The sequence below is a fragment of the Pseudomonas sp. LPB0260 genome (assembly GCF_013388395.1).
Map to the genome: position 1 here is coordinate 5882899 of NZ_CP058247.1, position 55357 is coordinate 5938255.

Here is a 55357-nt window from a genome sequence, read left to right on the forward strand (position 1 = left end):
GGTGGAGGCGATCAACCCGTTGGACATGCCCGGCTTCCTGATCAACACGCCACAGCAGCTGGACGAGCTGCTGCGCACGGTCGATCACCCGAACTGCCTGGCCCAGTACGACCTCTATCACATGGCCCGGCAGGGGCTCGATCCGGTTGCGGGAATCGAGCTGCTGGCCGGGCGTATCGGCCATGTGCAGTTCGCCGACTGTCCCGGCCGCGGGGCGCCCGGCAGCGGCAGCCTGGACTTCAGCGCGGCGCTGGCGGCGCTGCGGCGCAGCGGTTATCGCGGTTGGCTGGGGGCCGAATACAACCCCGGTGCGGCGGGCACGCGGGCCGGCCTGGATTGGCTGGCGAGATGGCGCGCGGACGCCTGAGGCTGGAGTCTCAGCCCGGCGGCGGCACGACGGCGGGGGCGTAGCACTCGATGCGATTGCGCCCGCGCTGCTTGGCCCGGTAGAGCACCTGGTCGGCGCATTTCACCAGCTCGCGCAGGCTCTGTCCGGGTTGCCACTGGGCCACGCCAAAGCTGGCGGTAACGCTGATCTGGGCGGCGGTCGGCTCGTTGGAGATCAGGATGCGCAGTTTTTCCGCGATCACCGCGGCATGCTCGAGATTGGTATGCGGCATGAGGATGACGAATTCCTCGCCGCCCCAGCGGCACAGGCAGTCGGATTCGCGCAGCTGCGCCTGGACGCGCTGGGCCACGGCGCGCAGGACCCGGTCGCCGGCATCGTGGCCATGCTGGTCGTTGACCACCTTGAAGTGATCGATGTCGAAGAACAGCAGGCTGAGCGGCAGCCCATAGCGCTCGGCGCGCTTGATCTCGTTGTGCGCCACTTCCTCCAGTTTCAGTCGGGTCCACAGTCCGGTGAGGGGATCGGTGTTGGCCACGCGCTCGAGTAGCAGGTTGCTGTCGCGCAGCTCCTGTTCGGCCTGCCTGCGTCGACTGACCTCCCGGCGCAGGCGCCGGGACAGGCGGGCGAAGCGCAAGGCGACGATCGCCATCAGCAGCAGGGCCAGCGCGGCGCCGGCGATGACCTGGTAGAGCAGGCGGTGATCGGGTTGCGTCATGCCCTGGTAGAGGAAACCGTCGAGATCACTCGAATCCTCGGCCATGCCCAGTTCCACATAGCTGTCGGCGATGGTCTGCCAGCGTCCGGGGTTCATGTGGCCGAGCTGAACCAGCTCCGGCATGATCAGCTTCTTCAGCTCCTCGGCCTCGAAGCGCAGGTGCTCCAGGGTCTTTTCCGGCGCATAGCGCTGCTGGATCAGCAGGATGCTTTCCTCGATGTTGTCCAGGGCGTACTGCCAGCCCTTGAGGCTGGCGTTGACGAAGGCCTCGACCTGCTCGGGGCGCTGCTCGAGCAGCGCCTCACGGGTGGCCAGCACATCGTTGTAGAAGTTGACCCCGTACTCGCGTGGGTTGATCAGGCGATAGTCGACCCCCTGCTGTTTGAGCCAGTACGGCTCGTTGGAGGTGTAGCCGTCGTAGGCGTCGGTGCGACCGTCGACCAGGTCCTGCGGGTCGAAGCCGGTCGGGCTGATCTGCAGGCGGTCGAGGTCGATGCCTTCGCGCAGCAGGGTGATGCGCAGCTCGGCGCTTTCCGGCGGCTCGAGCAGCATGGCGCGTTTGCCGGCCAGGTCGTGGACCGTGTAGATGCCCGAATCGGCGCGGACGATCCACACCACCGGCGAGGTCTGCATGATCGCCGCCAGCGCCACCACCGGCTTGCCGCGCAGGCGGGCGATGACCAGGCCGCTGTTGGCGATGGCGAAATCGACCTCGCCGGCCAGCAGGGCGCCGATTGGCCTGGCGGCCTGGGGGCCGCCCGGGAGGATCTGCACATCCAGCCCGGCCTGGCGGTAGAAGCCTTTCTCCAGGGCCATGTAGTAGCCGGCGAACTGGAACTGGTGCAGCCAGCGCAGTTGCAGGCGCAGTTTTTCCGCTGCCAGCGCTTCGAATGGCCAGAGCAACTGGGTGATGAGCAGACCGATGGCCAGCCATAGCGAACGGCCGGCGGCAGGCGCCGAGGGCTGGATGGCAAGCTGGCTGGCAATGGGTACTGACATGAAGGCCCGTCGCTGGTCTGGCGTTTTGATGCCTGCTATGACGATGGACAGCGAACGCCATGGCGTCAACCGGCCGGCGTTCAGCGACAGCGCGTCAGCAGGGGCAGGGATTCGGCCGCAGCCGGCTGCTGGCGCAGGAAGTCCAGCAGCTGCAGCAGCGGCAATGGCCGGCTGAGCAGGTAGCCTTGCAGGTAGTCGCAACCATGTTCCTGGAGGAAGGCCAGCTGTTGCGGAGTCTCCACCCCTTCGGCGACGACCTTCAGGTGCAGGGTGTGGGCCATGGCGATGACCGCCTGGATGATCTCCATGTCCTGGCGCGAGGCCGGGACGTCCTGGATGAAGGAGCGGTCGATCTTCAGGGTGTCGAGGGGCAGGCGCTTGAGGTAGGCCAGCGAGGAGTAGCCGGTGCCGAAATCATCGATGGACAGGCTCACGCCCAGCTCGCGGATCTGCTGCAGCAAGGCGACGGCGCGGTTGATGTTGCCCATCAGGGCGTTCTCGGTCACCTCCAGTTCCAGGCGTTGGGCGGCGACCCCGGAGCTGCCCAGGGCATCGCGCACCTCCTTGAGCAGTTCCTCCCGGCCCAGGTTCAGCGCCGAGCAGTTCACCGCGACGCGCAGCTGCGGGTAGCCGGTATCGCCCAGCAGGCAGAGGTCGCGGCAGGCGCGCAGCAATACCCAGGCGTCGAGTTCGCCGATGAAGCCATTGGCTTCGGCGATGCCGACGAAGCGGTCCGGGGTCAGCAGGCCGTGCTCCGGGTGCTGCCAGCGCACCAGGGCCTCCAGCTTGCTCACCTGGCCGCTGTGCAGGTCGAGGATCGGCTGGTAGTACAGCAGCAGGCCCTGGTCGCGTTGCAGCGCGGTGCGCAGTTGCTCTTCCAGCTGCAGTTCGAAGCTGGCCTTGATCTTCAGTGGCGCGCTGAAGAACTGGGCGTTGTTGCGGCCGCTGCCCTTGGATTGGTAGAGGGCGAGGTCCGCGTGCTTGAGCAGCTCCTCGCAGCTTTCCCCGTCCTTGGGGAACAGGCTGATGCCGATGCTGGTGCTCATCACCATGCTGCGTCCGGCCAGGACCACCGGCTCCTTGATGCGCTGCATCACCCGCTGCGCCAGGTGCCGCGCTTCGTCGTTGTCGATCAGGCTGGCGATCACGCAGAACTCGTCGCCGCCGAAGCGGGCGATCACGTCGTTGCCGCGCAGCACGCCGCGGATGCGCTCGGCGAACACCCTGAGCATCTCGTCGCCGGCGGCATGGCCGAGGCTGTCGTTGATCCGTTTGAAGTGATCGATGTCGAGGAACATCACCGCCAGCGGCGTACCCCGCTGCCGATGCTCCTGGATCTTCTCGGCAAAGGCCTCCTCCAGGCCCTGGCGATTGAGCAGGTCGGTCAGGCTGTCGAACTGGGCGACCTGTTGCAGCGAGGCGCGCGCGTGGTCGAGCTGGGTCAGCAGCGAGCTGACCTGCAGCTGTTCGCGCTCCTTGTGCTCCTGCTTGCGGTCGGCCCAGGTCGCGGCCAGGCTGGCGCCGATGCTCAGCAGGGCCACGCTGCCGACGGTCAGAGCCAGTTGCAGGGCATTGGCGGCGCCCTGCTGGTGCAGGGCGGTGCCCAGTGGCACCGCCAGGCTCAGCGAGGCCATGCCGACAAAATGCATCAACGCCATGGCCAGGCCCAGTAGCGCTCCGGCGGCGCCCTGGCAGAGCGTGCGCCGCTCGCCGCGCAGCTGGCGGGCATGCCGGTTGAGCAGCAGCGCGGCGAAACTGCAGGCCAGGGTCAGCGCCACGGCCAGGGCCAGCAGCCAGGGTTGGAAGTACAGGGTGGCGGTCGAGCGTACGGCGTTCATGCCGCCGTAATGGCTGGCCGTGATGCCCAGGCCAATGCACAGGGCGGCGAGCGCGCACTGCCGCGTGCCCAGTTGGCGCTGATCCAGCAGGTGCATCGCCAGCAGCGCCGGAACGAAGGCTGCGAGCAGCGCGAGGAGGGTGGTCGGCAGGTCGTAGCGGATGGCAATCGGTGCCTGCAGGGCCAGCATGGCGATGAAGTGCAGCGACCAGGCGCCGCCGGCCAGGCCCAGGGCGCCCATCCAGCACCACAGGCTGCGGGTGCCTGGGCGCTGGCAACCGTGGGCGCGTTCGGCCATGTCCAGGGCGGCGTAGCCGGCGGCGGCGGCCACCAGGCAGGCCAGCGCCACCAGCCAGGGGTTGTGGGTGAGTTCGAGGATCAGCTGGCCGCCGTGGGGGATGTCAGAGGTCAATCGCAGGTAAAGCCAGTCCATAGCGTGCTCTCTCCCTTACACCTGTCGATGGGGGGTCGCGTCATGCCGTCAGTATAGTGAGGGCCCTTGTCCGACAAGGGGGGATGGGGCAATGGTCGTGACTTTTTGGCGATCAGGCTTATCGCCATTCGATCCAAGAGTCTGGCCCTCGGCGGCCGGCGCTGCACCGCAGAAACGCGACAGGCCCGCATAGGCGGGCCTGTCGTGTCGAGCGGGCGGGACGTTTAGCCGGCCACCAGTACGCGGATCGCCTCCAGGCGCAGGGCCGCCTTGTCGAGCATGGCCAGGCCCTGTTCGCGCTGCTGGCGCAGGGCGTTCAGCTCGTCGTCGCGCACGCTGGGGTTGACCGCCTGCAGGGCGGTCAGGCGCGCCAGTTCCTCGTCGACCTCGGCGGCCAGGCGACGCTTGGCCTCGGCGACCCGCTCGGCGTGACGCGGGGCGATCTTGTCCTCGCCGGCGTTGATCAGCGGGCTCAGGGCATCGCGCTGGGCCTGGACGAACTTGTTGGCGCTGGCCCGCGGCACGCTTTCCAGCTGGTCGTTGAGGGTCTCGAAGGCGACCTTGCCGGCCAGGTCGTTGCCGTTGGCGTCGAGCAGGCAGCGCAGCGCCGCCGGCGGCAGGTAGCGGCCGAGCTGCAGGGTGCGCGGCGCCACCACCTCGCTGACGTAGAGCAGCTCCAGCAGCACGGTGCCAGGCTTGAGCGCCTTGTTCTTGATCAGCGCGACGCCGGTGTTGCCCATGGAGCCGGAACGCACCAGGTCCATGCCGCCCTGCACCATGGGGTGTTCCCAGGTGAGGAACTGCATGTCCTCGCGGGCCAGGGCCTGGTTGCGGTCGTAGGTGATGGTCACCCCCTCGTCGCTGCCCAGGGGGAAGCTGGCGTCCAGCATCTTCTCGCTGGGGCGCAGGATCAGGGCGTTTTCCGAGTGGTCCTCGCTGTCGATGCCGAAGGCGTCGAACAGCGCTTCCATGTAGATCGGCAGGGCGAACTGGTCGTCCTGCTCGAGGATCGCCTCGACCAGCGCCTCGCCCTCGCCGGCGCCGCCGGAGTTGAGTTCCAGCAGGCGGTCGCGGCCGGCGTGCAGTTCGCTCTCCAGGCGCAGGCGCTCCGCCTTGGCGTCGTCCACCAGGCGCTGCCACTGCTCGTCGTCGCCGCCTTCGAGCAGCGGCAGCAGGCGGGCGCCGAACTGGTGCTGCAGGGCGTTGCCGGTAGGGCAGGTGGCGAGGAAGGCGTTGAGGCCCTGGTGGTACCAGTGGAACAGGCGTTCCTGGGGGCTGTTTTCCAGGTAGGGCACGTGCAGCTGGATGCGGTGCTTCTGGCCGATGCGGTCGAGGCGGCCGATGCGCTGCTCGAGCAGGTCGGGGTGGGCTGGCAGGTCGAACAGCACCAGGTGGTGGGCGAACTGGAAGTTGCGACCCTCGCTGCCGATTTCCGAACAGATCAGCACCTGGGCGCCGAATTCCTCGTCGGCGAAGTAGGCGGCGGCGCGGTCGCGCTCGAGGATGCTCATGCCCTCGTGGAACACCGTGGCGGGAATGCCCTTGCGCACACGCAGGGCGTGCTCCAGGTCCATGGCGGTCTCGGCGTGGGCGCAGATCACCAGGACCTTGAACTTCTTGAGCATCTTCAGGGTGTCGATCAGCCACTCGACCCGTGGGTCGAAGTGCCACCAGCGCTGCTCGTCGTCGACCTCGGGCTGGGCCTGGAAGCTGACCTCGGGGTAGAGGTCAGGGTGCTCGCCGATCGGCAGCTCCATGTACTCGTCCGGGCTCGGCAGCGGGTAGGGGTGCAGCTCGCGCTCGGGGAAGCCCTGCACCGCCGCGCGGGTGTTGCGAAACAGCAGGCGGCCGGTGCCGTGGCGGTCGAGCAGCTCGCGCACCAGGCGCGCCGCGGCTTCCTGGTCGCCATCGTTGACCGCGGCCAGCAGGCCTTCGCCTTCCATGCCGAGGAAGTCGTGGATGGTGCGGTGTGCGGTGGTCGACAGCTGGCCCTTGTCCAGCAGCTCCTGCACCGCCTCGGCGACCGGGCGGTAATGGGCGCTCTCGGCGCGAAAGGCCTCCAGATCATGGAAACGGTGCGGGTCGAGCAGGCGCAGGCGGGCGAAGTGGCTGTCCTGGCCGAGCTGTTCGGGAGTCGCGGTGAGCAGCAGCACGCCGGGGATGACGCCGGCCAGTTGCTCGACGAGGGCGTATTCCGGGCTGGCATGCTCCGGATGCCAGACCAGGTGGTGGGCCTCGTCGACCACCAGCAGGTCCCAGCCGGCGGCGAACAAGGCATCCTGGGCGCGCTCGTCCTCGCGCAGCCACTCCAGGGCGACCAGGGCCAGCTGGGCGTCCTCGAAGGGGTTGCTGGCGTCGCTCTCGATGAAACGCTCGGCGTCGAACAGCGCCACCTCGAGGTTGAAGCGCCGGCGCATCTCCACCAGCCACTGGTGCTGGAGGTTCTCCGGCACCAGGATCAGCACCCGGCTGGCGCGGCCGGTGAGCAGCTGGCGATGGATCACCAGGCCGGCCTCGATGGTCTTGCCCAGGCCCACTTCGTCGGCCAGCAGCACCCGCGGGGCGATGCGATCGGCCACTTCGCGGGCGATGTGCAGCTGGTGGGCGATGGGTTGCGCGCGGGCGCCGCCCAGGCCCCAGAGCGGTGACTGCAGCTGCTTGCTGGTGAACTCCAGGGTGCGGTAGCGCAGGGCGAACCAGGGCAGCGGGTCGATCTGGCCGGCGAACAGGCGATCGCTGGCCAGGCGGAACTGGATGAAGTTCGACAGCTGGGTTTCCGGCAGGCTGATGCTTTCGTGCTGGCCATTGAGGCCGTGGTAGACCAGCAGGCCGTCGATGTCCTCGACCTCCTGCACGGTCAGCTTCCAGCCCTCGAAATGGGTGATCTCGTCGCCCGGGGCGAAGCGCACGCGGGTCAGCGGGGCATTGCGCGCAGCGTACTGGCGGGTCTCGCCAGTGGCCGGGTAGAGCACGGTGAGCATGCGGCCGTCCTGCATCAGGATGGTTCCCAAGCCCAGCTCCGCTTCGCTGTCACTGATCCAGCGTTGCCCCGGTTCGTATTGCGCCATGCCTGTCTCCCCGCGTAAAAAAGCCGGCTATGGTAACGGAACGTCGGGCCCAGGCCAAAGGCGCAATACACCTGCCAGGCACTTAACGGCGTCGCCCGAGTCGAAAGTGTAGTTAGGCTGCTCTCAAGTCGGCGTGCAGCTGGCCGACAGCCTGACCAAAGGAGGGCGTAATAACGTGCTACCCCCCATCCCCCACAGCCTGGCACCGGTCACGGTGCAGCGGGACGTGATCAAGCCCAAGCCCGAGGTGCCGCCGGTGACGCCGGCGGCCGAGGGGGCCAAGGAAAGCGGCGTCAGCCTGGACAAGCGCCACCCGCAGGAGGCCGCCGAGCTGCTGCGCGAAGAGCAGCGCCAACGCCAGCGGCGCGGCTACAGCGCCGAAGAGCTGGCCGAGGGCGAGGTGGAGCAGGAGGATGCGCCACTGCTCGACGAGCTGCCGCGCCAGGGCCTGTGGGTGGATGTGGAGGTCTGAGCCGCGCACAATGCCGGCATCCACCCGACGCTTTTACCGACGAATCACCAGTGAGCCTGTTCCCCGATACCCCGTTGCAGTTGGCCGATGCCCAGTTGGACTTCCAGCCGGGCTGGCTCGACGCGCCGACGGCCGACAGCTGGCTGGGCCAGCTGCTGCAGGAAACGCCCTGGCAGCAGCCGCAGCTGCGCCTCTACGGGCGCCTGCACCCGGTGCCGCGCCTGGTGGCCTGGTACGGCGATGCCGAGGCGAGCTACCGCTATTCCGGCCTGATCCACCGACCGCTGCCCTGGACGCCGCTGCTGGCGCATATCCGCCAGCGCCTGGAGGCGGCGGTGGGGCAGCCGCTCAACGGCGCGCTGCTCAACTACTACCGCGATGGCCAAGACTCCATGGGCTGGCACAGCGACGACGAGGCGGAACTGGGCGCCAACCCGTTGATCGTCTCGCTCAACCTGGGCGGCACCCGGCGCTTCGACCTGCGCCGCAAGGGGGGCTCGGGCATCGAGCACTCCCTGGAGCTGGGCCACGGATCGCTACTGGTCATGGCCGGCCCGACGCAGCATTATTGGCAGCATCAAGTGGCGAAGACGCGCCGGCCCAGCGCGCCGCGTCTGAACCTGACCTTTCGCCTAATCCGGTCGCCCGCATGAGCAAAGACGAAAACCTGATCGATTTCAGCGCCGAGCGCGACAAGCGCATCCATGACCTGCACGACAAGCGCCTCGACGAGATGCGCCAGAAGTTCGAGCAGGTGCTGCCGTTGGCCAAGGCCAGGAAGAAGGCCAAGGGCAAGCCGAAGAAGCGCTGAGTCGCCGCGTCAGCCAAGCCGATCCGTTGATCTGGATCAGCTTTTCCCCGCCTGTTGTTATCCCGCCTCACGGGCCCTTGACCTGGATCAAGGATCGCCCTGCTGCCCCTGCTAACTTGCCGTCATCGCGACAGGCTCAAGACAGGAGGCCAGCATGTTCATCGATGTGGTAGTTCTCGCCGGAGTCGGCACCGTCGGCCTGATGCTGGCCTTCTTCGCCGGCGTCGGTTATTTCATCTGGAAGGATTCGCACGGGCGCAAGCAGGGCTAGTTGCGCCGAAGGGGCACAGGCACGCAAGGCAATTCGGGCGACTCAGGTCGCCCTTTTTTTTGTTGCCGGGCACTGCCGGCACTCCCGCTAGTCGAGGCGCTTGCTGACCCGCAGCACCGCGACGCCCAGCATCAGCACGGTGAATGCCAGCAGCGCCAGCATTTCCGGCCAGAGTTCCAGCAGGCCGGCGCTGCGCAGCATGATGCCGCGCGCCAGGCGCAGGAAGTGGGTCAGCGGCAGCAGCTCGGCGAACCACTGTGCGGCCCGGGGCATGCCGGCGAAGGGGAACATGAAGCCGGACAGCAGGATCTGCGGCAGGAAGGTGAAGAAGGCCATCTGCATGGCCTGGAACTGGGTGCGCGCCAGGGTCGAGAGGAATACCCCGAGGGCCAGGCTGGCGACGATGAACAGCAAGGCGGCGCCGTACAGCTGCAGCAGCGAACCGCGCACCGGCACGGCGAACAGCAGGCCGCCGACCAGCAGGATCACCGTTACCTGAATCAGGCCGATGCCGACGAACGGCAGGACCTTGCCCAGGGTCAGTTCCCAGGGCGACAGCGGCGTGGCGATCAGCATCTCCAGGTTGCCGCGTTCGCGCTCGCGCACCAGGGCGATGGCGGTGAACATCACCAGGGTCATGGTGAGGATCACCCCGATCAGCCCCGGCACCGTATTCAGCGCGGCGCGCCGCTCGGGGTTGTAGAAATTGACCACCTCCACCGCCTGGCGGTTGCCCCAGCCCGGCAGCGGATAGGCCGCCAGCTGCCGGGCCGAGGCCTGCACGCTCTGGTCCGATCCGTCGACCAGCAGCTGCAGCGGCGGGCGCTCGCGGCGTTGCAGGCGGGTCTCGAAATCCGCCGGCAGCACCAGGGCGGCGCTGATCTTGCCCTGGCGCAGCAGGTCGTCCAGCTGCTGTGGGCTGTGGGCCCGATAGCGCAGCTCGAGCACCTGGCTGGAGCCGATCTCCGCCACCACCTCACGCGCGCGCGCCGTGCCGGCCTGGTCCAGCACGGCGGCGTCGATGCCGCGCACGTCCATGTTGATGGCATAGCCGAACAGCACCAGCTGCAGCAGCGGGATGCCGACGATCATGGCGAAGGTCAGGCGGTCGCGGCGCAGCTGGCGCAGCTCCTTGATGACGATCGCACTCAGCCGGCGCAGGTTCATCGGCGTGCCTGCACGGGTTGCTGGGTGACGCTGACGAAGACGTCCTCGAGGTTGGCCGGGGCCTCCTGCAGGCGGGCGTCGATCCGCGCGTCGTCCAGGCGCGCGGCAACCGCGGCGCGGGCGTCGGCACCGGCCACCAGCACCCGCAGGCTGGCGCCGATCTGCGCCATGGCCAGCACCTGCGGGCAGCCCTGCAGCGCGCGCTGGGCCTGGCGCGGCTGCGCGCACTGGATCAGCAGCGGCCGGCCTGGCAGGGCGTCGAGCAGCTCGCGCGGGCTGCCATCGGCGACCAGGCGGCCGTCATCGAGGATACCCAGGCGGGTACAGCGCTCGGCCTCGTCCATGTAGTGGGTGGACACCAGCAGGGTGGTGCCGGCCTCGGCCAGCTCGAACAGCGAATCCCAGAACTCGCGGCGCGACTGCGGGTCGACCGCGCTGGTGGGCTCGTCCAGCAGCAGCAAGTCGGGCTGGTGCAGCACCGCGCCGGCCAGGGCCAGGCGCTGCTTCTGCCCGCCACTGAGGGTGCCGGCCATCTGCCGGCGGCGGTCGGCCAGCCAGTAGCGCTCCAGCAGCTGCTCGATGCGCGGCCGAGCCGCAGCCTTGCTCAGGCCCTGGACGGCGGCGAGAAACTGCAGGTTCTCCAGCACGCTGAGGTCCTCGTACAGCGAGAACTTCTGGGTCATGTAGCCGATGCGCCGCTTCAGCGTCTCGGCGTCGCGGGGGATCTGGCAGCCGAGCACCTCGATCTCCCCGGCGCTGGGCAGCAACAGGCCGCAGAGCATGCGGATGGTGGTGGACTTGCCGGAGCCGTTGGGGCCGAGGAAGCCGAACACCTCGGCGCGGCGCACCTCCAGGTCGAGTCGGTCGACCGCGCTCAGGGTGCCGAAGCGCTTGCTCAGGCCGCGGCAGCGGATCACCGCGTCTGCGCTACTCATGGTGCTGGCGCTCGGCGCGCAGGGGCAGGCCGGCCGGCAGGCGGCGCGCCGCCTCGCCCTGCAGGCGCAGTTCGGCGCGGTACATCAGGCGGCTGGCGTCGTCGCCGCTGAGGGCGAAGTAGGGGGTGAAGCTGGCCTCGCTGCGGATGCTGCCGACTATGGCGGTGAACGGCTGGGCGACGCCCTCGACCCGCACCTGCAGGCTGTCGCCCAGGGCGATGCCCGCGCGCTGGCTGGCGGGGATGTAGACCCGCGCGTAGGGCTGCTCGCCGACCAGCAGGCTGACCAGTTCGGCGCCACGCGGCGGCTGGTCGCCGGGCTTGAACGGCAGGGCGTCGACCCGGCCGGCGCGTGGCGCGTGCAGGCGCAGGCGCTGGCCCTCGAGCCGCAACAGCTCCAGGCTGGCGCGGGTGCCCTGCAGGCGCGCGGCAGCCTGTTCCAGCTGTTCGGGGCGGGTGCCGTTGCTCAGTTCGCGCAGCTGGGCGTCGGCCGCACGGCTGGCCGCGCGGGCCTGGTCGCGGCTGGCGCGGGCGCGATCCAGCTCGGCATCGGCGAGCAGGCCGCGCCGGTGCAGGGTGGCGCTGCGCTGGAAGCTGCGTTCGGCATCGACCTGGGCGGCGCGGTTTCGCGCCAGGCGGGCCTGGGCCGCCTCGATGCTCTCCAGCCGCGCGCCATTGCTCAGCTCGCGCAGGCGCGCCTCGGCGCCGGCGACTTCGGCGCGGGCCTGGGCGATGCGCGCGTCCTGGCGCCGCGGGTCCAGCTCCAGCAGCAGCTGGCCGGCCGCGACCCGCTCGCCCTCGACCACGTGCCAGCGCAGCACGGGTTCCGATAGCTCGGCCGGCAGGCCGATACGGTCCCATTCCAGGGTGCCGAGCAGCACCGTCTCGCCCGCGCGCTCGCAGCTGCCGAGGAGGGTGAGCAGCAGCAGGCCCGGCAGCAGTCTGGGCATTTCAGGCCTCCATCCCGCGTTCGAGCAGGGCCAGGGTGTGGGCGACCAGCGCCTCGTCACCGATCTGCGGGTTGGCGAAGATGCCGCGCCATAACGGCGCGGCGGCGTAGGGCAGCATGGTCAGGCCGATCAGCGAGACCACCAGCAGGCGCGGGTCCAGGTCCGGGTTGAGGGCGCCGCGGGCCTGGGCGGCGGCGAAGCGCTGGGCCAGCAGCAGGGGGATCAGCGGGGCGATGCGTTGGCTCAGCTGTTCGCGCAGCATGCCGCCCTCGCAGAGAATCTCGCGCACCCACAGCGGCGGAATCCACGGGTGCTCGATCACCATCTCGCTCATGCCGCGGACGAAACGCCCGACCAGTTCACGGGGGTCGTCGCCGGCCTGCTGCAGGCCGCTGGCGACGCCGCGGATCAGCGGCAGGAAGCGCTCCTCGATCATCGCCTCGACCAGGCGCGTCTTGTTGCCGAAGTAGTAGTTGACCAGGGCCGGGGTGACCCCGGCCTGCTCGGCGATGCCGCGCAGGCTGGAGGCCTTGATGCCGGCATGGGCGAAGGCCTCCACGGCGGCATCGAGCAGGCGTTCGCGCTGCTGGGGGGCATCGCCGCTGGGCCGGCCAGGTGAGCGGGGGCGGGACATGCGCGGCTCCGGGGTCGCGGCGTTTATTTAAATATAAGTTTAATTAAACGCCGCGAACGGGCCGGGTCATCTGCCGAACGGCAGTCTGCACGCCGTGGGCGCGATCAGGCAGGGGAAGGGCAGGCGGCTGGGCACCCCACTAGAGGTGTCCAGCCGGGGGCGCCCAGCCGGGGGCGCCCAGCCGGGGACGCCCAGTCGGGGGCTAGGCGCCCCCGGGAACGACTCAGCGGGTGCCGAGGAAGTCGCGCTTGCCGACCGCGACGCCGTTGTGGCGCAGGATGGCGTAGGCGGTGGTGTAGTGGAAATAGAAGTTGGGCAGGACGTGGTCGAGGAGGAAGGCCTGGCCCTGGAAGTGGGTTTCCTTGTCGCGGCGCTTGAGGGTCACGGTGCGCTCTTCGCTGCCGTCGATCTGCCCGGGACTGACGGCCTGGAGGAATTCCAGGGTCTTGGCGATGCGCGCCTGCAACTCGGCCAGGGTGGTTTCGTCGTCGGCATGGCTCGGCGGTTCGACGCCGGCCAGCAGGGCGACGCCGGCCTTGGCGCCGTCGCAGGCGATCTGCACCTGGCGGCTCAGGGGAAACATGTCGGGCGCCAGGCGCGCGTTGAACAGCACGCTCGGGTCGAACTTGCGCGCCTCGGCGTCGGCCGCGGCGAGGCCGAGAATGGTCGACAGGTTGTTAAGCTGGCGGACGAAGACCGGGATGGACGCTTGGTACATGGACAGGGACATGGAGCTCTCCAGGGAGGTGCGTGGGATGCGGCGAGGAAGAAGACAGACCGCCGTTGTGGCGGTCTGTCGACAGGTGTGCGGGTTAGACCGGGAAGTTTGCCCCGGGTTGCCCGCAGGCTAGCCGATGTGGATCGGCGGCAGTTCGGTCAGCTCCACGGTCTGCTGCTTGCGCGGGGCGAGAATCTCGGCCTCGCCATCGACCACCAGCTCGTCGCGCTGGTTGAACACCCGGGTGGCGATGCGCACGCGGAACTTCGGCAGTTTCTCGAGGATTTCCAGGCGCACGGTGAGGGTGTCGCCGAGTTTCACCGGCAGGGTGAAGCGCATGGTCTGGCCCAGGTAGATGGTGCCGGGGCCGGGCAGTTCGCAGGCCACCGCCGCGCTGATCAGGGCGCCACTGAACATGCCGTGGGCGATGCGCTCCTTGAACATGGTGCCGGCCGCGTACTCGGCATCCAGGTGCACCGGGTTGTGGTCGCCGGACATCGCGGCGAACAGCTGGATATCGCGCTCCTCGACGGTCTTGCTGTAGCTGGCGGTCTGGCCGACCTCGAGGGCTTCGTAGGGCGTGTTGCTGGTCTGGGTCATGAGATCTCCTTGGCTTTGCGTGTGCGGTGGCGGCTGTGGTTCAGGGCTTGGTTCAGCCAGCCGATCAGGTAGGCGGTCACCTCGTCGCGGTTGCGCTCGTTGAGCAACTCGTGGCGGGCGTCCGGGTAGGTTTTCAGCTGTACCCGCTTGAGGCCGGCTTGTCGCAGGGCTTCGGACAGGTCGCGCAGGCGCTTGCCGGCGCTGACCGGGTCGTGATCGCCGCCGATCACCAGCAGCGGCAGGTCGCTGTCGATCTGCTCGAGGTGCTGGGTCTGGCTGATGTGCTGCAGGCCGCCGAGCAGGTCGAGCCAGAGCTGGTTGGTGCAGAGGAAGCCGCACAGCGGGTCGTCGATGTAGTTGTCCACCTCCCTGGGGTCGCGGCTCAGCCAGTCGAACGTCGTGCGGTTGGGCTTGAAGGCCTTGTTGAACGAGCCGAAGGACAGCAGGTCGATCAGCCTGCTGCGGCCATGGGCGCCCTGGCGCCAACGCTCGAAGCGCGCCACCAGGCGGGCCAGGCGATAGAGCCAGATCGGCTGGTAGTTGGAGCCCGAGAGTATGGCGCCCTGCAGGCTGCAGCTGTGGTGCATCAGGTAGGCCTGGCCGATGTAGCTGCCCATGCTGTGGCCGAGCAGGAAGATCGGTGTCTGCGGGTGGCGCTGGCGGATATGGTGGTTGAGGCAGGCCAGGTCGCCAATCACCAGGTTCCAGCCGTTGTCGTCGGCATAGTGGCCGAGGCGGCCGTGGCTGGCGGTCTGGCCATGGCCACGCTGGTCGTGGGCGAACAGCTCGTAGCCGGCCGCCGTCAGCGCGCCCCCCAGGCGGTCGTAGCGGCCGCTGTGCTCGGCCATGCCGTGGGCCAGCATGATCACGGCCTTGGGCGGCGCCTCCGGCGACCAGCGGTTCACGTACAGGGGCGTTGCATCACTGCTGTTCAGCCAGAATGCTTCGTGGTGCATGGCGAATCCTTGAGCCTGCGGGAGTCGGCATTGTAGAGGCAGGCCCCGGGCTTTCCCAGCCGCACGAGCGGATCGAGGATTCACGCGATCTATGACGATCGTACCAGTCTTTCCGTGCCGTACTGGAACTGTTAAGTTCGACGCAGATCCTGGCGTGACTCGGCAAGTTCTTGCGCGGTCCCGCTTGGCAGGGGAAATCATCTCGAGGAAGAGGACAATAATAAATGCAGCCTGATTTCTGGAACGACAAGCGCCCGGCCGGCGTACCCAGCAACATCGACCTGGACGCCTACAAATCGGTGATCGAGGTGTTCGAGCGCTCTTGCAAGAAGTTCGCCGACCGCCCAGCCTTCACCAACATGGGCGTGACCCTGACCTATGCCGAGCTGGACCGTCTGTCCGCCGCCTTCGCCGGCTACCTGCAGAAGCACACCGACCTGCAGCCCGGCGACCGCATCGCCGTGCAGATGCCCAATATCCTGCAGTACCCGGTCGCCGTGTTCGGTGCCATGCGCGCCGGGCTGATCGTGGTCAACACCAACCCGCTGTACACCACCCGGGAGATGCGCCACCAGTTCAAGGACGCCGGCGTGCGTGCGCTGGTCTACCTCAACATGTTCGGCAAGCTGGTGCAGGAGGTGCTGGGCGATACCGAGATCGAGTACCTGATCGAGGCCAGGATGGGTGACCTGATGCCGAGCCTGAAGGGTTGGCTGGTCAATACCCTGGTGAAGAAGGTCAAGAAGATGGTGCCGGACTACCAGCTGCCCCAGGCCGTGCCGTTCAAGCAGGCGCTGGCCGAGGGGCACGGCTATGACATCAAGCCGGTGAAGGTCGGCCATGACGACATCGCGGTGCTGCAGTACACCGGCGGCACCACCGGGGTGGCCAAGGGCGCGATGCTGACCCACGGCAACCTGGTGGCCAACATGCTGCAGGTCAATGCCTGCATGTCGCAGCTCGGCGCTGACGGTACGCCGCTGATGAAGCCGGCCCAGGAAGTGATGATCGCGCCGCTGCCGCTGTACCACATCTATGCCTTCACCGCGAACTGCATGTGCATGATGGTCAATGGCAACCACAACGTGCTGATCACCAACCCTCGGGACATCGCCGGCTTCGTCAAGGAGCTGGGCAAGTGGAAGTTCTCCGCGCTGCTGGGCCTCAACACCCTGTTCGTCGCCCTGATGGACCACCCGAAGTTCAAGGACCTGGATTTCTCCCACCTCAAGCTCACCAACTCCGGCGGCACCGCCCTGGTCAAGGCCACCGCCGAGCGCTGGCAGGCCATGACCGGCTGCGCCGTGACCGAGGGCTATGGCCTGACCGAGACCTCGCCGGTGGCCAGCGCCAATGGCTATGGCGACAAGGCGCGCCTGGGTACGGTCGGCGTGCCGGTACCGGGCACGGCGTTCAAGACCATCGATGACGATGGCAACGAAATGCCCATCGGCGAGCGCGGCGAGCTGTGCATCAAGGGGCCGCAGGTGATGAAGGGCTACTGGCAGCGCGAGGAAGCCACGGCCGAGGTGCTGGACGCCGAAGGCTGGTTCAAGACCGGCGACATCGCGGTGATCGACCCGGACGGCTTCGTGCGCGTCGTCGACCGCAAGAAGGACATGATCATCGTCTCCGGCTTCAACGTGTACCCCAACGAGATCGAGGACGTGGTCATGGCCCATCCCAAGGTCGCCAGTTGCGCGGCCATCGGTGTGCCCGACGAGAAGTCCGGCGAGGCGGTCAAGCTGTTCGTGGTACCGCGCAGCGGCGACCTCAGCGTCGAGGAGCTCAAGGCCTACTGCAAGGAAAACTTCACCGGCTACAAGGTGCCCAGGCACATCGTTTTCAAGGACGCGCTACCTATGACCCCGGTCGGCAAGATCCTCCGTCGCGAACTGCGCGATATCGCCTGATCCCTCCCAGGCTGGCGCCACCCGTGGGTGGCGCCAGTTCATCCCTACCCGTTCTGCTGGCGCCAAGCCGCGACAGGTTCGTCGGCTCTGCCTGCCGCACGCGGCACGCCGCTCGGCATTTGCGGCATGCTGCCCAGGGAGGCGATTGTCGGGCAATCTGGCAGCCCTCTCGATAAGTGACCAGAAGATGCTTTTCTGGTCACTTATGGACCTTTCGGGCTGATTTCGGTGCTAGTCGGCCTCTGGCAAAGCTGCTACTCTCGGCTCGCCTTGTGGCCGCCTGCACGGCGGAGAAACAGGCCAAAACAACAAACAACCGCCTTCGCGCGGTGCAGATCAGCTGTCGCTTAGGAGTGGGCTTCCATGACCGAGAATTTTTGGAAGGATAAGTATCCCGTTGGCATCGCTGCCGAGATCGATCCCGACCAGTACCCGAACATCCAGGCGGTACTGCAACAGTCCTGCCAGCGCTTCGCCGACAAGCCCGCGTTCAGCAACCTCGGCAAGACCCTGACCTACGGCGAGCTGTACCAGCTGTCCGGTGCCTTCGCCGCCTACCTGCAGCAGCATACCGACCTCAAGCCGGGCGATCGCATCGCCGTGCAGCTGCCCAACCTGCTGCAGTACCCGGTGGTGGTATTCGGCGCCATCCGCGCCGGCCTGGTGGTGGTCAACACCAACCCGCTGTACACCGCCCGGGAAATGGAACACCAGTTCAACGACTCCGGCGCCAAGGCGCTGGTCTGCCTGGCCAACATGGCCCACCTGGCCGAGCAGGTGGTGCCCAAGACCGGGGTCAAGACGGTCATCGTCACCGAGGTCGGCGACATGCTGGCGCCGCTCAAGCGCCTGCTGACCAACAGCGTGGTCAAGTACGTGAAGAAGATGGTGCCGGCCTATAGCCTGCCCCACGCCGTCAAGCTCACCGACGCCCTGGCCAAGGGCCGGGGCCAGGCGGTCACCGAGGCCAACCCGGCCAGCGGCGATGTCGCCGTGCTGCAGTACACCGGCGGTACCACCGGGGTGGCCAAGGGCGCCATGCTGACCCATCGCAACCTGGTGGCCAACATGCTGCAGGCCAAGGCGCTGCTGGGTGCCAACCTCGTCGAGGGCGGCGAAGTGGTGATCGGGCCGCTGCCGCTGTACCACATCTATGCCTTCACCTTTCACTGCATGGTGCTGATGCTGACCGGCAACCACAACGTGCTGATCACCAACCCGCGGGATCTGCCGAGCATGGTCAAGGACCTGGGCAAGTACCGTTTCACCGCCTTCGTCGGCCTCAACACCCTGTTCGTCGCCCTGTGCAACAACGAGGCGTTCCGCGCCCTGGACTTCTCCGCCCTGAAGCTTACCGCATCCGGCGGCATGGCCCTGCAGCAGGCCGTCGCCGAGCGCTGGAAGGAAGTCACCGGTTGCTCGATCTGCGAAGGCTACGGCATGACCGAAACCAGCCCGGTGGCTTCGGTCAATCCGGCGGCCAACATCCAGATGGGCACCATCGGCATTCCGGTGCCCTCGACCCAGTGCAAGGTCATCGACGACGCCGGCAACGAGCTGCCGCTCGGTTCGGTGGGCGAGCTGTGCATCAAAGGGCCGCAGGTGATGAAGGGCTACTGGCAGCGCCAGGAAGCCACCGAGGAGATCCTCGACGCCGAGGGCTGGCTGAAGACCGGCGACATCGCGCTGATCCAGGAAGACGGCTACATGCGCATCGTCGACCGCAAGAAGGACATGATTCTGGTGTCCGGCTTCAACGTCTACCCGAACGAGCTGGAAGACGTGCTGGCGACCCTGCCGGGCGTGCTGCAGTGCGCGGCCATCGGCGTGCCGGATGAGAAGTCCGGCGAGGCGATCAAGCTGTTCGTGGTCGCCAAGCCAGGCGTGACCCTGACCAAGGAGCAGGTGATGGAGCACATGCGCGCCAACGTCACCGGTTACAAGATGCCCCGGGCCGTGGAGTTCCGCGAGGTGCTGCCGACCACCAACGTCGGCAAGATCCTGCGCCGCGAACTGCGCGACGAGGAACTGAAGAAGCTGGCCAAGGCCAGCTGAGGCCACTGCGCCTGAAGAAGCCCCGCCCAGCAGGCGGGGCTTTTTCGTTTTACGCGCGTCGCGGTCGGGGGCCTGCGCTGCTCAGGGGGGCCATCGCCGGCGGCCCGGGCGCATGCGGCGGGGAAATCTGCGACAATCGCCGGCCAATTTTCCCTGTCGAGGTGGGTGCGGTCCGCGCCCACCCCGCATGAGCGCGCCACGGCAACCGATGACCGACCAGACTCCCGCCTTCGACCTCCTGCTGAAAAACCTCGATCAGGCGCTGATCGCCGACCGCCATCGCCTGCGCCGCCAATTGCACGAGTTGCGCAAGCAGGCGCAGCCGGACCAGGCCAAGCTGGCGCAGTGGCTGGAACGCTTCCAGGCCTCCGCCGCCAAGGTCGAGGCGCGCCGCCTCAGCGTGCCCGGCATGCGCTACGACGATGCCTTGCCGATCGCCGCCAAGCGCGAGGAGATCAAGGCCGCCATCGCCGCGCATCAGGTGGTGGTGATCGCCGGCGAGACCGGCTCGGGCAAGACCACCCAGCTGCCGAAGATCTGCCTGGAACTGGGCCGCGGCACCCACGGGCTGATCGGCCATACCCAGCCGCGGCGCCTGGCGGCGCGCAGCGTGGCGACGCGGGTGGCCGAGGAGATCGGCACCAAGCTGGGCGAGCTGGTCGGCTACCAGGTGCGCTTCGAGGACCAGAGCAACGAGCGCAGCCTGATCAAGCTGATGACCGACGGCATCCTGCTGGCCGAGACCCAGCACGACCGTTTCCTCGACAAGTACGACACGATCATCGTCGACGAGGCCCACGAGCGCAGCCTGAACATCGATTTTTTGCTCGGCTACCTGAAGACCCTGCTGGCCCGCCGCCCCGACCTCAAGCTGATCATCACCTCGGCGACCATTGACCTGGAGCGCTTCTCCAAGCATTTCGGCGGGGCCGGCCTTCCGGGCGCGCCCATCGTCGAGGTATCCGGGCGCACCTACCCGGTTGAGACCTGGTACCGACCGCTGACCGCCGAGCAGGACGAGGAGGGCAACCGGGTCGAGGAGGACCTCAGCGTCGACCAGGCGATTCTCGCCAGCCTGGACGAGATTGCCGCGTTCGAGAAGAGTGAGGGCAAGCGCCCCGGCGACGTGCTGGTGTTCCTCCCCGGCGAGCGGGAGATTCGCGACTGCGCCGAGGTGCTGCGCAAGGCCAACCTGCGTCTGACCGAGGTGCTGCCGCTGTATGCCCGGCTGACCCCGGCTGAGCAGCAGAAGATCTTCCAGCCCATGGGCGCACGCAAGATCGTCCTGGCCACCAACGTCGCCGAGACCTCGCTGACCGTGCCCGGCATCCGCTACGTGATCGACAGCGGCACCGCGCGCATCAGCCGTTACAGCTACCGCGCCAAGGTCCAGCGCCTGCCCATCGAGGCCGTGTCCCAGGCCAGCGCCAACCAGCGCAAGGGCCGTTGCGGGCGGGTCGAGCCGGGTATCTGCATTCGCCTGTACAGCGAGGAGGACTTCCTCGCCCGCCCCGAATTCACCGACCCGGAGATCCTGCGTACCAACCTGGCGGCGGTGATCCTGCAGATGCTCCACCTGCGTCTGGGCGAGGTCGACGCCTTCCCCTTTATCGAGCCGCCGGATGGCAAGGCCATCAGCGACGGCTACACCCTGCTGCAGGAGCTCTCGGCGGTCAGCCGCGACGGCCAGCTCACCCCCCTGGGCCGTCAGCTGGCGCGCCTGCCGGTGGACCCGCGCCTCGGCCGAATGGTGCTCGAAGGCGCCAGGCAGGGCAGCCTGGAAGAAGTGCTGATCATCGCCAGCGCCCTGTCGGTGCAGGATGTGCGCGAGCGGCCGTCCGATCGCCAGCAGGCCGCCGACCAGGCCCACGCGCAGTGGAAGGACGTCGATTCCGACTTCGCCGCCCTGGTCAACCTCTGGCGCGGCTTCGAGGAGCAGCGCCAGGCCCTGGGCTCCAACGCCCTGCGCAGCTGGTGCCGGAAGAACTTCCTCAACTACCTGCGCCTGCGCGAGTGGCGCGACGCACACCGCCAGCTGGTGCTGATCGTCCGCGACCTGCAACTCGCCGACAGCCGCAAGGTGGATGGCTCCGGTCAACCTAGGGTGGCAGACGCGCGCAGCAAGGGCAGGGTGGACAACGCCGCAGGCTTGTCCACCAAGGCTGACGGCGCCAACCGCGCGCCCGCGCAAGCGGCCAAGGACGAGGCCCAGCAGCGCAGCATCGATTACGCCAAGGTGCACAAGGCGATTCTCTCCGGCCTGCTCAGCCAGATCGGCCAGAAGACCGAGGACGGCGACTACCTCGGCGCGCGCCAGCGGCGTTTCTGGGTCCATCCCTCCTCGGGGCTGGGGCGCAAGCGCCCGCAGTGGATCATGACCGCCGAGCTGGTCGAGACCAGCAAGCTGTTCGCGCGCATGGTGGCCAAGATCGAGCCGGACTGGATCGAGCCGCTGGCCGGCCACCTGATCAAGAAGAACCACCTGGAACCGCACTGGGAGAAAAAGCGCGGCCAGGTGGTGGCCTACGAGCAGATCACCCTCTACGGCCTGATCGTGGTCGGCCGCCGTCCGGTGCACTACGGCCCCATCGACCCGCCGGTAGCGCGTGAGCTGTTTATCCGCGAGGGCCTGGTCGGCGGCGAGATGCATTCCCGCGCGCGCTGCCTGACGGCCAACCGCCAGCTGCTGGAGAAGCTCGATGAGCTGGAGGCCAAGGCCCGCCGGCGCGACATCCTCGCCGACGAGGAAACCCTGTTCGCCTATTACGAGGCGCGCCTGCCGGCGGAGATCTACCAGAGCGCCAGCTTCGACAGCTGGTACAAGCGTGAGAGCGCCCAGGACCCGCAGCTGCTGATCATGCGCGAGGAGGATGTGCTGGCCCGCGACGCCCGCGAGGTCACCGCCGCCCAGTACCCGGACAGCCTGCGCCTGGGCGAGCTGCAACTGCCGCTGTCCTACCACTTCGAGCCCAATCACCCGCGCGACGGCGTGACCCTGCGGGTGCCGGCGCCGCTGCTGCCGCAGCTGCCGGCCGAGCGTCTGCAGTGGCTGGTGCCGGGCCTGCTGGAGGCCAAGTGCATGGCCCTGGTGCGTGGGCTGCCCAAGGCGCTGCGCAAGAATTTCGTGCCGGTGCCGGATTTCGTCGGCGCCGCCCTGGCCAAGATCGGCTTCGCCGTCGGCAGCCTGCCCGAGGCCCTGGGCCGCGAGCTGCTGCGCATGACCGGCGTGCGTGTGCCGGAGGAGGCCTGGGCCGAGTCCGATGCGCAGCTGGAACACCACCTGCGGATGAACATCGAGGTGGTCGACAGCCAGGGCAAGCCGCTCGGCGAAGGCCGCGACCTGGCCGAGTTGTGCGCGCGCTTCAGCGCCGCCAGCCAGGCGGCCCTGGCCATCCCCCAAACCGACAAGGCGCCGAAGGCGGTGGAGGCCAAGGCCTTCACCCAGGTCGCCGAGAAGGCTCAGCAGAAGATCGCCGGTCTGTCGATGACCGTCTACCCGGCGCTGGTCGAGGAGGGCGGCACGGTCAAGGAAGGCCGCTTCCCGACTCAGGCCGAGGCCGAGTACCAGCATCGCCGCGCCTTGCAGCGCCTGCTGTTGCAGCAACTGGCCGAGCAGGCCAAGTTCCTCCGCGGCAAGCTGCCGGGGCTGACCGAGCTGGGCCTGCTGCACCGCGAGATCGGCCGCATCGAGGCGCTGGTCGAGGACATCCTGCTGGCCAGCCTGGACGCCTGCATCCTCGAGGGCGAAACCAGCCTGCCGCGCGACGGCGCCGCCCTGGCCGCCCTGGCCGAGCGCAAGCGTGGCGACTGGACCGCCCACGCCGAACGCCTGGCCCGCCTGACACTGGAAATCCTCAAGCTGTGGCACGGCCTGCAGAAGCGCTTCAAGGGCAAGATCGACCTGGCCCAGGCCATGGCCCTCAACGACATCAAGCAGCAGCTGGCCAATCTGGTGTATCCCGGCTTCGTGCGCGAGACCCCGGGCGAATGGCTCAAGGAACTGCCGCGTTACCTCAAGGCCATCGAGCAGCGCCTGGACAAGATCGGCGCCCAGGTGCAGCGCGACCGGGTGTGGAGCGGCGAGCTGGCAGGCTACTGGGAGCAGTACCAGGCGCGTCTGGGCAAGCACGCCCAGGAAGGCAAGCGCGACCCGCAGCTGGTGCTGTACCGCTGGATGCTCGAGGAATACCGGGTGTCGCTGTTCGCCCAGCAGCTGGGCACCAAGATGGCGGTGTCCGACAAGCGCCTGAGCAAACAATGGAGCGCGGTCGAAGCCTGACCGCGGGAGGAGTCCCAGATGTTCGAAATTCAGCCCATGAGCCCCGAGCACTACCGCCGGCAGACCCGCCGCAGCACCCTGGTGATCGTGCTGCTGTTCCTGCTGCTGGCCATGCTCTGCGCCACGGCCAGCAGCCAGCTGTTCGGCACCCCCGGTGGCGACAACTTCAAGTGGAACCTGATCGGCGTGCTCGCCGGCCTGGCCCTGACTGTCGCCTTCGTGCGCCTGCAGCTGTGGTCGCGGCCGTTCATGGCAGCGGCGGTCTATGGCTGGCGGCTCAAGCGCAGCCTGCTGCGCGTGACCAACCAGATGCACCAGGTCAAGGCCGGGGTGGCGCGGGGCGACGCGCAGGCCATGCAGCTGTTGCGCTTCTACCACCTGGGCCTGACCCAGATGCACCAGCTGGATGGCAACAGCGGCGAACTCAGCCAGCTGGTGCGGGAGATCGACGCGCACCGCGAGGCCATGGCGCAGCGCGGGCTGGACCCGCAGCAACAGCCCCTCGATCCGGCCTGGCTGGAGGCGGTCAAGGGCTTTAAGTGAGGCGCTGGTGACAGGCCGGCGTCGATCCGTTGCGGGCTATCACAGAGGCCGGTGGACAAGTAAGCGTTGTCCACCAGTGGTCACCGAGGCGACCTCGCTGATACCGGGTAGGGTGCGCCACGCGCACCGTCAGGCATTTTCGGCGCTGGGGCGATGGGGCGATGGTGCGCAGGGCGCACCCTACGGTTCGACCGGTGAAGCAGGGTGGAGAACCGCACGCCTTGACGCTCAAGGGGCTCGGTTGGCCCCGGCCTTGCCGTTGGCCCCGCGCCAGCCGATGCCCGGCGGGCGGCGTTTGATCGGCTGGGATTTGACGATTGCCGTGCTGGTCTGCGCCTTGTCGGAAATGCGGTCGAGGATGTGGTCGAGCTGGTCGATCGAACGCAAGTGCAGGCGGGCGATAAAGCAGTCGTCGCCGGTGACCTTGTCGCACTCGCAGAACTCGGCGGTGTCCTCGATCAGCTTCTGCACCGTGTGCAGCATGCCCGGCATGGGCTTGATCCGCACGATGGCCTGCAACTGGTAGCCCAGGGCCCTGGGGTCTATCTCGATGGTGAAGCCGCGGATCACCCCGCGCTCCTCCAGCCGGCGCACCCGTTCCGAGGTGGCGGGCGAGGACAGGCCGACCTGGCGGGCCAGTTCCTTGAGCGATACCCGCGAGTCCTGCAGCAGCATTTCGAGGATCTTCTGGTCGAGTTCGTCCAGCATTTTCGCTGCTCCATAAAAAGTGCCAGTTAACCTTATAAAGTTAGGTTTATCTTGTTTTTAGCCTTTTTCAAGTCATGTGAATTGGCCTGGCTCCATAATATCTTAGCCTCTGACAACTGACGGAGGTGCTCCATGAACAGCACGACGCGTGGCTCGGTCGAAATGACCGCCGCAATGATAATTTCCGGGACCATTGGCTGGTTCGTTCTCTACTCCGGTCAGCCGGCCATGGACGTGGTGTTCTGGCGCTGCGCCATCGGTGCGCCGGTGCTGCTGGCCGTGTGCGCCGCCCTCGGCCTGCTGCGCGGCCAGTTGACGCCGCGCCTGCTGGCGTTCGCCGCGCTGGGCGGGGTGGCGATCGTGCTCAACTGGCTGCTGCTGTTCGCCGCCTACCCACGCGCCTCCATCTCGATCGCCACGGCGGTGTACAACACCCAGCCGTTCATCCTGGTGGGGCTCGGTGCGCTGTTCCTCGGCGAGCGCCTGACCGCGAACAAGCTGATGTGGCTGGGCCTGGCCTTCGCCGGCATGCTGCTGATCGTCCAGGCCAAGCCGAATGCCGGCTACGTGGGCAGCGACTACCTCGGCGGCGTCCTCCTGGCCCTGGGTGCGGCGTTCTTCTACGCCCTGGCCGCGCTGGTCGCCAAGAAGCTCAAGGGTACGCCGCCGCACCTGATCGCGCTGATCCAGGTGTGCGTCGGCACCCTGATGCTGGTGCCGTTCGCCAACCTGGCGCAGCTGCCCAGCGATGCCGCCAGCTGGGGCGCCCTGGTGACCCTTGGCGTGGTGCATACCGGGCTGATGTACATCCTGCTGTACGGCGCCATCCAGAAGCTGCCGACCCACCTGACCGGGGCGCTGTCGTTCATCTATCCGGTGGTGGCGATCCTGGTCGACTACCTGGCCTTCGACCACCGCCTGCACCCGCTCCAGCTGGTCGGCACCGCCGCCATCCTGTTGGCCGCTGCCGGCATGACCCTGGGCTGGTCGTTGTGGAAGAAGGCCGAGCAGCCGGCGAATGCCAACGGTTGAGCGGCTGAAGCGCAGCGCTGGCGGTTATTGCAGGCCGAAGCCGGCCAGCTCCTGAGTCGAGAGCACGCGCATCTTATGCGGCTCGATGCGCTGCATCTCGTCCGCCAGGCGGCCGGGAAGGTTCATTTCGCGGAAGTAGGCACTCGGGCTGTAGCGTTCGCCGCGGTGGACGGCCTGCGCCAGGGCCGAGTCGCCACTGGGGAAGCGCGGCCGGTGCAGGCCTACGTGGCCGCGTACGGTCTTCTTGTGGCCGGCGGCGAGCAGGTAGATGCAGCTGCCCTGGCAGACGCCGCGGCTGGGCACCAGGGCATCGAAGCCGGTCTCGCGCAGCAGGCGGCCCATGCGGATGGCTTCCGGGGCGCTGCCGCCGATGCTGTCGAGCAGCAGGATCTTGCCGGCGAAGCGACCGGGATTGGCCCGCAGGCCCTTGAGCAGGGCCTCGTAGTCGCCGGGGGCGATGTCCTCGGAGACCTTGGCGATCAGCAGCGGGCCGAGGCGCTTGTGCTGCGCCGCTTCGATCTCGACCCTGGCCAGGGTGGCGGTCGAGCAGAGCGCTGCGGCGAGCAGCAGGGCGGCCTGGATTAGGGCAGTGGGCATGGGCTGGCGCAGTCCTGGAAAGCGGCGGTGCGCAGAAGATACCCGCCGCCGCGGTTCTGCGCACCAGGCGCCAGACAGCGTGCTTCAGTCGCGCTTGGGAATGGCCAGGCCGCGGATCACCGCCGGGCGCGAGAGGAAGGCGTCCAGGGCGCGGTTGACGTGGCTGAAACGCTCGATCTGCACCAGCTCGCCGGCCTCGTAGAAGCCGACCAGGTTGCGCACCCAGGGGAAGGTGGCGATGTCGGCGATGCTGTAGGCCTCGCCCATGATCCAGGCGCGGCCGTCCAGGCGCCGGTCGAGCACGCCGAGCAGGCGCCTGGCTTCCTCGACATAGCGCTGCAGCGGACGCTTGTCCTCGAAGTCCTTGCCGGCGAGCCGGTTGAAGAAGCCGACCTGGCCGAACATCGGGCCGACGCCGCCCATCTGCCACATCAGCCACTGCAGGGTTTCATAGCGTGCGGCGGCATCCTTGGGCATCAGCTGGCCGGTCTTGTCCGCCAGGTACAGCAGGATTGCGCCGGACTCGAACAGCGCCAGCGGCTTCCCGCCGGGGCCGTTGGGGTCGAGGATCGCCGGGATCTTGTTGTTCGGGTTGAGCGAGAGGAACTCCGCGGACAGCTGCTCGTTGCGCTCGAAGCTGACCAGGTGGGGTTCGTAGGCCAGGCCGGTTTCCTCCAGCATGATCGACACCTTGACCCCGTTGGGTGTGGGCAGCGAATACAGCTGCAGGCGTTCGGGCTGCGTGGCGGGCCATTTGCGGGTGATGGGGTAGGCGCTGAGGTCTGACATGGAATTTCCTTTCAACTGGCGGTGGCACGGATCGCTCGCCCTGGCTGGCCCGGGCGAGCGGCTTGGGCCCGCCCCGCGGATGGGGCTGGCAGGCTGCGAGCAGACCACGGTCGGGCCCACGGCGAAAATCGATCGTCCTGCTAGTGGCCATCGGGCTGGCTGATGGCCACCTGGTAGCGGGTTTCCCGCGGCCCTGCGAGCGGGTATCGTGCGCGCATCTTTGCACCGGTAATGGAGAACTCCGATGAGCCTGCATGGCGATTATGACCCGCAGAATATCTTCGCCCAGATCATTCGCGGCGAGGCCCCCTGCTACAAGCTGTACGAGGACGACGACGTGCTCGCCTTCCTCGACCTGTTCCCGCAGGCCCTCGGCCACACCCTGGTGATTCCCAAGCGTGCGGCGGCGCGCAACATCCTGGAGATCGATGCGCAGGCGCTGGCCAAGGTCATGGCGGCGACCCAGCTTCTGGCCAGGGTCCTGGTCGACGAGTTGCAGCCGGACGGCGTGCAGGTGGCGCAGTTCAATGGCGGCCCGGCCGGGCAGACCGTGTTCCACCTGCACATGCATGTGATTCCGCGTTTCGCCGGCCAGGGTCTGGGCATCCATGCGGCCAACAAGGCCGATCCGGCCGAACTGGAGGCGCTGCAGGCGCGCCTGGTCAAGCGCCTGGCGGGTTGAGGCCAGGCGTTCCCGGCGCCTGCCGCCCGGGCGGCGGCAGAGGCCGGGGAGTGGTCAGCTGGCCAGGGCGAATGCCTGCTTGAGGATGCACCATTCGGCCGGCAGGCGGATCAGGGTGGTGAAGGCGCGGTAGTCGGCGTGCTCGTCGCCGGCATCCAGGCGAACCTCGATGCCGCCGCCGGCTGACTCGAGGAAGTCGCGCACGGCGTCCATGCCGACCCCGCGACCCGACACCTCGGTGACCTGGTCGGCGGTGGAGAAGCCGGAGGCGAAGATCAGGTTGGCGATCTCGCTGGCCGCCGGGCGCGGCGCATCGGCCGGATACAGGCCCAAGGCCACGGCCTTGGCGAAGATCTTGCTCAGCGCCACGCCGCGACCGTCATCGCGCACCGCATAGGTAATCGCACCGTCCGCCTCGGTGGCATCGATGCGGATGCAGCCCTGCGCGGCCTTGCCCTTGGCCAGGCGCTCGTCCGGACCTTCGATGCCATGGTCGATGGCGTTGCGCAGCACATGCATGAAGATGTTGCCGAGCATGCCGCCGGCCTCCTTGCGGATGTGCGCCTCGTGATCGGCGATCAGCACCGTCGGCGCCGGCTTGTCCAGCTCATTGGCCAGCGACTGCACCGAGTCGAGGACATCGGCGATCACCTCCTCCAGCGGAGCGGATTCGAGGGTGACCAGGCTGTGGTAGGTGGCCTTGACGATGCTGCTGACATTGCCCGGCAGCTCGGCTTCGCACAGCGCCGCCATGCTGTCGAGCAGGCGCTTGAGCTGCGCGCGATCGATCTGCATGCCGCCACTCACCTGGCGGTCACGGCCCAGTTTGTCCTTGAAGATGCTGCGGTAGAACTGCAGGGCCCGTTCGGCGTAGGCCAGCTCATCGAGCAGGTCGGCCGGCTGCCACGGCATTTCCTCGTTCTTGCGCAGCTGGTCGAAGGTGTTCTCCACCTGGTGCACGGTGTCGGTGATGTGCTTGAGGCCGTAGGTGCGGGCGTTGCCCTTGACCGTGTGGATGTTGCGGAACAGTTCGGCCAGCTTGCCCTGGTCCTTCTCCTCGGTCTGCTCGATGATCGCCCGGCACTTCTCGACCAGCGTCGAGGAACCGTCGATGAAGGCGCTGAACTTCTCCGCGTCGACCGCGAGGATCTCGCCGATGATCATCAGTTCCTGCTTCTGCCCCTCGGCCTCGGCCTGCAGGGCCTTGAGCGCGGTGACGTCGCGCACGGTGACCATCAGCTTGGTGACCACGTCCTGGTCGTCGACGATCGGGTCCCAGTCCAGTTCGATCAGTTTGTGCGGGCGGCCCGGGAATTCCAGGGTCAGCTCGCCGATCAGCAGGTGCGAGTTGAACTCGTACATCATCGCGTCTTCGCCGACGATGGACGCCACCGCCGTGGAGATGCCGTCGATCATTTCGGCGTTCAGGGTCGAGCGCTTGAGCATGAAGTCGACGAAGTTGCGGTTGGCGATCTCCTTGGTCTCGAAGATGGTCTCCAGGTAGGTCGCGTATTCCGGGTGGATCAGGCCGTTGTCGACGATGGTGAACAGGCCCTGGTGCATGTTGGAGAACATGTTGGCGATGTCCTCGTTCTTCTGCTTGAGGGCGGCGGTGCGTTCCTCGACCTTCCGCTCCAGGGTACGGTTGTGCTCCTCGATCACCTCGACCATGCGGATGTTCTTGATGGTGGTGACCAGCGAGCGCGCCACGGAGGCGACGAACTCATAGTCGCTGTCGGCGAAGTTGACCTTGTCGACCTCGCCGGAGACGTTCATCACGCCGATCAGGATGTCCTTGTCCAGCAGCGGCACGCAGAGCAGGGCCTTGGCCTTCTCCTGCTCGCCGGCCACGTAGGTGCTGTCGCGGCTGGTGTCGGGCACGAAGATCACCCGCTTCGAGGCGGCCGTGCGACCGATCACGCCTTCGCCCAGGGTGAAGGTGATGGCGGCCGGGGCGCCGTCCATCTGCTTGGGCGGCAGGAAGGCCTTGGCTTCCAGCGCGTTGTCCTTGTTGAACAGGTAGACCGAGCCGCGCTCGATGCCGATCTTCTCGCTCATGGCGTGCAGCACCAGGTCCAGGGCGGTGTCCTGGTCGCGGGCGGTGGCCAGGGTGCCGCCGATGCGGTTGAGCTTGGCCAGGTCGACCATCTTCTTGCGGATCGCCAGGCGCATGGAGTTGAAGTTCTGCGAGGCCAGGGCGAGGAGGATGATCATCATCACCAGGGTGCTCTTGAAGCCGAAGCTGACGCTGTCGCCCAGCTCGCTCTGCAGGCGCTCGAACTGCGAGTTGGCGGCGACCAGCACCTGGTCGAGGCCGTCCACCGCCTTCTGCACCGCGGCCTTGGCGCTGTTGAGCTGCTCCCAGGCGGCCTGCGCCTGGGTCAGTTGCTCGCGCTTGTGCTCGATCAGGCTGGGTTCGGTGTTGAGCACCTGGCGCAGGGCGTCGACGCTGGCGTAGGTCGTGTCGACGACACCGGCGCTGTCCATCGGCTTGAACAGCCGTGCGGCCATGTCGAAGCGCGACATCGAATCATTGATGATGAACTCGAAATCCTCCCGCGCACTGTCCAGGCGCGCCAGGTCGTTGCTGGCCTGTACTTCCTCCGCCATCTTGACCACGCCGGCCATCAGGCCGTCCGCCTGGTTGGCGAAGCCCTGGGCCAGGGCCAGGTCTTTTTCCATGTCCTTGCTCGGCGCGCGAGCGTTGACGATCTCCATGAAGGAGAAACCGATGTCGTCGGAACGCTCCATCACCACCGCCACTTCATCGTCCACGGCCTGCTTGGCGACCAGCACCGCCAGCTTGGCCTCGAACATCTGCCGCACCGCGGCGGTGTAGAGCGTGAAGTTGTCCTGGATGTCGGCTACCACGGCAGCCATCTGCGGGTCGGACTGGGCCAGCGCCTCGAGGCGCTGAAAGCCCTCGGCGAAGGCCGTGGCGCCCTTCTCGAAGTCGTCGCGGTAGGGGCGGATCGCCTCTTCGCTGCCGGCGTTGAAGCCCAGGGCACTGAGGTTGGCCAGCTTGAGCAGCTGGATCTGCACCTTGTTGACTTCCGTCACCACCGGCACCGCCTGTTCCTGGACGCGCTGGTTGGAGCCGCTGATGTCGTTGAGATTCCACAGGGACATGCCCCCCGAGATCATCAGCAACGCGAGAATGACGGCAAAGCCTAAGGCGACCTTGTGGTTGAAACTGAGTTTGATTCTGGGCATGTCACACCTGCCTGGGCTTATTGTTTTTGTCGTGCGTGGGGGCTCAGCGGGTGCCGACAGGCTGCCGTAGCGGCAGCCTGGATCCTTGGCGGCCGCGATTACCCGGCGACCAGCTTCTGGATGGCGCCGATGGCGTTGGCGCCATTGAACGGCTTGACGATCCAGCCCTTGACCCCGGCGGCCTTGCCGCGGGTCTTCATGTTGGGGTCGTTCTCGGTGGTCAGCATGATGATGTTGACGGTCTGGTTGCCCAGCTCGCTGCGCACCTTCTCCGCCATGGTCAGGCCGTCCATGTTGGGCATGTTGACGTCCGAGATGATCAGCTTGATGTCGCGGTTGCCCTTGAGCTTGGTCAGGCCATCCTTGCCATCGACGGCGGTTTCCACGCTGAAGTTGTGGGACTTGAGGAACGCGGTGACTTCGTTGCGAATGGCCGCGCTGTCGTCGACTACGAGAATCTGTGCCATGAGGTTCTGCCTTCTATTTATTCGGGAATCGGTGTTGTCGTTCGGGTATTCGGGGTGTCGCGAGTCGGCCCTGCCGAGGCCGGTTCAGAACAGTTCCAGGCAGCCGCTCTCCACCAGGTCCTCGACCTTGTTTTCATCGGCCTCCAGGTACTCCTCGGGGGCCCAGCGGATGTTGAAGATGAACTTCTGATAGAGGGTCACCGGGGCCAGCTTGTCGTGGCGGTCGCGCAGGGTGTACTTGAAGCACAGTTGCGAGCGGTCGGTGCCGAAGGAGATGTATTCCTTGTAGTGGTTGACGGTGATCGGCACGCTGATCCGCGAGGTTTCGCTGACCACCGGCGGGTGCAGCGACAGCAGGCGGGTGCGCAGCCCGCCCCAGGCCAGGTTGGTGATCTCGCTGAGCATGCCCATGACGTCGCGGAAATCGACGTCATGGCTGGCAATCGCGGTGCGCCCATCCTTGATCATCTCGACCATCGGCTGTTCCTCGGACTGCACCATCATGTAGCCGCAGAACCAGGGCGACTCGACCGGCAGCAGGCTGAGGATGTCGCCGTAGGTGAGCTTGTCCTTGACCAGGTAGGGCAGCTCGCAGCTGACCTCGACATCGCGGAACAGCGCCGTCAGGGAGGCGAGGGTGACCTCCTCCATGCGGCGGATCAGCGAGATCGGGTATTCGGTGTTGGCCAGGTACTGGTCGAGCAGCAGCTTGAGGCTGTCCGGGTGCTCGATGTCGTAGGCGCCGGCGATGCCGATGGTCTGGATGGGCTCCAGGTCGTGCAGATCGGCGCGGCCCTCGCGGCGCATGAAGATCGGCAGCTCCCGGCGCAGTTGATGTATGCGCCGGGCCAGTTCGAAGCCGTTCTCGATGCCGGCCGCCGGGTCGGCGCTGTGCTCGGAGATCAGCACGGCGCCGAGGTCGATATTGGCTTCCAGCATTTGCATGCTGGAGCTGTTGGATTGCTTGAGGCCGATCAGGCCATGTTCACTGCAAAACGCCTTGATCTTTCCCTGGGCACTGGCGTTGTCCTCGAAGATCAGCACCTTGCTGACGAGGCGTTTCTCGAAACCGATCATGGTGACGTTTCTCCGCTGCTGGAACGCGCGTCTTTGTGCGCCGCCAGCCCGGAGAAGGACCAGCGGCCGTTTATTGTTATTACCGTCCCTGGGTTGTGCGGGGTGCTGGCGGCATCGTCGCTGATCCCGCCTGGTACTCGCCGGTTGGCGGCGTCCTAGAAGAGCTCCAGTTCGCCGGAGCCATCGGCCTCGTCCACATCGCTGTGGACCGGCTCGTGGTAGTGCTCGAGTTGGAAGTCACCGGCCTGGGCGACGCTGACCATGACGCTGGCGGCGAACAGCGCCGGCTCACTGCTGTTCATCTGCGCCTTGGCGTGGGCGCTGTGCAAGGGCTTGATCGATTCGTAGTGGGCGAGGCTGGAACGCTCGATGAAGTTGGGGGTGGACATGCCCAGTGGCGGGCAGCTGCTCTGCAGGTGGCGCTTGAGCGTGCCGCAGAAGCTGTTGCTCAGCTCCAGCAGGTAGTCCTTGAACACCGACTCGTCGAGGCTCTCGGCGCGCGCGGCGGTGGCCTCGCCGACGAACTGGCGGGTGGTCTGGTCCATGGAGACATGCAGCAGGCAGATGATCCTGAACTTGAACGAGGAGATGGTCAGGACGATGCACTGCTCCTGGCGCACGTCGTCGAGGTTGTCGACCCGGGAAATGACCCAGGGCGTGCTGGCCGAGCAGCCCTTGAGCGTCTGCTCCAGGGTGACCTGCAGCAGCTTGCCGAGGGTGAGGTCGACCATGTGGCTGGCTGCGCGCATGGTCATGCGCCTTCCAGTGCTTGACCCAGGGTGCGGATCTGGCTCTGCACGCCGTGAATCGCCGTGACGATCATGTTGCCGCCGGCCTGGATGTCCTGGAACGCCAGGGTGGTGACCAGGGTGTTCTTGTTCAGGTTGCTGCGGTAGTCCTCGTTCAGCGCGTTGGCGCTGGTCGACAGCTTGCGCACCTCGTCGGCCACCACGGCGAAGCCGCGGCCCGATTCGCCGGCGCGGGCGGCCTCGATGGCGGCGTTGAGGGAGAGGATGGCGATCTGCCCGACGATGTTGCGGAAGTCGCCGATCTGCTTCTGCATGATGTTGTTGTGCACCATGATGCTGCTCATGCCGTCGTGCCAGCGCTCGATGGTGGCGGTGATCTCCAGCAGCTCCTGGACGGCGTTCTCCAGCAGGGCCATCTTGCGCGCCATGTCCTGCAGGCTGGCTTCGCGAGCGCTGTTGAGCTGCTGCAGTTCGCGCTCGAGGAAGCTGCGGCTTGTCTCGTGTTCCTGCACCAGGGCCTGGCGCTCTTGCTGCTGGCGCTGCTGGCAATCGGCCAGTTCCTGCTGGAGCGCCTGCTGCTGCGCGGCGCCCTCGGCGCGGCACTGCTCCAGGGCTTCGGTCGACACCATGTCGCGGCGTTGCCGCTCGCTGTCATTCAGGGCCTGTTGCAGCGCGGCGATGGCGCGTGCGTGCTTGGCGCTGAGTATCCAGAACACCAGCCCGCCGACCAGCGGTATCAGGACAAGGTTGGCTACGAGGAGCAGAGATGAGTCGCCGATCATGATGGTGTCCAGGTGGCGCCGCCTGTTACCGCGCCAAAAAGTAGGAAGACAGACTTGGCGTTCGCCGGGTGGCTCCTGGTTTCGCCGGGGCATGAACAATGTCCCGTGCAGAAGATCCAGTAGCGCCCAGCGTCACCAGCCGCATCCCTGCGATGTACTCGGTCAGAAAGCCGTGATATTGGTTCGAAACAGTGACGCCAAATATCTAACGGCGAATCTACTCTTAGGTCGGCAGGGAAAGCCATCAGCCAAAAGGGTGAGTTCCATCATATTTTTTGATGGTTCGAGCTGACTCATGTGACTTTCTCCTATCGCTGGGCGCCCCGTGCCCCCGCCCGAGTCGAGCGAAAGGCCATCCGCCAGGGCCATGGGCTGGCGCAAGATTGCCTTCTGCGCTTGAGCCCCGGCCCGTCTGCGCCAATACTCAGCCGGCATTCCTTGCGCCCATGGAGGGCTCCATGCGATTGATTCTTGCCGTAATGCCGCTGCTGGCGCTCACCGCGTGTTCGTCTTTCCAGGCGCACCCGGACAAGGTCAGCCCGGTGCCCGAGGAGCGCTTGCTGGCCTACCAGCAACCTGTCGCCGGTGGCGGGGAGCTGGTGGTCAATCGAGACCTGGGCATGCTCGGCGGCGGCTGCTACGTGGCGGTGCTGGTCGACCGCCAGGTGGCGGCGCGCATCGGCGTGGGCGAGAGGGTGCGCCTGCAGGTGCCGAGCGGCACCCGGGTGCTGGGCATCGGCGTCGACAAGCAGGACGACACCCTGTGCGGCATGGGCCGCCTGCGTCGCGAGCTGGCGGTGCCGGTCACGCCGGGCCAGCGCCAGCATTTTCGTATCGTCAGCGAGGCCAAGAGCGGTTTCGATATCCGCCCGGCTACGCCCTGAGCGCAAGCCGGCGCAGCGGGCGCCGGCAGTCACGCCCGGGCTCGCCTAGGCTTTAGCCCATGGTCACTCCCGCTCCCGAAAGCCCGGCTGGCGGCCTGGCGTCCATCGTCACCCTGACCCTGAGTCCGGCGTTGGACATCGCCACCCAGATCGACCGCCTGCGCGCGGACGCCAAGCTGCGCTGCGCCTTACCCGAGTACGCCCCCGGCGGTGGCGGCATCAACGTCGCGCGGGCCATCCACCGCCTCGGCGGCAGCGCCCTGGCGCTGTTTCCCGCCGGCGGTGCCAGCGGCCAGCAGCTGATCGAACTGCTCGACGCCGAGGGTGTGCTCAGCCAGCCCCTGGCGATCGCCGCGCGCACCCGCGAATGCCTCAACGTGGTGGAACAGGCCAGCGGCCAGCAATACCGTTTCGTCCTGCCCGGCGCGAGCCTCAGCGTCGCCGAACAGCAGGATCTGCTGGCGGCCGTGGAGGCGCTGCCAGGGCCGGACTACCTGGTGATCAGCGGCAGCCTGCCGCCGGACCTGGCCATCGACTTCCTGCCGCGCCTGCTGCAGGGCGCCGGCCGGCGCGGGGTGCGCTGCATCCTAGACAGCTCCGGCGATGCACTGCGCCGGGCCCTGGAGGTGGGCGGGATATTCCTGATCAAGCCCAACCTCAACGAGCTGAGCCGCCTGGTCGGGGAGACGATCTGCGGGCCGGAACGGCTCGCCAGCGTCGCCCAGGGCCTGGTGGACCGCGGCAGTTGCGAGCACGTGCTGGTATCGCTCGGCGCCCAGGGCGCGCTGCTGGTCGGCCAGGGCATGAGTGAACGGATCGCCGCGCCGACCGTGCAGCGGCGCAGCACCGTCGGCGCCGGGGACAGCATGGTGGCCGGGGTGACCCTGAAGCTGGCCAGCGGCGCCGGCTGGCGCGAAGCGCTGCGCTACGGAGTGGCAGCCGGCAGCGCGGCGATCATCTGCGACGGCAGTGAACTCTGTCGACTGAGCGACACCGAACGCCTGTTCGCCTGGCTACAGGCCCACGGGCACGGTTGAAGGCGCCGCGCCCACTGGCTGCAACCGGGTAGCGCGGCACTTGCCGCCAGCGGCGCGAGAGTCAGGCGGTCTTGCCGAAGCTGCCCAGCTGATCGATCAGAAGGTTGAGGACATGGCGGCGGGTAACCACACCCAGCACCTTGCGCCTGGCGTCGACCACCGGGTAGCTCTTGGGCTTGTCGCCGAGCATCTGCTGGGCCAGCTCGAGCGGATCGTCATCCAGCTTCACGCACAGCACGTCGGTACGCATGATGTCGCGCACGGTGGCCACGCGTTGGTTGTGGTAGACCACCTGGATGCTCACCTGCAGGCACTCCTGCTCGGAGATCCAGCCCAGCAGCAGCCCCTCGCCATCGACCACCGGACCGCCGAGCATGGCGTGCTTCATCAGTTTGGCGGATGCCGCCACCACCGGCATTTCGGGGTGGATCAGGGCGAAGTCTTTGCTCATGCAGCGGGCGATAGAGGCAGAAATCACGGCGGTACTCCAGTTCGGGTCGGATGGCCTTGCTGAGTGTGGTTGGTGAGGCAGCAGGCTTCAGGGGCCTGGGATGGTGCGGGCCGGGTCGACCTCAGCAAATTTCAGGCCGGGGGGCTGGCGGGCCTGCATTCGCTGGGGCAGGCGCCTGCGATCTGGTCGCTTGATAGAGGTCGCGGCTTCATGGCGGTGCGTCACCGGGCCAATCTGGTGCGCGCCAACGGCGCCTGTCTTCACTGGGCCCAGGGCAGGGGGGAACTCCCATGGCACAGGGCAGTCGGAAAACGGCTGGTCGCATCCGCAGGCCCTGGGAGCGCGCCCAGCAACGCGCGTCGGAGGTCGCCGGGCTGCGGCTTGTCTGGCTTCTGTCGACGCTTTTCTTTATTGTGGCGCCCCGCCGAAAATCCTGAGTAATCAATATGTTGGAAAACAATCTGAGTCAGTTGGAAGAACTTGTCGGTGCCCTGGTGCAGGAGAACAGGGCGCTGCAGGAGGCGAACCAGCAGATTCGCGCCGAACTGGCCCAGCTGAAGGACGAGAACGAGGCCCTGCAGATGAGCGCCCTGGAGCAGGAAGAGCTGCACAGCGCCACGGCGGCGCGCATCCAGGCCCTGGTCGAGCTGGCCGGTCGTAGCGCGCAGGCCGCGCCGAGTGCTGCCCACGCATGAGCCTGGAAGGGGAAACGGTCACGGTCATTTCCATCCTCGGCAATGACTACTGCATCAAGGCGCCTGCCGGTAAACAGCAGGCCCTGAACGAATCGGCGCAGCTGCTCAAGAAGCTTCTGGCGGAGACCAAGGCCGCCTCGCCGTCCTTGATCGGCGACCGCTTGCTGGTGCTGACGGCGTTGAAGCTGTGTGCCCAGCAGGCCGAGATGGAGCAGCGCCATCGCCAGGAACTGCAGCAGCAGGAAGAGCGGTTGAGTAACCGGGTGGCCGACATCGCGAACCTGATCCCGCGTATTGTCGAGGATACGCTGGCCGCGCCGGACGAAGCCGCGGTGGCGCTCCCTGGGCGGGCGCGCTAGGCCCGGCGGGCCGCAGGCGCCCCTGACTGTACCCGCTCGACTGTTGCGCGCAGCGAGCGGCCGGCGCGCTGCGCCTGAGGCCAGGGCTGTTACATCTGGATGATCTCGGCGAGTTCGATACTGCCGCCTGCTGCCAGTATTGGGCAGCGCTGCGCATGCTCGATGGCTGCTTCGGCCGAAGCCGCCTCGATAATGCTGTAGCCACTGGCCGGATTGCTGCCGCCGTTGTGAGTGACCGAGCCATCGCTGTTGACCGTCGTCGACAGGCCAACCGGGTTGCCAGGGTCGCTCACCGCCGCGCCCATGGAGGCAAACCATTCGCCCCAGGCCTGCATTGTCTGGGTTACCTCCTCGGGGGCATTCGGAGTGCTGCCGCCGTGATACACGAACAAATACTTGGCCATCTGCAACCTCCTGCTGAGCCCAAATTTGCTGGACCCTACGTCCATACTCTAGTCGAGCGACAGGCGCCCGAATCGCCAGATGTCGCGCAGCCTTGCCGTGCGAGGCGCACGACAATCCGAAAATCGGAGAGCGTTGGAGATAGATCGTGGGGATCTATCGGAACCGGCGAGTCCTGCAGCGGAACAAGGCCGATAACAATCATGATCCTCGGGATCGATTGAACGCTGGGCCCCCGCTGCGCGAACTACAGAGTGGCCAGGGCGAAGCTGCCCATGACAGGCCGGATATACGAATGCAACCGCACTGACGACAGGCTTGAAAAGCGATTCCTCATCTACTTGTGGGGAGCGTCCATATACACTTGTTAGGGGTGCTGAATGAACCATTTAAGGTACTCAGCTCTCTTTTGTGTCTGCTCTAGAAGACATGCTGTGTAAATTGTACCGAAGCCATTTCCTGTAATTGACTCGTAAGTTTCAAAGTCACAATTTGCATCGCGCTGTTTGATCCAAGCTATTTGTGCTTTCTTAAGGTAGATATCTTGTGTTTCTATACTTGATCCTGACGGCGAACCATTTCCTTTGTATCTGGCAATGAGGGTTTTATACGCAAGATTTAGTTCGGAGTCTGATTTTCTTAATTCCAAGCTCAAGCACTCGTACATTTCTGCTTCGGTATTGGAAGCATTGCACGGATTGCCGGATTTGGCTGATACAGTGGTTATGCTAACGAGAGCAAAACACACACCGCTTGTTGCCGCGAGTTTCCAGTGCATAGTTTCCCTAACGACGCTGTAGAAAATCCTCAAAACCACTCCCGCTATCAAGGCTCACAGCGCCTCTTTTGAGAAGCTGCGCGCGCATCTGGCGATGGGGGTTCTTGGAGGATAGGTGAGTGGTTGGCCATTCACGGGCTGTGCTGGGGCACGTGAGGGGGGCTTGGAAGCGCTTCTGCAGGCTGTTCGTCATGACTAGGTTCCGCAGCGAGCCAGTTTTTCGATGTTGTGGGTGACGCAGTAGAGCTTCCATTGGCCGTCCACCCGTTCGCGCCCACGCAGGCTGAAGCGATCCAGGCGCTTGTTGTGGCGCAGGTTGCCGAACACCGGCTCCACGGTGGCGAAGCGGCGGGTGATCATCTCGCGACCTTGCGGGCTGTCGATGCGGCGGCGCATGCGGGTTAGCGCGTTGTCTGGCGCGGCCTTGGGCAAGCAGAAGGTGACCTGGCGCGCTGCGGTTTTCTCCGGCGTGCGCAGGCATTGTTTGCGTTGCAGGCAGCTCAGGCAGTCGCGCAGCGCGCCCTTGAACTTGATCGCCGGCTGGCCCTTGATCAAACAGTTGCTGCCGTTGCCATAGAGCTGTTTGCCCGCCGGGCAGGTGCAGGTTTGCTGGATCGGATCGAAGTGGAAATCGGCTGGGCTGTAGCGCCTGCTCGTGCGCGGTTTGGCGCTTTTGTCCCAGAGCGGGTCGGGTTTCTCTGTATGCAGAGCTTGCCCGGCATAGCGTGAATCGCGCTTGCGATAGCCGTTATCGGGAATAAAGGCGGCGATGCCGGCGGCCTCCAATTGTTCCAGCGCCTTGCGGCTGTGGTAACCGGCATCGGCGGTGTAGCAGGTGGTTGGGGTGCGCCACGCGGCAGTGGCCGCCACCACGGGCGTGAGCAGCGCCTGCTCCGAACCGGTGCCATGGGCCTGGGCATCGACGATGATCTGCGCCTGCTCATCCACCGTGGCCACGCCGGTATAGCCCTGGACCACGCCCTTGCTGGTGGCCATCTTGGCCGAGTCGTTATCGGTGCGGTTGGAGAGATTGACCCGGCCTTTGGCCCCTTTTCGGTCGTCGGGGTTTTCGCTGAGCCAGCTGCGCAGTTGGCGGGCATTGGCTTGCAGGCGCTCCAGCTTGCGGGCGGCCCGCAAGTCGTCATCCTCGGGCTGTCTATCGCACTGCCGCTGACGTTCAATCATGGCCTGCGCGGCTTTCTCCATCTTCTCGGCCTGGCGCAGGAAGTCGGCACGGGTGCCGCTCTTGGCCTTGCTGGCGTTGCTCGGCAACTTGACGCCGTCGATGGCGAACATCTCACGGCCAATCAGGCCCTGCCGATCACACACGGTGAGCACCTGGGCGAACAGCTTGGCGGCCAGCTCGCCCATGGCGGAGACGAAGTGGGCCAGGGTCGTGAAGTGCGGCTGGCTGTCACCGGAAATGGCCATGAACAGCACATGATCACGGCAGGCGGCCGCTATCTTGCGGCTGCTGATGATGCCGCGACTGTAGGCCAGCAGAACGATCTTCAGCAGCACGGCCGGGTCGTAGGCCGGTGCGCCTTCGACACTGTTGCGGTAACGGGCGTGGAAGTCGGAAAGATCCAGTTCGTGATCGACCAGGTAGCTCAGGGCGTGCTCGAAGGTGCCAGGCAGCAACTGCTTGTCGAAGTCGATGGGGAGGAGCTTGAGGCCCCTGTGAACGGTCTTGAATCGAGGCATTGCCCCACGCCTCCCTGCGATTGAATACGCTGAAGGTTATCAGTCTGTACAAGAGGTGGCAGCAGGTTTTTCTACAGCCTCAACGATTAAGCTAAGGGGCCGGCTTTAGCCGGTCCCAGTGAGCGCAGCGAGCGATTTGAACCACTAGTTAGAGGACACTACGCTGGCTTCGTAACAGATTGCCGAAGGAGGCCGATAGTGCGAACAAAAATGAATAGGTTCCAATCATAAAGGCTGCTCGGATTAACTGTAAATATTTGGTTGTTAAGTCGTGAGTTTGGCCGCTTATTAAGGCAATGCCGACAATGCTGAATGCTACTCCATATAGTGCGCCTGCAAGAGCTCCGTTTTTAATTGGATTGGCATTGCATAAATAACCTACAAGTGCGCCACCTATGAACCATGAGGTTATTGAAATAGGCTGGTGAGCTGAGTTTACAATCAGTGCAATAATTTCGTTTGATATGTCCTCAACGAGGAAGCTATGCCATTTAAGCAATGGCCTGGATATTAAATAGATAACTAAGGAAGCTACAAGTCCTTTTGATACTGCACGATAATCCATATGTCCTCTAACGTTTGGTTAAGGGGCGGGCTTTAGCCCGTCCCAGTGAGCGAAGCGAGCGGTTTGAACCAGTTGTTAGGGGCTGGCTCATTGGGTGTAATACATAAGTGAAAATGGCCCGCAGTAAATAACAGTGTTGCAGAAGGCTTGCTGGGAAATAATGAAGCCAAGCAGGGTTCCAGTGAAACCAAGAAGCGTGTATGAGCTTATGGATTTTGCCTTGCTTATTTTTAGATAAGTAAGGGTGATTATTGCACCAGCAGAGGCGCCTAAAGAACCTAGTAAATAATCAAGCCCTCTATGACCATGGCGTGGCCAGATCATGTCATTGAGCATGCTCATAGCAAGTGTTAGTGAAAATGCTAGACATATGCCCGTTAGGAAGAAAGGGGCAGGCCTGGCAAGGCCGCAGGCCATAATGCACGCAGCTGGAATGATGAATATAGGAAGATAGTCGTATTTCAGGCTCCATAAGCCAGAGTATATGGTGCTATCAATTCCATAGTGCAGTAATGGTATTAGCGCCAGAATTAACAATCCATATGTCATGTCGCGTAGATGAAGCATGGTTGTCCCTAACGTTTGGTTAAGGGGCGGGCTTTAGCCCGTCCCAGCGAGCGCAGCGAGCGATTTGAACCAATTGTTAGAGGCTCGGATGTGCGCATAATTTAAAGCACCGCTTTCCTGCTTGTAGCGCGTTGCGCGATTAACCTGGCGAAACGCAATAAATTTAATGTATCGATGCTGCTGACGAACCGCTGTAAACCCGAAAGTAGTGGAGCAATTTTACGAATGTACGCGGTGCAAAAACAAATAAGAAGAATACAAATGGTAACTCCGCCCTAACCAGCTTGGGGAAGTGGGGTTTTTTTTGAACAAAAAAGATGACGCTTTATCAAAACCCGAGTTCATGGCTTTGTTAGAGCTCATTAGCCGCCCCATATTATTACAATAGCCTTTTTGTTAGCGCCTGCCCTTTTTAGAAACTGAAACATTGAGTCGAAAAGCCAAAAATCTGGTGTGCAATTGACATTGTCAAGTAACTTTTCGAAATATGGTTTCGGTTTCTTTTCGAGTTCTTTAACAATTGAGGAGATCATGTCTTTGCCGATAAATACAACGTCAGGATCGTCATATTCATTTGGCTCTGCCCGTAGTTCACCTTGGAACAGTAAATTCAAGGGTTGTTCTTCGTTCTTCAAGGCTAATACCCAGGCAGGTATTGATTCTTCAGCATCACATGATTCACTATTCTGAATCTCGATTTCTCCTAAAGCATCATACCAATCACTTTTCGTTATCCTTCCTTCGAAGAACGATCGAGCTTCATCGTCAATTATGTAAAATGTTCCGAAACTCATAATTGCCTCTAACTAAAATTAGACACCAAGCGGTGCGTTTAAACGCGCCATTTGGTGGATAACGTTCCTTGTCGCCTTTGGCCTTCCTTGTCTATTCTGGGGGTTCCAGCGGGATGCTGGGATCAGAAGGGAGTTATACACCATGGACGGCAAGCCCAAACTGCTCGATCAACTGCGCGAACAGATCCGCGTGCGACATTATTCGATTCGTACGGAAGCTGTCTATCTGCACTGGGTCCGGCAGTTCATCCGATTCCAGAAGTTGCGCCACCCGGCGGACATGGGCGCGGAGGAGGTCGAGCAGTTCCTGTCTTATCTGGCGGTGCAGCGTACGGTGTCGGCGTCGACGCAGAACCAGGCGTTGGCGGCGCTGCTGTTTCTTTACAAGCAGGTGTTGCGCATCGAGTTGCCCTGGCTGGATGGGGTGGTGCGCGCCAAGCGGCCCGAGCGCCTGCCGTTGGTATTGAGTCGCGAGGAGACGCAGCGTCTGTTGGCGCAGTTCTCCGGCGAGGTGGGCCTGATCACTGGCCTGTTGTACGGATCGGGCATGCGCTTGATGGAGGCGGTGAGACTGCGGGTCAAGGATGTGGATTTCCAGCGCCGCGAGATTCTGGTGCGCGACGGCAAGGGCATGAAGGACCGGGTTACGCTGCTGCCGGACTCGCTGCGCGACGGGCTGCAGGCGCATCTGGCCTGGGTCAAGGCGCAACACGAGCGGGATCTGGCCGAGGGCTTCGGCGAGGTCTATCTGCCGTTCGCCCTGGCGCGCAAATATCCCGCGGCGCCGCGGGAGTGGGGTTGGCAGTATGTGTTTCCGGCATCGCGCCGTTCGATCGACCCGCGCTCGGGCGCGGAGCGTCGTCATCATTTCAATGAGCAGCAGGTGCAGCGCGCTTTCAAGCCGGCGTTGCGCGCGGCGGGGATCATCAAGCCGGCCACACCGCATACCTTGCGTCACTGCTTCGCCACCCATCTGCTGGAGAGCGGTCAAGATATCCGCACGGTGCAGGAGCTGTTGGGCCACGCCGATGTGAAGACCACGATGATCTATACCCATGTGCTCAATCGCGGCGGGCTCGGGGTGCTGAGCCCGCTGGATCGCTGAGGCGCCGTCTATAGCCCTGGTGGGGCAGCCCCTAAGGCCGGCAGTGCCGGCAGCGGCGAGGGTTGAGGTCGGTCAGGTCACGCAGCGTAGCCGGTGTCGACGCCATGGCGTTGTTGCGCGACATTGAGGCGAAGTCTGCATGGCTATGCCGATTTAGGCGTTACCCACATGGTGATCACTGCCCGAAAAACGGCCACTCCCGCTTGGTCCTTGACCTCGACATTAACCTTGTAGTCGCCGGGCGCCGACCAGTCCGGCTGCGATTCGGGTGTGGCGACCGCGGTCAGGTCGGACGTGGCTTTCTTCAGGTATTCGACCGTCATGCCCTTGGGTATCCAGCGGTGCGTTCGCGGGACTGTCACCTCGGTCATGGTTCCACCGGCCAGTTCAGCCATGTTGCACATGGCAATGGCATGCACGGTGCCCAGGTGGTTGAGCACGGCGCGGCGCTTAGGGATCGATACTTCGCAGTACTCGGGCCTCAGTGCCTCGAACCGAGGGCGAATGCTGGCAAAGTAGGGCGCCTTGAAACACAGGAGCCGGGAGAAGGCCCATTTGCCAGCGGGCTTGCTGGAGAAGCGTTGCCAAATCGCCAATGTGCCTGTACTCATCGCCACGCGCTCTATGTAAAATACGGAATATTATTCTAGAGTATTGTTCTATGCCTGTGTCAAGCTACGATTACTCAGCCGCGCTGGCGGCCCTGGAACGCGTCGAGCCCGGCGACCGCCGATCGAACAAGCGGCACATCATGGCCTGTGCGCTGGCGTGCTTCGACGAAATGGGCCTCGAGTCGACCAAGATTGAGGACATTCGCCTGCGCGCCGAAAGCAGCATCGGCTCGATCTATCACCATTTCGGCAACAAGGAGGGTCTGGTGGCGGCACTCTACTTTGCCGCGCTAGACGATCAGTTGGCCCTGGTGCAGCCCCGCATAGAAGGTTCCAGCACGCCACGTGAGGCGGTTGAGGCCTTGATCCGGACGTACCTGGCCTGGGTTGAGCAGCAACCGGAGCTGGCCCGCTTTATCTCTCAGGCGCGCCATGCGGTGGCTTCGGGGCCGCGCCAGGACGACCTGGCCGCGCGCAACCGGCGCCGCTATGGCGCCTTGCTCGAATGGTTGGGCAAAGGGGTGGATGCCGGGGTGATCCGCAAGCTACCCCGTGAGGTCTATGCCTCGCTGTTGATCGGCCAAGCAGAAAACTACTGCCGTGCCTGGTTGTCGGGACGGGTCAAAGGCGCTCCTACCGTGCACGCTGATATCTTCGCCGATGCCGCATGGCGTTCGATCGCCGAGGCCGTGAGCGGCTAGCTCGCTGGGGCGCAGGGCGCGCCGTCTATAGCCGCCCTTGGCGGCGCAGGCGGCGCAACACCCAGCGTCGATAGCACCAGGACAGCAGTGGTTTGAGGCCGGGCAGGCCGAGCAGCCAGGCCAGCGGACGCAGCCTCGGCGTGCGCCTCATCAGCAGGATATAGGCGTCGAGCTCGCGGTGGATGCGGCCCTGGTCATCCTCTACATGCAGTTCGGTGAGGGCGCGGTAGGGATCGATGCCGGCGGCGCGCAGCTGGTTCTCCTGGCCGGTGATGTCGACCCATTCGACGCTGTCGTCGTGCTGCGCGAGTCGTTCGTAGCGGCGGCGGTCGGCCACGCAGCGCGGGCAGGCGCCGTCGTAATAGACCTTGAGTCGGGCCATGGGCTTGGCCTGGTGGCGGGGCTTGTCTTAAGTCTAGCGGGGGCGGGGTGGGCAAGCCCCTTCCCGTGATGGGAAGGGGCGGGGCAAGTCAGATCAGCTCGGCCCACATGTCGTATTCGTCGGCGTCGACGATGCGCACGCGCACCTTGTCGCCGGGCTTGACCGCGGTGCTTTCGATGAACACGCTGCCGTCGATTTCCGGGGCGTCGGCGTAGCAGCGCGCGACGGCGCCCTGGTCGTCGACCTCATCGATCAGCACCTCCATTTCCTTGCCGACCTTCAGCTGCAGGCGGGCGGTGCTGATGGCCTGCTGGTGGGCCATGAAGCGGTCCCAGCGATCCTGCTTGACCTCGTCCGGCACCGGGTTGTCCAGCAGGTTGGCCGGGGCGCCGTCCACCGGCGAGTACTGGAAGCAGCCGACGCGGTCGAGCTGGGCCTCGGTCAGCCAGTCGAGCAGGTACTGGAAGTCTTCCTCGGTTTCGCCGGGGAAGCCGACGATAAAGGTCGAGCGGATGGTCAGCTCCGGGCAGATCTCGCGCCAGGCCTTGATACGGGCCAGGGTCTTGTCCTCGAAGGCCGGGCGCTTCATGGCCTTGAGCACCTTCGGGCTGGCGTGCTGGAAGGGGATGTCGAGGTAGGGCAGCAGCTTGCCGGCGGCCATCAGCGGGATCAGCTCGTCGACGTGCGGATACGGGTAGACGTAGTGCAGGCGCACCCACACGCCCATGGAGGACAGCGCCTCGCACAGCTCGGTCATGCGGGTCTTCACCGGCTGGCCGTTCCAGAAGTCGGTCTTGTACTTCATGTCGACTCCGTAGGCGCTGGTGTCCTGGCTGATCACCAGCAGTTCCTTGACCCCGGCCTTGACCAGGCGCTCGGCCTCGCTGAGCACCTCGCCGACCGGGCGGCTGACCAGCTTGCCGCGCATCGAGGGGATGATGCAGAAGCTGCAGCTGTGGTTGCAGCCTTCGGAAATCTTCAGGTAGGCGTAGTGGCGCGGCGTCAGCTTGACGCCCTGGGGCGGCACCAGGTCGATCAGCGGGTTGTGCTCCTTGCTCGGCGGCACCACTTCGTGCACGGCGTTGAGCACCTGCTCGTACTGCTGCGGGCCGGTGACCGACAGCACGCTGGGGTGCACGTCGCGGATCGCACTCTCTTCCACGCCCATGCAGCCGGTGACGATGACCTTGCCGTTCTCGGCGATGGCCTCGCCGATCACCTCCAGGGATTCGGCCTTGGCGCTGTCGATGAAGCCGCAGGTGTTGACCACCACTACGTCGGCGTCTTCATAGGTCGGCACGACCTCGTAACCTTCCATGCGCAGCTGGGTCAGGATGCGTTCGGAGTCCACCAGGGCCTTGGGGCAACCCAGTGAAACGAATCCGACTTTTGGCGTGGCAGGGGTGGACATGCGGCTGACCTCAGGCTTTGGAGGATGGGCGCGAAAGGCGCCGTTGATCAAAAAGTGCGCAATTCTAGCGGCGGATCGCCGGCTTGACCAGCGCCGCGAGCGATTGCGCGTCGTGGCTGATCATAAGAGGGCGGCCGGTGAGCGGCTCCGAAGGTCGCCAGTCCCAGCATGAAGTGCCACTGCATAAGCAGGGTGCGGGCGTCGCTGCCCTTGGGGAAGTAACCCTTGGACTCGATGCAGGCGTAGACCGCCGCGATCGGCAGCTTCAACCAGTGCAGGGCAATCGACAGGCTGCCGTAACGGACTTCGGTGTTTTCCAGGGCATGGGTTGTCTGTCTCCTACGCCTACGCCTGCGGAGCAGAGGCTAGCGGGGAGGAAGTCGGGAAATCGTCAGGGAGGTGCTGCGGGGTTGTGGCGAGCGCTGAAACGAAAAAGGCCACTCGATTGAGTGGCCTTTTCGGGTATTTGGTTGCGGGAGCAGGATTTGAACCTACGACCTTCGGGTTATGAGCCCGACGAGCTACCAGACTGCTCCATCCCGCGCCGGCCATTCTATATAGATACGCGCTTCTGTCAATCGATTTCTATATTTCAATCAATTATTTAAATAGCTTAATCGGACGCAAACGAAAAAGGCCACTCGATTGAGTGGCCTTTTCGGGTATTTGGTTGCGGGAGCAGGATTTGAACCTACGACCTTCGGGTTATGAGCCCGACGAGCTACCAGACTGCTCCATCCCGCGCCGGCCATTCTATATAGATACGCGCTTCTGTCAATCGATTTCTATATTTCAATCAATTACTTAAATAGCTGAATCGGACGCAAACGAAAAAGGCCACTCGATTGAGTGGCCTTTCCGGGTATTTGGTTGCGGGAGCAGGATTTGAACCTACGACCTTCGGGTTATGAGCCCGACGAGCTACCAGACTGCTCCATCCCGCGGCGGCCATTCTATAGTTTAGAGGCAGGCTGTCAACCTTTAGTTCGGTTAAAAACTGTTGTTTGTTCATACGCTTAGCGTTGCTGGGCACTCACGAAAGCGCTGTCGGCCTGATCTGCCGGGCCTTTGCGGGAGGATCGGGCGGGGCGAGGTTCCCTCAGGAAAGTCGACATTTATCGATTGTCTGGCTGGCCGGCGTAGCCGATGGCGTTGCGCTTGGGCTAGAGTCCGGGGCCATTCGGCGCCGCTCAGCCTGTTGTCCGCCCGCCGCACCTTGAGTTACAGATTCCGACCATGACAACCCGCAAGATCATCCACGTCGATTGTGACTGTTTCTATGCCGCCATCGAAATGCGCGACGACCCCAGCCTGGCGCGCAAGCCGCTGGCGGTGGGCGGCGCGGCGGATCGTCGTGGGGTGATCGCCACCTGCAACTACGAGGCACGCGCCTATGGGGTGCGTTCGGCGATGGCCTCCGGGCATGCGCTGAAACTGTGCCCGGACCTGTTGATCGTCAAACCGCGGATGGAGGTGTACAAGTCGGTTTCCCGGGAGATTCAAGGGATCTTTCGCGACTACACCGAGGTCATCGAGCCGCTCTCCCTGGATGAGGCCTATCTGGATGTGTCGGACAGCCCGCATTTCGCCGGCAGCGCCACGCGGATTGCTCAGGAGATTCGCCGGCGGGTCTCCCAGGAACTGCACATCACCGTCTCGGCCGGCGTGGCGCCGAACAAGTTCCTGGCCAAGATCGCCAGCGACTGGAAGAAGCCCAACGGCCTGTTCGTCATCACCCCGGAGCAGATCGAGGCGTTCGTCGCCGAACTGCCGGTCAGCAAGCTGCACGGCGTGGGCAAGGTGACCGCGGACAAGCTTGGGCGCCTGGGCATTCGTGACTGCGCGGATCTGCGTCAGTGGCACAAGCTGGCGCTGGTCAAGGAGTTCGGCCACTTCGGCGAGCGGCTCTGGGGCTTGGCACGGGGGATCGACGAGCGACCGGTGCAGACCGACAGCCGCCGGCAGACGGTCAGCGTGGAGACCACCTTCGACCACGACCTGCCGGACCTGCCGGCCTGCCTCGCGCAACTGCCGCAGCTGCTCGAGGAGCTGGCCCGGCGCATGGCGCGCCTGGACGCCAGCTACCGGCCGGACAAGCCCTTCGTCAAGATCAAGTTCCACGACTTCACCCAGACCACCCTGGAGCAGGCGGGCGCGCGTCGCGACCTGGACAGCTACAAGCTGCTGCTCAGCGCCGCGTTTGCCCGCGGCAACAAGCCGGTGCGGCTGCTCGGGGTGGGGGTGCGGCTGCACGACCTGCGCGGCCGGCATGAGCAGCTGGAGTTGTTCGCGCCGTAGGGTGGATGTCGCCTTTCACATCCACCGTTGGGGTAGGCGGGCAGTCTGCGTCAGCTAGCCCTCGAGCGGCCAGAGGCGCAGCGGTTTGCCGGTCTCGGGCCACAGGCGCAGCTGCTCGAGCGGCGAGACATCCCAGCGCTGCACCTTGCCCAGGCTGTCGAGAAAATGGGCTTCCTGCTCCATTTGTGCGGCGGCGCACTGCCTGCGGGTACTACCGGCGGCGGCGAAGCTGAGACGCTGGCCCTGCAGTTCGTAGCGGGCGAACCAGTGGTTGCAGCCGGTGCTGCCATAGGCGCGGCCGTCCTCGCCCAGGGTCAGGGTCGGATGGCTGTCGTCGAGCGCCGGGCGCCCGCCGATCCACTCGATGCGATAGCTGCGTTCGGTTTCCAGCTGCGGCGGGGGGCTGGCGCAGCTCAGCAGGCTGGCGCCGAGCAGGGAGATTATCAGGGCGTGGCGCATGCTTGGGCCTACGGGCACTTGGGGCACAGGTGGCGGCCGTCCTGGCTGCGCCAGCCCAGCTCGCGGATGCGCGCGTCGGCCGCCGGGGCCTGGGCCTTCTTGCCGAGGGCGGCGTCGACGGCGAACTCGAAGTCCAGCTGGCTGGCGCAGCCGTCGCACTTGACCTGCCAGTTGAAAATCGCCAGCTCGCCGAACGCCGGGCCGTGGGCGACGGCGACCCACTGGCCGCGCGGGTTGATCAGGTGGCGCACCTTGTCGACCTGCAGGCGCATGCTCAGGTCGCGGCTGCCCTTGAGGGTGACCAGCAGGCCGTCGCCGCTGTGGATCGAGCCGCCGTTGCCGGTGACCTGGTAGCGGCCCGGCGCCAGGGCGCGGCATTCGATCAGGGTGTGCTCGGGGTTGAGCAGGTTGTAGCGAAAATCGTGTTCGGCCATGGCTCCTCCAAAATTGCCGCGCATGCTATCACGGGCCGGGGGGCAGCCGATTGACCGGTGCGCCGGCCGCCCAGGCGGCGATGTTGTCCAGGGTGGTGCTGGCGATCGCGGTCAGCGCTTCGTGGGTGAGGAAGGCCTGGTGGGCGGTGACGATGACATTGGGAAAGGTCAGCAGGCGCGCCAGCACGTCGTCCTGCAGCGGCTGGTCGGAGCAGTCGTCGAAGAACAGCTCGGCTTCCTCCTCGTAGACATCCAGGCCGAGATGCCCGAGCTGGCCACTCTTCAGCGCCTCGATCAGCGCGGGGGTGTCGACCAGGGCGCCGCGCCCGGTGTTGATCAGCATCGCGCCGCGCTTCATCTGCCCCAGGCGCGTCGCGTCGATCAGGTGGTGGCTGCTTTCGTTCAGCGGGCAGTGCAGGCTGATGATGTCGCTCTCGGCGATCAGCTGGTCGAGTTCCACCTGCTGGCCGCCCAGTTGCGTCAGGTCCGCCACCGGAAAGGGATCGTAGACCTGCACCCGGCAGCCGAAGCCGGCCATGATGCGGGCGAAGACCCGGCCGATGTTGCCGCAGCCGACCACGCCGACGGTCTTGCCGTGCAGGTCGAAGCCGATCAGCCCGTGCAGGGAAAAGTCGCCCTCGCGGGTGCGGTTGAAGGCGCGGTGGATGCGTCGATTCAGGGCCAGGATCAGTGCCACGGCGTGCTCGGCCACCGCATGGGGCGAGTAGGCCGGCACCCGCACCACGCAAAGGCCCAGTTGCTGCGCGGCCTTCAGGTCGACATTGTTGTAGCCGGCCGAACGCAGGGCGATCAGTCGCGTGCCGCCGGCCGCCAGGCGCTGCAGCACCGGCGCCGAGAGGTCGTCGTTGATGAAGGCGCAGACCACCTCGCAGTGCTGCGCCAGGGCGGCGGACTCGAGCCCCAGGCGGGCCTCCTGGAACTGCAGCTGCCAGGCCTGGGGACGCTTGGCGGCGAGAAAGCTGTCGCGGTCGTACGGCTTGCTGCTGAACAGGATGATGCGCATGGCGTCTCCTCGTTGCGGGTTCGTCGGTGGCGCTGTGGCCTCAGGCGCTGACCTGGGTTTCGTTGGCCAGCCGGTCGATGGCCGCGTCCAGCTCGTCCAGGGCGTGCTGGGCGGCCGGATCGTTCTGTTTCAGCAGGGTTTCGCTGCGCTGGCAGGCGGCGCGCAATTGCGGCACGCCGCAGTAGCGGGTGGCGCCGTGCAGGCGGTGGACCCGCTCGATCAGCGCCTTGCGCTCGCCGGCTTCGCGGGCCTGGCGGATCGCCTGGCGATCGCCCGGCAGCCCGGCCAGCAGCATGTTCAGCATGTCGCTGGCCAGGTCGGCCTTGCCGGCGGCCAGGCGCAGGCCCTCGGCGGCATCCAGCACGCTCAGCTGGCTGGCGCCGGCGCTGGGTTCGGCGGGGTGCTCCGGTGCCTGGCTGCGCAGGGCCAGGCCGGTCCACTTGAGTACCACCTGGGCCAGCTGGCGCTCGCTGATGGGCTTGGTCAGGTAGTCGTCGAGGCCGCTCTGCAGCAGGGCGCGGCGCTCGTTGGCCAGGGCGTGGGCGGTCAGGGCGATGATCGGCACCGGCGTGCGCTGGCGTTCGGCTTCCCACTGGCGGATCGCCTCGGTGGTCTGGCGACCGTCCATGCCGGGCATCTGCACGTCCATGAAGATCAGGTCGAAGCTGTCGTGCTGCACCTGTTCCAGGGCCTGGTAACCGCTGCTGGCGCCGCTCACCGTGGCGCCCATGTCCTCGAGCAGGGTGCGGACCAGCAGCAGGTTGGCCGGGTTGTCGTCAACGCACATGATGCGCGCGGCCCGGCCAGGGACCGGCGGGTCGGTTTCCCGGCGCAGCGGCAGGCGGGGGCTGATCAGTTCGGCCAGGGCGCGCTGTAGCTTGCGGGTGCAGGCGGGCTTGGCCTGCAGCTGGCTGTAGGCATCGGGCAGGGCCTCGTGGTAGAGCGCCTGCTCGGTGGTCGGACAGAGCACCACGGTCTTGCAGGCGAGGTGCTGCAGATCCCAGATACGCTGGCCCAGGTTGTCCGGCGGCAGGACCTGGGCGGTGACGCCGAGCACCGCCAGGTTGATCGGCTGCTCGCCGTGGCGGGCCTTGTCGACGGCCTCCAGCAGGCTGTCGAGGTCGGCGAAGGCGCTGACCTTCAGGCCGCAGTCCTCCAACTGGTGCTCCAGGGCCTGGCGCGCCAGGTCGTGGCTTTCGAGGAGCGCCACGCGCCGCCCCAGCAGGGGCGGGCGCGGCAGGTCCTCGGCGTCGTCGCGGGCCTTCGGCAGGCTCAGGCTGACCCAGAACTCCGAACCCTCGCCGGGGCTGCTGTCGACGCCGATCTCGCCGCCCATCTGCTCGATCAGGCGCTTGGAGATCACCAGGCCCAGGCCGGTGCCGCCGGCCTGGCGCGACAGCGAGTTGTCGGCCTGGCTGAAGGATTGGAACAGCGCGCGCAGGTCCTCGTCGGACAGGCCGATGCCGGTGTCCTGCACGCTGATGCGCAGCTGCGCGTGGTCGGCGCTCTCGTCCTCGAGCATGGCGCGCAGGACGATGCTGCCTTCGCGGGTGAACTTGATCGCGTTGCTCACCAGGTTGGTCAGCACCTGCTTGAGGCGCAGGGGGTCGCCAACCAGGGTCATGGGGGTGTCGCGGTAGACCAGGCTGAGCAGTTCCAGCTGCTTCTCGTGGGCCGCCGGGGCGAGGATGGTCAGGGTGTCCTGGAGCAGGTCGCGCAGGTTGAACGGAATGCTTTCGAGCACCAGCTTGCCGGCGTCGATCTTGGAGAAGTCGAGGATCTCGTTGATGATCCCCAGCAGGCTGTCGGCGGATTTCTCGATGGTGCCCAGGTAGTCCTGCTGGCGCGGGCTCAGCTCGCTCTTCTGCAGTAGGTTGGTGAAGCCGAGGATGCCGTTGAGCGGGGTGCGGATCTCGTGGCTCATGTTGGCGAGGAACTCGGACTTGATGCGGCTGGCCTCCAGGGCCTCCTTGCGCGCGAAGTCCAGTTCGATGTTCTGGATCTCGATGGTCTCCAGGTTCTGCCGTACGTCCTCGGTGGCCTGGTCGATGCTGTGCTGCAGTTCTTCCTGGGCGTTCTGCAGGGCCTCGGCCATGCGGTTGATGCCAGCGGCCAGCTCGTCCATCTCATGACTGCCGAGCGCCGGCAGGCGGGTTTCCAGATGGCCGTCCTGGAGCAGTGCGACGCTGTGCTTGATGCGTCGCAGCGGGTCGTTGATGCTGCGGCTCATGCGCATGGCCAGCAGGGCGGTGACGATCAGCCCGGTGGCGATCAGCAAGAGGCTGGCGAACAGGCTGCGATAGCCGCTGAGCAGGGTGCCGTGGTGCGACAGCTCCAGCTCCACCCAGCCGAGCAGGCGCTCGCCGGGGCCGTCGATCGCCGCCCCGGTCAGGTTCAGGTGCTGCTCGAATACTGGCAGGAGGAAACGCGTGGCGTCCTGGCCGGTGCGCCGCGCGGCCTGTAGTTCGCCGCCGCTGGGCGCGGCATTGAGCATGCTGGGCCCGGCGTGGGCCAGGTGCTTGCGCGCCGCGGCGAGGAAGCGCACCGCGCGCACGTCCGGCTGCTCCAGGGCCTGGGTGGCGATGCGCTGCAGCAGGGTGGCGTCGCCCCGCAGCAGGGCGGGGGCAGCCAGCGGGGCGAGCTGCTCGGTGATCATCTGCCCGCGCTGCAGCAACTGGGCCTGCAGGCCGGACAGTTGCACCCAGGTGAAATAGCCGCCGAGCACCAGCGCCAGCAGGCTGGTCGGCAACAGGGTGAGCATCAGCACCCGACCTTTGATGCCTAGATCCTTGAACACTCGCTTTCTCCTGCCCGGCCTATCACTGTCCTCAGTGCGCCAGTGTAGCGGCTGGCCTCGCGGGAATGACAGGCCCGCCCGCGTCGAGCCGATGCGCCCGGGTAGATCATCGTCGCGTTATGGCCGTCGCCGGTTTGCCGTTATCATGGGCGTCCCTTCTTGCCGTCTGGATTCGAGCGACGCCATGACCCTGCAGTTTCCCACCATCGCCGATTGCATCGGCAACACCCCGCTGGTGCGTTTGCAGCGCCTGCCGGGCACGACCTCCAACACCCTGCTGGTCAAGCTGGAGGGCAATAACCCGGCCGGCTCGGTGAAGGACCGCCCGGCGCTGTCGATGATCACCCGCGCCGAGCTGCGCGGCGATATCCGCCCCGGCGATACCCTGATCGAGGCCACCAGCGGCAATACCGGCATCGCCCTGGCGATGGCGGCGGCGATCAAGGGCTACGAGCTGATCCTGATCATGCCGGACAACATGAGCGCCGAGCGCAAGGCGGCGATGACCGCCTACGGCGCCGAGCTGGTGCTGGTGTCGCGCGAGGACGGCATGGAAGGCGCCCGCGACCTGGCCGAGAGCCTGCAGCGCGGCGGCCGTGGCAAGGTCCTCGACCAGTTCGCCAACGGCGACAACCCCGAGGCCCACTACAGCGGCACCGGCCCGGAAATCTGGCGCCAGACCCAGGGCCAGATCACTCATTTCATCAGCTCCATGGGCACCACCGGCACCATCATGGGGGTGTCGCGCTACCTCAAGGAGCAGAACCCGCAGGTGCAGATCGTCGGCCTGCAGCCGATGGAGGGCGCGTCGATTCCCGGCATCCGTCGCTGGCCGCAGGAATACCTGCCGAAGATCTATCAGGCCGAGCGGGTCGACCGGATCATCGACATGGCCCAGCGCGAGGCCGAAGACACCATGCGCCGTCTGGCGCGCGAGGAGGGGATCTTCTGCGGGGTGTCGTCCGGCGGTTCGGTGGCGGCCATGCTGCGCCTGTCCCAGGAAGTGGAGAACGCGGTGATGGTGGCGATCATCTGTGATCGTGGCGACCGTTACCTGTCCACCGGCGTGTACGACACGCCCCACGACTGATGGCCAAGAAGAGCGGTGGGCTGCGCTTTCAGCCCAGCGGCGGCGCGCGTGCGCCCCAGGTGCCGGTGGGCAAGAAGCAGCGTCTGAGCATCGAGCGCCTGGCCAATGATGGCCGTGGCATCGCTTTCGTCGAGGGGCGCACCTGGTTCGTCAGCGGCGCCCTGCCCGGGGAGGAGGTCGAGGCTCGCGTGCAGGGCGCCCGCAGCCAAGTGGTCGAGGCCCGCGCCGAGCGCATTCTCAGCGCCAGCCCGCAGCGCCGTCCCGAGCCCTGCGTCCATGCGCGAACCTGCGGCGGCTGCAGCGTGCAGCATATGCCCCACGCCGATCAGCTCGAACTCAAGCAGCGCCAGCTCGCCGAGCAGTTCAGCCGTGTGGCCGGGGTGCAGCCGCAGCGCTGGGCAGCGCCGCTGGTCGGCCCCGAGTTCGGCTACCGGCGTCGCGCGCGCATCGCCGTGCGCTGGGACGCCAAGGCCCGGCGCCTGGACGTCGGCTTTCGCGTCGCGGCCAGCCAGGGCATCGTCGCCATCGACGACTGCCCGGTTCTGGTACAGCCCTTGCAGCCTATCCTGCGGGCCTTGCCGAATGTGCTGAGGAGCCTGGACAAGCCCCAGGCCATCGGCCACGTAGAGCTGTTCCATGGCACCGCCAGCGCCATCTTGGTGCGTCACACCGCCGCCCTGGGCGAGGAGGACCTGGCGCGCCTGCAGGCGTTCGCCGAGGCCCAGGACGCGCAGCTGTGGCTGCAGGGCAGTGGCGAGCCCGAGCCGTTCGCCTCGGCGCCCGAGCTGGGCTATCGCCTGGAGCGCTGGAACCTGCAGCTGAGTTACCGGCCCGGGGACTTCGTCCAGGTCAATGCGCCGGTGAACGAGGCAATGGTCGCCCAGGCCCTGGAGTGGCTGGCGCCCCAGGCTGATGAACGGGTGCTGGACCTGTTCTGCGGCCTGGGCAACTTCGCCCTGCCGCTGGCCCGTGAGGTGCGCGAGGTGGTGGCGGTGGAAGGGGTGCAGGC

Annotated in this window: 50 protein-coding genes, 3 tRNA genes and 3 pseudogenes (2 of these 56 running past the window's edge); 20 read left to right on the forward strand and 36 right to left on the reverse strand. The window is 65.8% G+C overall.

Annotated elements, in window-relative coordinates:
• Positions 1-367 carry the end of a hydroxypyruvate isomerase family protein gene (locus LPB260_RS26385; protein WP_208708849.1) on the forward strand. 419 nt of this gene lie to the left of the window's left edge, so the window shows 367 of its 786 coding nt (coding positions 420-786); the start codon falls outside the window, past its left edge; the stop codon is at positions 365-367.
• A gap of 10 nt (positions 368-377) precedes the next feature.
• Here the strand turns inward: LPB260_RS26385 and LPB260_RS26390 are convergent, their stop codons facing one another.
• The 3 genes from LPB260_RS26390 to rapA all read right to left on the reverse strand — a co-directional run bounded on the left by LPB260_RS26390 (position 378) and on the right by rapA (position 7401).
• The gene (locus LPB260_RS26390; protein WP_208708850.1) at positions 378-2063 is read right to left on the reverse strand and encodes a GGDEF domain-containing protein; all 1686 of its coding nucleotides are present in this window, start codon (positions 2061-2063) and stop codon (positions 378-380) included.
• An 80-nt stretch (positions 2064-2143) separates the two neighbouring features.
• Positions 2144-4333, reverse strand: a complete 2190-nt coding sequence (locus LPB260_RS26395; protein ID WP_208708851.1) for a bifunctional diguanylate cyclase/phosphodiesterase — start codon at positions 4331-4333, stop codon at positions 2144-2146.
• A 224-nt stretch (positions 4334-4557) separates the two neighbouring features.
• Complete coding sequence (gene rapA / locus LPB260_RS26400) at positions 4558-7401, reverse strand: RNA polymerase-associated protein RapA (protein ID WP_208708852.1); 2844 nt, start codon at positions 7399-7401, stop codon at positions 4558-4560.
• Between the two features lie 175 nt (positions 7402-7576).
• Here rapA and LPB260_RS26405 point away from each other — a divergent pair, with 175 nt between their 5' ends.
• The 4 genes from LPB260_RS26405 to ccoM all read left to right on the forward strand — a co-directional run bounded on the left by LPB260_RS26405 (position 7577) and on the right by ccoM (position 8955).
• The gene (locus tag LPB260_RS26405) at positions 7577-7873 is read left to right on the forward strand and encodes an aspartate-semialdehyde dehydrogenase (RefSeq protein WP_208708853.1); all 297 of its coding nucleotides are present in this window, start codon (positions 7577-7579) and stop codon (positions 7871-7873) included.
• 50 nt (positions 7874-7923) lie between these two features.
• Entirely contained in the window at positions 7924-8526 is a 603-nt protein-coding gene (locus LPB260_RS26410; protein ID WP_208708854.1) for an alpha-ketoglutarate-dependent dioxygenase AlkB, read from the forward strand.
• Complete coding sequence (locus LPB260_RS26415) at positions 8523-8684, forward strand: hypothetical protein (protein WP_208708855.1); 162 nt, start codon at positions 8523-8525, stop codon at positions 8682-8684. Before LPB260_RS26410 ends, LPB260_RS26415 begins: the two co-directional genes overlap by 4 nt.
• Before the next feature lie 154 nt (positions 8685-8838).
• A complete protein-coding gene (gene ccoM / locus LPB260_RS29185; RefSeq protein WP_305888806.1) occupies positions 8839-8955 on the forward strand; it encodes a cytochrome c oxidase subunit CcoM in 117 nt (38 codons plus the stop codon).
• 87 nt (positions 8956-9042) lie between these two features.
• On the opposite strand, the gene LPB260_RS26420 is transcribed toward ccoM, so the two are convergent.
• The 7 genes from LPB260_RS26420 to LPB260_RS26450 all read right to left on the reverse strand — a co-directional run bounded on the left by LPB260_RS26420 (position 9043) and on the right by LPB260_RS26450 (position 14914).
• Positions 9043-10122, reverse strand: a complete 1080-nt coding sequence (locus LPB260_RS26420; protein ID WP_208708856.1) for an ABC transporter permease — start codon at positions 10120-10122, stop codon at positions 9043-9045.
• Positions 10119-11057 (reverse strand): ABC transporter ATP-binding protein, encoded by a 939-nt coding sequence (locus LPB260_RS26425; RefSeq protein ID WP_218281515.1) that lies wholly within the window; start codon positions 11055-11057, stop codon positions 10119-10121. Before LPB260_RS26425 ends, LPB260_RS26420 begins: the two co-directional genes overlap by 4 nt.
• Positions 11050-12006, reverse strand: coding sequence for an HlyD family secretion protein (locus tag LPB260_RS26430; RefSeq protein ID WP_208708857.1), 957 nt, complete (start codon positions 12004-12006; stop codon positions 11050-11052). The genes LPB260_RS26425 and LPB260_RS26430 overlap by 8 nt, the downstream gene beginning before the upstream one ends.
• 1 nt (position 12007) lies before the next feature.
• Positions 12008-12640: a TetR/AcrR family transcriptional regulator gene (locus LPB260_RS26435; protein WP_208708858.1), complete on the reverse strand. Its 633-nt coding sequence runs from the start codon at positions 12638-12640 to the stop codon at positions 12008-12010.
• 223 nt (positions 12641-12863) lie between these two features.
• The gene (locus tag LPB260_RS26440) at positions 12864-13370 is read right to left on the reverse strand and encodes a DUF1993 family protein (RefSeq protein WP_208708859.1); all 507 of its coding nucleotides are present in this window, start codon (positions 13368-13370) and stop codon (positions 12864-12866) included.
• 117 nt (positions 13371-13487) lie between these two features.
• Positions 13488-13958, reverse strand: coding sequence for a MaoC family dehydratase (locus LPB260_RS26445; protein ID WP_208708860.1), 471 nt, complete (start codon positions 13956-13958; stop codon positions 13488-13490).
• Positions 13955-14914, reverse strand: coding sequence for an alpha/beta hydrolase (locus LPB260_RS26450; protein ID WP_208708861.1), 960 nt, complete (start codon positions 14912-14914; stop codon positions 13955-13957). The genes LPB260_RS26445 and LPB260_RS26450 overlap by 4 nt, the downstream gene beginning before the upstream one ends.
• 224 nt (positions 14915-15138) lie before the next feature.
• On the opposite strand from LPB260_RS26450, the gene fadD2 reads away from it, so the two are divergent.
• From fadD2 to LPB260_RS26470, 4 genes are all read left to right on the forward strand, one after another.
• Entirely contained in the window at positions 15139-16827 is a 1689-nt protein-coding gene (gene fadD2 / locus LPB260_RS26455; RefSeq protein ID WP_208708862.1) for a long-chain-fatty-acid--CoA ligase, read from the forward strand.
• Positions 16828-17190: 363 nt separating this feature from the next.
• Positions 17191-18882, forward strand: coding sequence for a long-chain fatty acid--CoA ligase (fadD1, locus tag LPB260_RS26460; RefSeq protein WP_208708863.1), 1692 nt, complete (start codon positions 17191-17193; stop codon positions 18880-18882).
• Between the two features lie 208 nt (positions 18883-19090).
• Positions 19091-23161 carry an ATP-dependent RNA helicase HrpA gene (hrpA, locus tag LPB260_RS26465; protein WP_208708864.1) on the forward strand — a complete coding sequence of 1357 codons (4071 nt, stop codon included), beginning with the start codon at positions 19091-19093 and terminating at the stop codon, positions 23159-23161.
• Between the two features lie 18 nt (positions 23162-23179).
• Entirely contained in the window at positions 23180-23704 is a 525-nt protein-coding gene (locus tag LPB260_RS26470; RefSeq protein ID WP_208708865.1) for a DUF3087 domain-containing protein, read from the forward strand.
• A gap of 228 nt (positions 23705-23932) precedes the next feature.
• On the opposite strand, the gene LPB260_RS26475 is transcribed toward LPB260_RS26470, so the two are convergent.
• A complete protein-coding gene (locus LPB260_RS26475; RefSeq protein WP_208708866.1) occupies positions 23933-24412 on the reverse strand; it encodes an Lrp/AsnC family transcriptional regulator in 480 nt (159 codons plus the stop codon).
• Positions 24413-24544: 132 nt separating this feature from the next.
• On the opposite strand from LPB260_RS26475, the gene LPB260_RS26480 reads away from it, so the two are divergent.
• Positions 24545-25444, forward strand: a complete 900-nt coding sequence (locus LPB260_RS26480; RefSeq protein ID WP_208708867.1) for a DMT family transporter — start codon at positions 24545-24547, stop codon at positions 25442-25444.
• Between the two features lie 24 nt (positions 25445-25468).
• Here the strand turns inward: LPB260_RS26480 and LPB260_RS26485 are convergent, their stop codons facing one another.
• Both LPB260_RS26485 and LPB260_RS26490 read right to left on the reverse strand, forming a co-directional pair.
• Entirely contained in the window at positions 25469-26041 is a 573-nt protein-coding gene (locus LPB260_RS26485; protein ID WP_208708868.1) for a hypothetical protein, read from the reverse strand.
• A gap of 84 nt (positions 26042-26125) precedes the next feature.
• Positions 26126-26830 carry a glutathione S-transferase N-terminal domain-containing protein gene (locus tag LPB260_RS26490; RefSeq protein WP_208708869.1) on the reverse strand — a complete coding sequence of 235 codons (705 nt, stop codon included), beginning with the start codon at positions 26828-26830 and terminating at the stop codon, positions 26126-26128.
• Positions 26831-27074: 244 nt separating this feature from the next.
• Here LPB260_RS26490 and LPB260_RS26495 point away from each other — a divergent pair, with 244 nt between their 5' ends.
• Positions 27075-27512, forward strand: a complete 438-nt coding sequence (locus LPB260_RS26495; RefSeq protein ID WP_208708870.1) for an HIT family protein — start codon at positions 27075-27077, stop codon at positions 27510-27512.
• A gap of 54 nt (positions 27513-27566) precedes the next feature.
• Here LPB260_RS26495 and LPB260_RS26500 read toward each other — a convergent pair whose 3' ends face one another.
• The 5 genes and pseudogenes from LPB260_RS26500 to LPB260_RS29525 all read right to left on the reverse strand — a co-directional run.
• The gene (locus tag LPB260_RS26500) at positions 27567-30725 is read right to left on the reverse strand and encodes a GAF domain-containing protein (RefSeq protein ID WP_208708871.1); all 3159 of its coding nucleotides are present in this window, start codon (positions 30723-30725) and stop codon (positions 27567-27569) included.
• A 98-nt stretch (positions 30726-30823) separates the two neighbouring features.
• On the reverse strand, positions 30824-31192 hold the full coding sequence (locus tag LPB260_RS26505; RefSeq protein WP_208708872.1) for a response regulator: 369 nt from the start codon (positions 31190-31192) through the stop codon (positions 30824-30826).
• Between the two features lie 84 nt (positions 31193-31276).
• Positions 31277-32269: a chemotaxis protein CheX gene (locus LPB260_RS26510; RefSeq protein WP_208708873.1), complete on the reverse strand. Its 993-nt coding sequence runs from the start codon at positions 32267-32269 to the stop codon at positions 31277-31279.
• A 155-nt stretch (positions 32270-32424) separates the two neighbouring features.
• A complete protein-coding gene (locus LPB260_RS26515; protein ID WP_208708874.1) occupies positions 32425-33024 on the reverse strand; it encodes a hypothetical protein in 600 nt (199 codons plus the stop codon).
• 169 nt (positions 33025-33193) lie between these two features.
• Positions 33194-33893: pseudogene (locus LPB260_RS29525) on the reverse strand (methyl-accepting chemotaxis protein); the annotation flags it as partial.
• Between the two features lie 365 nt (positions 33894-34258).
• Between LPB260_RS29525 and LPB260_RS26525 the strand changes: the two are divergent.
• Positions 34259-34684 (forward strand): 3-isopropylmalate dehydratase, encoded by a 426-nt coding sequence (locus LPB260_RS26525; RefSeq protein ID WP_208708875.1) that lies wholly within the window; start codon positions 34259-34261, stop codon positions 34682-34684.
• A 59-nt stretch (positions 34685-34743) separates the two neighbouring features.
• Complete coding sequence (locus tag LPB260_RS26530; protein WP_256625609.1) at positions 34744-35721, forward strand: 1-phosphofructokinase family hexose kinase; 978 nt, start codon at positions 34744-34746, stop codon at positions 35719-35721.
• 61 nt (positions 35722-35782) lie between these two features.
• On the opposite strand, the gene LPB260_RS26535 is transcribed toward LPB260_RS26530, so the two are convergent.
• Positions 35783-36199, reverse strand: a complete 417-nt coding sequence (locus LPB260_RS26535; RefSeq protein ID WP_218281516.1) for a CBS domain-containing protein — start codon at positions 36197-36199, stop codon at positions 35783-35785.
• A 419-nt stretch (positions 36200-36618) separates the two neighbouring features.
• On the opposite strand from LPB260_RS26535, the gene LPB260_RS26540 reads away from it, so the two are divergent.
• Together LPB260_RS26540 and LPB260_RS26545 are read left to right on the forward strand one after the other, a co-directional pair.
• Positions 36619-36867, forward strand: a complete 249-nt coding sequence (locus tag LPB260_RS26540) for a hypothetical protein (RefSeq protein ID WP_208708876.1) — start codon at positions 36619-36621, stop codon at positions 36865-36867.
• Positions 36864-37154, forward strand: a pseudogene (locus LPB260_RS26545) (cell division protein ZapA); the annotation flags it as partial. The gene LPB260_RS26540 and the pseudogene LPB260_RS26545, both read left to right, overlap by 4 nt.
• Before the next feature lie 161 nt (positions 37155-37315).
• Here the strand turns inward: LPB260_RS26545 and LPB260_RS26550 are convergent.
• The 6 genes from LPB260_RS26550 to LPB260_RS26575 all read right to left on the reverse strand — a co-directional run bounded on the left by LPB260_RS26550 (position 37316) and on the right by LPB260_RS26575 (position 42036).
• Positions 37316-37630 carry a YciI family protein gene (locus LPB260_RS26550; protein ID WP_208708878.1) on the reverse strand — a complete coding sequence of 105 codons (315 nt, stop codon included), beginning with the start codon at positions 37628-37630 and terminating at the stop codon, positions 37316-37318.
• 365 nt (positions 37631-37995) lie between these two features.
• Positions 37996-38406 carry a lysozyme inhibitor LprI family protein gene (locus LPB260_RS29530; protein ID WP_208708879.1) on the reverse strand — a complete coding sequence of 137 codons (411 nt, stop codon included), beginning with the start codon at positions 38404-38406 and terminating at the stop codon, positions 37996-37998.
• Positions 38407-38601: 195 nt separating this feature from the next.
• Complete coding sequence (locus LPB260_RS26560) at positions 38602-40110, reverse strand: transposase (RefSeq protein ID WP_208708880.1); 1509 nt, start codon at positions 40108-40110, stop codon at positions 38602-38604.
• A gap of 148 nt (positions 40111-40258) precedes the next feature.
• Positions 40259-40675 carry a DUF5518 domain-containing protein gene (locus LPB260_RS26565; RefSeq protein WP_208708881.1) on the reverse strand — a complete coding sequence of 139 codons (417 nt, stop codon included), beginning with the start codon at positions 40673-40675 and terminating at the stop codon, positions 40259-40261.
• 87 nt (positions 40676-40762) lie between these two features.
• Positions 40763-41242: a hypothetical protein gene (locus LPB260_RS26570; RefSeq protein ID WP_208708882.1), complete on the reverse strand. Its 480-nt coding sequence runs from the start codon at positions 41240-41242 to the stop codon at positions 40763-40765.
• Positions 41243-41604: 362 nt separating this feature from the next.
• Entirely contained in the window at positions 41605-42036 is a 432-nt protein-coding gene (locus LPB260_RS26575) for a hypothetical protein (protein ID WP_208708883.1), read from the reverse strand.
• Positions 42037-42178: 142 nt separating this feature from the next.
• Here LPB260_RS26575 and LPB260_RS26580 point away from each other — a divergent pair, with 142 nt between their 5' ends.
• Entirely contained in the window at positions 42179-43141 is a 963-nt protein-coding gene (locus LPB260_RS26580) for an integron integrase (RefSeq protein ID WP_208708884.1), read from the forward strand.
• Positions 43142-43284: 143 nt separating this feature from the next.
• Here the strand turns inward: LPB260_RS26580 and LPB260_RS26585 are convergent, their stop codons facing one another.
• A complete protein-coding gene (locus tag LPB260_RS26585) occupies positions 43285-43752 on the reverse strand; it encodes a hotdog fold domain-containing protein (RefSeq protein WP_208708885.1) in 468 nt (155 codons plus the stop codon).
• A 50-nt stretch (positions 43753-43802) separates the two neighbouring features.
• On the opposite strand from LPB260_RS26585, the gene LPB260_RS26590 reads away from it, so the two are divergent.
• A complete protein-coding gene (locus LPB260_RS26590; RefSeq protein ID WP_208708886.1) occupies positions 43803-44453 on the forward strand; it encodes a TetR/AcrR family transcriptional regulator in 651 nt (216 codons plus the stop codon).
• A gap of 25 nt (positions 44454-44478) precedes the next feature.
• Here LPB260_RS26590 and LPB260_RS26595 read toward each other — a convergent pair whose 3' ends face one another.
• The 6 genes and pseudogenes from LPB260_RS26595 to LPB260_RS26615 form a co-directional block, all read right to left on the reverse strand.
• A complete protein-coding gene (locus LPB260_RS26595; protein WP_208708887.1) occupies positions 44479-44835 on the reverse strand; it encodes a thiol-disulfide oxidoreductase DCC family protein in 357 nt (118 codons plus the stop codon).
• 88 nt (positions 44836-44923) lie between these two features.
• Entirely contained in the window at positions 44924-46246 is a 1323-nt protein-coding gene (gene rimO, locus LPB260_RS26600) for a 30S ribosomal protein S12 methylthiotransferase RimO (RefSeq protein ID WP_208708888.1), read from the reverse strand.
• A 149-nt stretch (positions 46247-46395) separates the two neighbouring features.
• A pseudogene (locus tag LPB260_RS29150) lies at positions 46396-46566 on the reverse strand (cytochrome B); the annotation flags it as partial.
• 147 nt (positions 46567-46713) lie between these two features.
• Positions 46714-46790 (reverse strand) — tRNA-Met (locus LPB260_RS26605).
• 123 nt (positions 46791-46913) lie between these two features.
• Positions 46914-46990 (reverse strand) — tRNA-Met (locus LPB260_RS26610).
• A 123-nt stretch (positions 46991-47113) separates the two neighbouring features.
• A tRNA-Met gene (locus tag LPB260_RS26615) sits at positions 47114-47190 on the reverse strand.
• 292 nt (positions 47191-47482) lie between these two features.
• Here LPB260_RS26615 and dinB point away from each other — a divergent pair.
• The gene (gene dinB / locus LPB260_RS26620; RefSeq protein ID WP_208708889.1) at positions 47483-48544 is read left to right on the forward strand and encodes a DNA polymerase IV; all 1062 of its coding nucleotides are present in this window, start codon (positions 47483-47485) and stop codon (positions 48542-48544) included.
• A gap of 54 nt (positions 48545-48598) precedes the next feature.
• Here dinB and LPB260_RS26625 read toward each other — a convergent pair whose 3' ends face one another.
• The 4 genes from LPB260_RS26625 to LPB260_RS26640 are packed head-to-tail and all read right to left on the reverse strand — an operon-like array spanning position 48599 to position 53258.
• Entirely contained in the window at positions 48599-49003 is a 405-nt protein-coding gene (locus LPB260_RS26625; protein WP_208708890.1) for an META domain-containing protein, read from the reverse strand.
• Positions 49004-49011: 8 nt separating this feature from the next.
• On the reverse strand, positions 49012-49437 hold the full coding sequence (locus LPB260_RS26630; RefSeq protein WP_208708891.1) for a hypothetical protein: 426 nt from the start codon (positions 49435-49437) through the stop codon (positions 49012-49014).
• A gap of 28 nt (positions 49438-49465) precedes the next feature.
• Positions 49466-50461 carry a 2-hydroxyacid dehydrogenase gene (locus LPB260_RS26635; RefSeq protein WP_208708892.1) on the reverse strand — a complete coding sequence of 332 codons (996 nt, stop codon included), beginning with the start codon at positions 50459-50461 and terminating at the stop codon, positions 49466-49468.
• A gap of 40 nt (positions 50462-50501) precedes the next feature.
• Positions 50502-53258, reverse strand: a complete 2757-nt coding sequence (locus LPB260_RS26640) for a response regulator (RefSeq protein ID WP_208708893.1) — start codon at positions 53256-53258, stop codon at positions 50502-50504.
• 184 nt (positions 53259-53442) lie between these two features.
• Between LPB260_RS26640 and cysM the strand changes: the two genes are divergently transcribed.
• Positions 53443-54348, forward strand: a complete 906-nt coding sequence (gene cysM, locus LPB260_RS26645; protein WP_208708894.1) for a cysteine synthase CysM — start codon at positions 53443-53445, stop codon at positions 54346-54348.
• Positions 54348-55357, forward strand: the 5' portion of a protein-coding gene (rlmD, locus tag LPB260_RS26650) for a 23S rRNA (uracil(1939)-C(5))-methyltransferase RlmD (RefSeq protein WP_208708895.1). The gene runs 343 nt beyond the window's last position; 1010 of the gene's 1353 nt are visible here — the first part of the coding sequence; its start codon is at positions 54348-54350; its stop codon lies off the right edge, out of view. Before cysM ends, rlmD begins: the two co-directional genes overlap by 1 nt.

What these genes read in the sequence shown, in the direction of transcription:
- LPB260_RS26635 (WP_208708892.1), bottom strand. Translation starts at nt 50,461, where the DNA reads ATGCGCATCATCCTGTTCAGCAGCAAGCCGTACGACCGCGACAGCTTT.
- LPB260_RS26470 (WP_208708865.1), top strand. Translation starts at nt 23,180, where the DNA reads ATGTTCGAAATTCAGCCCATGAGCCCCGAGCACTACCGCCGGCAGACC.
- LPB260_RS26450 (WP_208708861.1), bottom strand. Translation starts at nt 14,914, where the DNA reads ATGCACCACGAAGCATTCTGGCTGAACAGCAGTGATGCAACGCCCCTG.
- LPB260_RS26515 (WP_208708874.1), bottom strand. Translation starts at nt 33,024, where the DNA reads ATGACCATGCGCGCAGCCAGCCACATGGTCGACCTCACCCTCGGCAAG.
- LPB260_RS26525 (WP_208708875.1), top strand. Translation starts at nt 34,259, where the DNA reads ATGCGATTGATTCTTGCCGTAATGCCGCTGCTGGCGCTCACCGCGTGT.
- LPB260_RS26495 (WP_208708870.1), top strand. Translation starts at nt 27,075, where the DNA reads ATGAGCCTGCATGGCGATTATGACCCGCAGAATATCTTCGCCCAGATC.
- LPB260_RS26395 (WP_208708851.1), bottom strand. Translation starts at nt 4,333, where the DNA reads ATGGACTGGCTTTACCTGCGATTGACCTCTGACATCCCCCACGGCGGC.
- LPB260_RS26510 (WP_208708873.1), bottom strand. Translation starts at nt 32,269, where the DNA reads ATGATCGGTTTCGAGAAACGCCTCGTCAGCAAGGTGCTGATCTTCGAG.
- LPB260_RS26425 (WP_218281515.1), bottom strand. Translation starts at nt 11,057, where the DNA reads ATGAGTAGCGCAGACGCGGTGATCCGCTGCCGCGGCCTGAGCAAGCGC.
- LPB260_RS26630 (WP_208708891.1), bottom strand. Translation starts at nt 49,437, where the DNA reads ATGGCCGAACACGATTTTCGCTACAACCTGCTCAACCCCGAGCACACC.
- LPB260_RS26570 (WP_208708882.1), bottom strand. Translation starts at nt 41,242, where the DNA reads ATGCTTCATCTACGCGACATGACATATGGATTGTTAATTCTGGCGCTA.
- LPB260_RS29530 (WP_208708879.1), bottom strand. Translation starts at nt 38,406, where the DNA reads ATGCACTGGAAACTCGCGGCAACAAGCGGTGTGTGTTTTGCTCTCGTT.
- LPB260_RS26415 (WP_208708855.1), top strand. Translation starts at nt 8,523, where the DNA reads ATGAGCAAAGACGAAAACCTGATCGATTTCAGCGCCGAGCGCGACAAG.
- LPB260_RS26445 (WP_208708860.1), bottom strand. Translation starts at nt 13,958, where the DNA reads ATGACCCAGACCAGCAACACGCCCTACGAAGCCCTCGAGGTCGGCCAG.
- rapA (WP_208708852.1), bottom strand. Translation starts at nt 7,401, where the DNA reads ATGGCGCAATACGAACCGGGGCAACGCTGGATCAGTGACAGCGAAGCG.
- LPB260_RS26430 (WP_208708857.1), bottom strand. Translation starts at nt 12,006, where the DNA reads ATGCCCAGACTGCTGCCGGGCCTGCTGCTGCTCACCCTCCTCGGCAGC.
- LPB260_RS26540 (WP_208708876.1), top strand. Translation starts at nt 36,619, where the DNA reads ATGTTGGAAAACAATCTGAGTCAGTTGGAAGAACTTGTCGGTGCCCTG.
- LPB260_RS26490 (WP_208708869.1), bottom strand. Translation starts at nt 26,830, where the DNA reads ATGTCAGACCTCAGCGCCTACCCCATCACCCGCAAATGGCCCGCCACG.
- LPB260_RS26530 (WP_256625609.1), top strand. Translation starts at nt 34,744, where the DNA reads ATGGTCACTCCCGCTCCCGAAAGCCCGGCTGGCGGCCTGGCGTCCATC.
- LPB260_RS26580 (WP_208708884.1), top strand. Translation starts at nt 42,179, where the DNA reads ATGGACGGCAAGCCCAAACTGCTCGATCAACTGCGCGAACAGATCCGC.
- rimO (WP_208708888.1), bottom strand. Translation starts at nt 46,246, where the DNA reads ATGTCCACCCCTGCCACGCCAAAAGTCGGATTCGTTTCACTGGGTTGC.
- LPB260_RS26390 (WP_208708850.1), bottom strand. Translation starts at nt 2,063, where the DNA reads ATGTCAGTACCCATTGCCAGCCAGCTTGCCATCCAGCCCTCGGCGCCT.
- LPB260_RS26560 (WP_208708880.1), bottom strand. Translation starts at nt 40,110, where the DNA reads ATGCCTCGATTCAAGACCGTTCACAGGGGCCTCAAGCTCCTCCCCATC.
- LPB260_RS26565 (WP_208708881.1), bottom strand. Translation starts at nt 40,675, where the DNA reads ATGGATTATCGTGCAGTATCAAAAGGACTTGTAGCTTCCTTAGTTATC.
- LPB260_RS26485 (WP_208708868.1), bottom strand. Translation starts at nt 26,041, where the DNA reads ATGCCCACTGCCCTAATCCAGGCCGCCCTGCTGCTCGCCGCAGCGCTC.
- LPB260_RS26585 (WP_208708885.1), bottom strand. Translation starts at nt 43,752, where the DNA reads ATGAGTACAGGCACATTGGCGATTTGGCAACGCTTCTCCAGCAAGCCC.
- LPB260_RS26590 (WP_208708886.1), top strand. Translation starts at nt 43,803, where the DNA reads ATGCCTGTGTCAAGCTACGATTACTCAGCCGCGCTGGCGGCCCTGGAA.
- fadD1 (WP_208708863.1), top strand. Translation starts at nt 17,191, where the DNA reads ATGACCGAGAATTTTTGGAAGGATAAGTATCCCGTTGGCATCGCTGCC.
- LPB260_RS26480 (WP_208708867.1), top strand. Translation starts at nt 24,545, where the DNA reads ATGAACAGCACGACGCGTGGCTCGGTCGAAATGACCGCCGCAATGATA.
- cysM (WP_208708894.1), top strand. Translation starts at nt 53,443, where the DNA reads ATGACCCTGCAGTTTCCCACCATCGCCGATTGCATCGGCAACACCCCG.
- dinB (WP_208708889.1), top strand. Translation starts at nt 47,483, where the DNA reads ATGACAACCCGCAAGATCATCCACGTCGATTGTGACTGTTTCTATGCC.
- LPB260_RS26625 (WP_208708890.1), bottom strand. Translation starts at nt 49,003, where the DNA reads ATGCGCCACGCCCTGATAATCTCCCTGCTCGGCGCCAGCCTGCTGAGC.
- LPB260_RS26475 (WP_208708866.1), bottom strand. Translation starts at nt 24,412, where the DNA reads ATGCTGGACGAACTCGACCAGAAGATCCTCGAAATGCTGCTGCAGGAC.
- hrpA (WP_208708864.1), top strand. Translation starts at nt 19,091, where the DNA reads ATGACCGACCAGACTCCCGCCTTCGACCTCCTGCTGAAAAACCTCGAT.
- LPB260_RS26505 (WP_208708872.1), bottom strand. Translation starts at nt 31,192, where the DNA reads ATGGCACAGATTCTCGTAGTCGACGACAGCGCGGCCATTCGCAACGAA.
- LPB260_RS26435 (WP_208708858.1), bottom strand. Translation starts at nt 12,640, where the DNA reads ATGTCCCGCCCCCGCTCACCTGGCCGGCCCAGCGGCGATGCCCCCCAG.
- LPB260_RS26595 (WP_208708887.1), bottom strand. Translation starts at nt 44,835, where the DNA reads ATGGCCCGACTCAAGGTCTATTACGACGGCGCCTGCCCGCGCTGCGTG.
- LPB260_RS26550 (WP_208708878.1), bottom strand. Translation starts at nt 37,630, where the DNA reads ATGGCCAAGTATTTGTTCGTGTATCACGGCGGCAGCACTCCGAATGCC.
- LPB260_RS26420 (WP_208708856.1), bottom strand. Translation starts at nt 10,122, where the DNA reads ATGAACCTGCGCCGGCTGAGTGCGATCGTCATCAAGGAGCTGCGCCAG.
- LPB260_RS26440 (WP_208708859.1), bottom strand. Translation starts at nt 13,370, where the DNA reads ATGTCCCTGTCCATGTACCAAGCGTCCATCCCGGTCTTCGTCCGCCAG.
- ccoM (WP_305888806.1), top strand. Translation starts at nt 8,839, where the DNA reads ATGTTCATCGATGTGGTAGTTCTCGCCGGAGTCGGCACCGTCGGCCTG.
- fadD2 (WP_208708862.1), top strand. Translation starts at nt 15,139, where the DNA reads ATGCAGCCTGATTTCTGGAACGACAAGCGCCCGGCCGGCGTACCCAGC.
- LPB260_RS26575 (WP_208708883.1), bottom strand. Translation starts at nt 42,036, where the DNA reads ATGAGTTTCGGAACATTTTACATAATTGACGATGAAGCTCGATCGTTC.
- LPB260_RS26500 (WP_208708871.1), bottom strand. Translation starts at nt 30,725, where the DNA reads ATGCCCAGAATCAAACTCAGTTTCAACCACAAGGTCGCCTTAGGCTTT.